65 protein-coding genes and 5 tRNA genes (1 of these 70 running past the window's edge) are annotated in these 56863 nt (G+C 42.9%); 8 read left to right on the top strand and 62 right to left on the bottom strand.

Annotated features, from left to right (window positions below; all coding sequences use genetic code 11):
• The first annotated feature begins 118 nt into the window (after positions 1 to 118).
• From rpsO to HMPREF2983_RS00840, 4 genes are all read left to right on the top strand, one after another.
• Complete coding sequence (gene rpsO / locus HMPREF2983_RS00825; RefSeq protein WP_004371685.1) at positions 119 to 388, top strand: 30S ribosomal protein S15; 270 nt, start codon at positions 119 to 121, stop codon at positions 386 to 388.
• A 619-nt stretch (positions 389 to 1007) separates the two neighbouring features.
• Positions 1008 to 1280 carry a hypothetical protein gene (locus HMPREF2983_RS00830; RefSeq protein ID WP_070665738.1) on the top strand — a complete coding sequence of 91 codons (273 nt, stop codon included), beginning with the start codon at positions 1008 to 1010 and terminating at the stop codon, positions 1278 to 1280.
• On the top strand, positions 1277 to 2011 hold the full coding sequence (locus tag HMPREF2983_RS00835; RefSeq protein ID WP_070665742.1) for an SDR family NAD(P)-dependent oxidoreductase: 735 nt from the start codon (positions 1277 to 1279) through the stop codon (positions 2009 to 2011). The genes HMPREF2983_RS00830 and HMPREF2983_RS00835 overlap by 4 nt, the downstream gene beginning before the upstream one ends.
• 318 nt (positions 2012 to 2329) lie before the next feature.
• On the top strand, positions 2330 to 2971 hold the full coding sequence (locus HMPREF2983_RS00840) for a septal ring lytic transglycosylase RlpA family protein (RefSeq protein WP_004371760.1): 642 nt from the start codon (positions 2330 to 2332) through the stop codon (positions 2969 to 2971).
• A 288-nt stretch (positions 2972 to 3259) separates the two neighbouring features.
• On the opposite strand, the gene HMPREF2983_RS00845 is transcribed toward HMPREF2983_RS00840, so the two are convergent.
• The 38 genes from HMPREF2983_RS00845 to HMPREF2983_RS01035 all read right to left on the bottom strand — a co-directional run bounded on the left by HMPREF2983_RS00845 (position 3260) and on the right by HMPREF2983_RS01035 (position 26546).
• Positions 3260 to 4099 carry a hypothetical protein gene (locus tag HMPREF2983_RS00845; protein WP_070665746.1) on the bottom strand — a complete coding sequence of 280 codons (840 nt, stop codon included), beginning with the start codon at positions 4097 to 4099 and terminating at the stop codon, positions 3260 to 3262.
• 387 nt (positions 4100 to 4486) lie between these two features.
• A complete protein-coding gene (locus HMPREF2983_RS00855) occupies positions 4487 to 5329 on the bottom strand; it encodes a hypothetical protein (protein ID WP_246829307.1) in 843 nt (280 codons plus the stop codon).
• A gap of 12 nt (positions 5330 to 5341) precedes the next feature.
• Positions 5342 to 6577, bottom strand: coding sequence for a hypothetical protein (locus HMPREF2983_RS00860; RefSeq protein ID WP_070665752.1), 1236 nt, complete (start codon positions 6575 to 6577; stop codon positions 5342 to 5344).
• Between the two features lie 5 nt (positions 6578 to 6582).
• Positions 6583 to 6999: a tellurite resistance TerB family protein gene (locus HMPREF2983_RS00865; protein WP_141757604.1), complete on the bottom strand. Its 417-nt coding sequence runs from the start codon at positions 6997 to 6999 to the stop codon at positions 6583 to 6585.
• A gap of 506 nt (positions 7000 to 7505) precedes the next feature.
• Positions 7506 to 7991: a 50S ribosomal protein L17 gene (gene rplQ, locus HMPREF2983_RS00870; protein WP_070665758.1), complete on the bottom strand. Its 486-nt coding sequence runs from the start codon at positions 7989 to 7991 to the stop codon at positions 7506 to 7508.
• Between the two features lie 39 nt (positions 7992 to 8030).
• Positions 8031 to 9023, bottom strand: coding sequence for a DNA-directed RNA polymerase subunit alpha (locus HMPREF2983_RS00875; protein WP_004371763.1), 993 nt, complete (start codon positions 9021 to 9023; stop codon positions 8031 to 8033).
• Between the two features lie 12 nt (positions 9024 to 9035).
• Positions 9036 to 9641: a 30S ribosomal protein S4 gene (gene rpsD / locus HMPREF2983_RS00880; RefSeq protein ID WP_004371764.1), complete on the bottom strand. Its 606-nt coding sequence runs from the start codon at positions 9639 to 9641 to the stop codon at positions 9036 to 9038.
• Between the two features lie 44 nt (positions 9642 to 9685).
• Positions 9686 to 10075, bottom strand: a complete 390-nt coding sequence (gene rpsK, locus HMPREF2983_RS00885) for a 30S ribosomal protein S11 (protein WP_004371765.1) — start codon at positions 10073 to 10075, stop codon at positions 9686 to 9688.
• Positions 10076 to 10093: 18 nt separating this feature from the next.
• The gene (gene rpsM, locus HMPREF2983_RS00890) at positions 10094 to 10474 is read right to left on the bottom strand and encodes a 30S ribosomal protein S13 (RefSeq protein ID WP_004371766.1); all 381 of its coding nucleotides are present in this window, start codon (positions 10472 to 10474) and stop codon (positions 10094 to 10096) included.
• A gap of 108 nt (positions 10475 to 10582) precedes the next feature.
• The gene (gene rpmJ / locus HMPREF2983_RS00895; RefSeq protein WP_004335771.1) at positions 10583 to 10699 is read right to left on the bottom strand and encodes a 50S ribosomal protein L36; all 117 of its coding nucleotides are present in this window, start codon (positions 10697 to 10699) and stop codon (positions 10583 to 10585) included.
• A gap of 21 nt (positions 10700 to 10720) precedes the next feature.
• On the bottom strand, positions 10721 to 10939 hold the full coding sequence (gene infA / locus HMPREF2983_RS00900; RefSeq protein WP_004371767.1) for a translation initiation factor IF-1: 219 nt from the start codon (positions 10937 to 10939) through the stop codon (positions 10721 to 10723).
• A gap of 15 nt (positions 10940 to 10954) precedes the next feature.
• Positions 10955 to 11740 carry a type I methionyl aminopeptidase gene (gene map / locus HMPREF2983_RS00905; protein WP_070665761.1) on the bottom strand — a complete coding sequence of 262 codons (786 nt, stop codon included), beginning with the start codon at positions 11738 to 11740 and terminating at the stop codon, positions 10955 to 10957.
• 14 nt (positions 11741 to 11754) lie between these two features.
• Entirely contained in the window at positions 11755 to 13092 is a 1338-nt protein-coding gene (gene secY / locus HMPREF2983_RS00910; RefSeq protein ID WP_070665764.1) for a preprotein translocase subunit SecY, read from the bottom strand.
• A 4-nt stretch (positions 13093 to 13096) separates the two neighbouring features.
• Positions 13097 to 13543 carry a 50S ribosomal protein L15 gene (gene rplO / locus HMPREF2983_RS00915; protein WP_004371770.1) on the bottom strand — a complete coding sequence of 149 codons (447 nt, stop codon included), beginning with the start codon at positions 13541 to 13543 and terminating at the stop codon, positions 13097 to 13099.
• Between the two features lie 25 nt (positions 13544 to 13568).
• The gene (rpmD, locus tag HMPREF2983_RS00920; RefSeq protein ID WP_004371771.1) at positions 13569 to 13745 is read right to left on the bottom strand and encodes a 50S ribosomal protein L30; all 177 of its coding nucleotides are present in this window, start codon (positions 13743 to 13745) and stop codon (positions 13569 to 13571) included.
• Positions 13746 to 13759: 14 nt separating this feature from the next.
• The gene (gene rpsE / locus HMPREF2983_RS00925; protein ID WP_004371772.1) at positions 13760 to 14272 is read right to left on the bottom strand and encodes a 30S ribosomal protein S5; all 513 of its coding nucleotides are present in this window, start codon (positions 14270 to 14272) and stop codon (positions 13760 to 13762) included.
• Positions 14273 to 14278: 6 nt separating this feature from the next.
• A complete protein-coding gene (rplR, locus tag HMPREF2983_RS00930; RefSeq protein WP_004371773.1) occupies positions 14279 to 14623 on the bottom strand; it encodes a 50S ribosomal protein L18 in 345 nt (114 codons plus the stop codon).
• A gap of 20 nt (positions 14624 to 14643) precedes the next feature.
• Positions 14644 to 15216, bottom strand: coding sequence for a 50S ribosomal protein L6 (gene rplF / locus HMPREF2983_RS00935; RefSeq protein ID WP_004376953.1), 573 nt, complete (start codon positions 15214 to 15216; stop codon positions 14644 to 14646).
• A 15-nt stretch (positions 15217 to 15231) separates the two neighbouring features.
• Positions 15232 to 15627: a 30S ribosomal protein S8 gene (rpsH, locus tag HMPREF2983_RS00940; protein WP_004371775.1), complete on the bottom strand. Its 396-nt coding sequence runs from the start codon at positions 15625 to 15627 to the stop codon at positions 15232 to 15234.
• A 273-nt stretch (positions 15628 to 15900) separates the two neighbouring features.
• The gene (rpsN, locus tag HMPREF2983_RS00945; RefSeq protein ID WP_004371776.1) at positions 15901 to 16203 is read right to left on the bottom strand and encodes a 30S ribosomal protein S14; all 303 of its coding nucleotides are present in this window, start codon (positions 16201 to 16203) and stop codon (positions 15901 to 15903) included.
• A 5-nt stretch (positions 16204 to 16208) separates the two neighbouring features.
• Entirely contained in the window at positions 16209 to 16763 is a 555-nt protein-coding gene (rplE, locus tag HMPREF2983_RS00950) for a 50S ribosomal protein L5 (protein ID WP_004371777.1), read from the bottom strand.
• A complete protein-coding gene (gene rplX, locus HMPREF2983_RS00955) occupies positions 16763 to 17080 on the bottom strand; it encodes a 50S ribosomal protein L24 (protein WP_004371778.1) in 318 nt (105 codons plus the stop codon). The genes rplE and rplX overlap by 1 nt, the downstream gene beginning before the upstream one ends.
• Before the next feature lie 22 nt (positions 17081 to 17102).
• Complete coding sequence (gene rplN / locus HMPREF2983_RS00960) at positions 17103 to 17468, bottom strand: 50S ribosomal protein L14 (protein WP_004371779.1); 366 nt, start codon at positions 17466 to 17468, stop codon at positions 17103 to 17105.
• Positions 17469 to 17470: 2 nt separating this feature from the next.
• Positions 17471 to 17737: a 30S ribosomal protein S17 gene (rpsQ, locus tag HMPREF2983_RS00965; RefSeq protein WP_004371780.1), complete on the bottom strand. Its 267-nt coding sequence runs from the start codon at positions 17735 to 17737 to the stop codon at positions 17471 to 17473.
• A 2-nt stretch (positions 17738 to 17739) separates the two neighbouring features.
• A complete protein-coding gene (gene rpmC, locus HMPREF2983_RS00970) occupies positions 17740 to 17934 on the bottom strand; it encodes a 50S ribosomal protein L29 (RefSeq protein ID WP_004371781.1) in 195 nt (64 codons plus the stop codon).
• Between the two features lie 3 nt (positions 17935 to 17937).
• The gene (gene rplP / locus HMPREF2983_RS00975) at positions 17938 to 18366 is read right to left on the bottom strand and encodes a 50S ribosomal protein L16 (RefSeq protein WP_004371782.1); all 429 of its coding nucleotides are present in this window, start codon (positions 18364 to 18366) and stop codon (positions 17938 to 17940) included.
• 14 nt (positions 18367 to 18380) lie between these two features.
• Entirely contained in the window at positions 18381 to 19106 is a 726-nt protein-coding gene (gene rpsC / locus HMPREF2983_RS00980) for a 30S ribosomal protein S3 (RefSeq protein ID WP_004376951.1), read from the bottom strand.
• Positions 19107 to 19113: 7 nt separating this feature from the next.
• Complete coding sequence (gene rplV, locus HMPREF2983_RS00985) at positions 19114 to 19518, bottom strand: 50S ribosomal protein L22 (protein ID WP_004371784.1); 405 nt, start codon at positions 19516 to 19518, stop codon at positions 19114 to 19116.
• Between the two features lie 34 nt (positions 19519 to 19552).
• Complete coding sequence (rpsS, locus tag HMPREF2983_RS00990; protein ID WP_004371785.1) at positions 19553 to 19822, bottom strand: 30S ribosomal protein S19; 270 nt, start codon at positions 19820 to 19822, stop codon at positions 19553 to 19555.
• A gap of 10 nt (positions 19823 to 19832) precedes the next feature.
• A complete protein-coding gene (rplB, locus tag HMPREF2983_RS00995; RefSeq protein ID WP_004371786.1) occupies positions 19833 to 20660 on the bottom strand; it encodes a 50S ribosomal protein L2 in 828 nt (275 codons plus the stop codon).
• 8 nt (positions 20661 to 20668) lie between these two features.
• The gene (rplW, locus tag HMPREF2983_RS01000) at positions 20669 to 20962 is read right to left on the bottom strand and encodes a 50S ribosomal protein L23 (RefSeq protein WP_004371787.1); all 294 of its coding nucleotides are present in this window, start codon (positions 20960 to 20962) and stop codon (positions 20669 to 20671) included.
• A 16-nt stretch (positions 20963 to 20978) separates the two neighbouring features.
• Positions 20979 to 21608: a 50S ribosomal protein L4 gene (gene rplD / locus HMPREF2983_RS01005; protein ID WP_004371788.1), complete on the bottom strand. Its 630-nt coding sequence runs from the start codon at positions 21606 to 21608 to the stop codon at positions 20979 to 20981.
• Entirely contained in the window at positions 21608 to 22222 is a 615-nt protein-coding gene (gene rplC, locus HMPREF2983_RS01010) for a 50S ribosomal protein L3 (protein WP_004371789.1), read from the bottom strand. Before rplC ends, rplD begins: the two co-directional genes overlap by 1 nt.
• 42 nt (positions 22223 to 22264) lie before the next feature.
• Positions 22265 to 22570 (bottom strand): 30S ribosomal protein S10, encoded by a 306-nt coding sequence (rpsJ, locus tag HMPREF2983_RS01015; RefSeq protein WP_004371790.1) that lies wholly within the window; start codon positions 22568 to 22570, stop codon positions 22265 to 22267.
• A 101-nt stretch (positions 22571 to 22671) separates the two neighbouring features.
• Entirely contained in the window at positions 22672 to 24786 is a 2115-nt protein-coding gene (gene fusA, locus HMPREF2983_RS01020; protein WP_004371791.1) for an elongation factor G, read from the bottom strand.
• A gap of 20 nt (positions 24787 to 24806) precedes the next feature.
• Positions 24807 to 25283, bottom strand: a complete 477-nt coding sequence (gene rpsG, locus HMPREF2983_RS01025; RefSeq protein ID WP_070665767.1) for a 30S ribosomal protein S7 — start codon at positions 25281 to 25283, stop codon at positions 24807 to 24809.
• Between the two features lie 134 nt (positions 25284 to 25417).
• Positions 25418 to 25801: a 30S ribosomal protein S12 gene (gene rpsL, locus HMPREF2983_RS01030; protein ID WP_004371793.1), complete on the bottom strand. Its 384-nt coding sequence runs from the start codon at positions 25799 to 25801 to the stop codon at positions 25418 to 25420.
• Positions 25802 to 26228: 427 nt separating this feature from the next.
• Positions 26229 to 26546: a DUF3467 domain-containing protein gene (locus tag HMPREF2983_RS01035; protein WP_018920503.1), complete on the bottom strand. Its 318-nt coding sequence runs from the start codon at positions 26544 to 26546 to the stop codon at positions 26229 to 26231.
• Positions 26547 to 26862: 316 nt separating this feature from the next.
• Between HMPREF2983_RS01035 and HMPREF2983_RS01040 the strand changes: the two genes are divergently transcribed.
• Together HMPREF2983_RS01040 and HMPREF2983_RS01045 are read left to right on the top strand one after the other, a co-directional pair.
• Entirely contained in the window at positions 26863 to 28083 is a 1221-nt protein-coding gene (locus tag HMPREF2983_RS01040; RefSeq protein ID WP_070665770.1) for a BaiN/RdsA family NAD(P)/FAD-dependent oxidoreductase, read from the top strand.
• A gap of 35 nt (positions 28084 to 28118) precedes the next feature.
• Complete coding sequence (locus HMPREF2983_RS01045; RefSeq protein ID WP_246829308.1) at positions 28119 to 29057, top strand: glycosyltransferase family 2 protein; 939 nt, start codon at positions 28119 to 28121, stop codon at positions 29055 to 29057.
• Between the two features lie 325 nt (positions 29058 to 29382).
• On the opposite strand, the gene rpoC is transcribed toward HMPREF2983_RS01045, so the two are convergent.
• The 24 genes from rpoC to HMPREF2983_RS01160 form a co-directional block, all read right to left on the bottom strand.
• Complete coding sequence (gene rpoC, locus HMPREF2983_RS01050; RefSeq protein WP_004376909.1) at positions 29383 to 33705, bottom strand: DNA-directed RNA polymerase subunit beta'; 4323 nt, start codon at positions 33703 to 33705, stop codon at positions 29383 to 29385.
• A gap of 27 nt (positions 33706 to 33732) precedes the next feature.
• Positions 33733 to 37542, bottom strand: a complete 3810-nt coding sequence (rpoB, locus tag HMPREF2983_RS01055; RefSeq protein WP_070665773.1) for a DNA-directed RNA polymerase subunit beta — start codon at positions 37540 to 37542, stop codon at positions 33733 to 33735.
• A gap of 142 nt (positions 37543 to 37684) precedes the next feature.
• Positions 37685 to 38062: a 50S ribosomal protein L7/L12 gene (gene rplL / locus HMPREF2983_RS01060; RefSeq protein WP_004373941.1), complete on the bottom strand. Its 378-nt coding sequence runs from the start codon at positions 38060 to 38062 to the stop codon at positions 37685 to 37687.
• Between the two features lie 70 nt (positions 38063 to 38132).
• The gene (gene rplJ / locus HMPREF2983_RS01065; protein ID WP_004373950.1) at positions 38133 to 38651 is read right to left on the bottom strand and encodes a 50S ribosomal protein L10; all 519 of its coding nucleotides are present in this window, start codon (positions 38649 to 38651) and stop codon (positions 38133 to 38135) included.
• Between the two features lie 18 nt (positions 38652 to 38669).
• A complete protein-coding gene (gene rplA / locus HMPREF2983_RS01070) occupies positions 38670 to 39362 on the bottom strand; it encodes a 50S ribosomal protein L1 (protein ID WP_004373953.1) in 693 nt (230 codons plus the stop codon).
• Between the two features lie 21 nt (positions 39363 to 39383).
• Complete coding sequence (gene rplK / locus HMPREF2983_RS01075; RefSeq protein ID WP_004376911.1) at positions 39384 to 39824, bottom strand: 50S ribosomal protein L11; 441 nt, start codon at positions 39822 to 39824, stop codon at positions 39384 to 39386.
• A 60-nt stretch (positions 39825 to 39884) separates the two neighbouring features.
• The gene (gene nusG / locus HMPREF2983_RS01080) at positions 39885 to 40430 is read right to left on the bottom strand and encodes a transcription termination/antitermination protein NusG (protein ID WP_004373957.1); all 546 of its coding nucleotides are present in this window, start codon (positions 40428 to 40430) and stop codon (positions 39885 to 39887) included.
• Between the two features lie 10 nt (positions 40431 to 40440).
• A complete protein-coding gene (gene secE / locus HMPREF2983_RS13330) occupies positions 40441 to 40632 on the bottom strand; it encodes a preprotein translocase subunit SecE (protein ID WP_004373958.1) in 192 nt (63 codons plus the stop codon).
• A gap of 16 nt (positions 40633 to 40648) precedes the next feature.
• Positions 40649 to 40721 (bottom strand) — tRNA-Trp (locus HMPREF2983_RS01085).
• A gap of 61 nt (positions 40722 to 40782) precedes the next feature.
• Positions 40783 to 41979 (bottom strand): elongation factor Tu, encoded by a 1197-nt coding sequence (gene tuf / locus HMPREF2983_RS01090; RefSeq protein ID WP_004373959.1) that lies wholly within the window; start codon positions 41977 to 41979, stop codon positions 40783 to 40785.
• Between the two features lie 81 nt (positions 41980 to 42060).
• Positions 42061 to 42132, bottom strand: a tRNA-Thr gene (locus HMPREF2983_RS01095).
• Between the two features lie 11 nt (positions 42133 to 42143).
• Positions 42144 to 42216, bottom strand: a tRNA-Gly gene (locus tag HMPREF2983_RS01100).
• Between the two features lie 18 nt (positions 42217 to 42234).
• Positions 42235 to 42316: transfer RNA gene (locus HMPREF2983_RS01105), tRNA-Tyr, on the bottom strand.
• Positions 42317 to 42361: 45 nt separating this feature from the next.
• Positions 42362 to 42435 (bottom strand) — tRNA-Thr (locus HMPREF2983_RS01110).
• Between the two features lie 100 nt (positions 42436 to 42535).
• Positions 42536 to 42835, bottom strand: a complete 300-nt coding sequence (hpf, locus tag HMPREF2983_RS01115) for a ribosome hibernation-promoting factor, HPF/YfiA family (protein ID WP_004373960.1) — start codon at positions 42833 to 42835, stop codon at positions 42536 to 42538.
• A gap of 20 nt (positions 42836 to 42855) precedes the next feature.
• Complete coding sequence (gene xerC, locus HMPREF2983_RS01120; protein ID WP_070665776.1) at positions 42856 to 43737, bottom strand: tyrosine recombinase XerC; 882 nt, start codon at positions 43735 to 43737, stop codon at positions 42856 to 42858.
• 80 nt (positions 43738 to 43817) lie between these two features.
• Entirely contained in the window at positions 43818 to 44009 is a 192-nt protein-coding gene (gene rpsU, locus HMPREF2983_RS01125) for a 30S ribosomal protein S21 (RefSeq protein WP_004376913.1), read from the bottom strand.
• A 281-nt stretch (positions 44010 to 44290) separates the two neighbouring features.
• Entirely contained in the window at positions 44291 to 45622 is a 1332-nt protein-coding gene (locus HMPREF2983_RS01130; protein ID WP_070665782.1) for an MFS transporter, read from the bottom strand.
• Complete coding sequence (locus tag HMPREF2983_RS01135) at positions 45622 to 46521, bottom strand: glycerophosphodiester phosphodiesterase family protein (RefSeq protein ID WP_070665785.1); 900 nt, start codon at positions 46519 to 46521, stop codon at positions 45622 to 45624. The genes HMPREF2983_RS01130 and HMPREF2983_RS01135 overlap by 1 nt, the downstream gene beginning before the upstream one ends.
• A gap of 54 nt (positions 46522 to 46575) precedes the next feature.
• On the bottom strand, positions 46576 to 47484 hold the full coding sequence (locus HMPREF2983_RS01140; RefSeq protein ID WP_070665788.1) for a glycerophosphodiester phosphodiesterase family protein: 909 nt from the start codon (positions 47482 to 47484) through the stop codon (positions 46576 to 46578).
• Between the two features lie 71 nt (positions 47485 to 47555).
• Positions 47556 to 49286 (bottom strand): RagB/SusD family nutrient uptake outer membrane protein, encoded by a 1731-nt coding sequence (locus HMPREF2983_RS01145; protein ID WP_070665791.1) that lies wholly within the window; start codon positions 49284 to 49286, stop codon positions 47556 to 47558.
• Positions 49287 to 49298: 12 nt separating this feature from the next.
• Positions 49299 to 52805: a SusC/RagA family TonB-linked outer membrane protein gene (locus HMPREF2983_RS01150; protein WP_070665795.1), complete on the bottom strand. Its 3507-nt coding sequence runs from the start codon at positions 52803 to 52805 to the stop codon at positions 49299 to 49301.
• Between the two features lie 234 nt (positions 52806 to 53039).
• Positions 53040 to 53978 (bottom strand): FecR family protein, encoded by a 939-nt coding sequence (locus tag HMPREF2983_RS01155; RefSeq protein WP_070665798.1) that lies wholly within the window; start codon positions 53976 to 53978, stop codon positions 53040 to 53042.
• A 71-nt stretch (positions 53979 to 54049) separates the two neighbouring features.
• Positions 54050 to 54598: a sigma-70 family RNA polymerase sigma factor gene (locus tag HMPREF2983_RS01160; protein WP_070665801.1), complete on the bottom strand. Its 549-nt coding sequence runs from the start codon at positions 54596 to 54598 to the stop codon at positions 54050 to 54052.
• A gap of 706 nt (positions 54599 to 55304) precedes the next feature.
• Here HMPREF2983_RS01160 and HMPREF2983_RS01165 point away from each other — a divergent pair.
• Together HMPREF2983_RS01165 and HMPREF2983_RS01170 are read left to right on the top strand one after the other, a co-directional pair.
• Positions 55305 to 56264 carry a transporter gene (locus HMPREF2983_RS01165; protein WP_070665802.1) on the top strand — a complete coding sequence of 320 codons (960 nt, stop codon included), beginning with the start codon at positions 55305 to 55307 and terminating at the stop codon, positions 56262 to 56264.
• 137 nt (positions 56265 to 56401) lie between these two features.
• Positions 56402 to 56863, top strand: partial view of a DUF3737 family protein gene (locus HMPREF2983_RS01170; protein ID WP_070665804.1) — the 5' portion only. The gene runs 384 nt beyond the window's last position; only the first 462 of its 846 coding nucleotides appear in the window; the start codon lies at positions 56402 to 56404; its stop codon lies off the right edge, out of view.

Genomic DNA, 56863 nt, shown 5'->3' on the forward strand with positions numbered 1-56863 from the left:
CTTTGCACCGCATTTTCAGAAAGTCTGATGCATTCGAAAGTGTAGCTGTTGTGATTAAGGCAGCCCGACATTTGAAGGATGTAATGATGCAACTTCATTTAATCAATTATTTCAAGCTATGTATTTAGACAAAGCAAAGAAGGAAGAAATCTTCGGCCAGTATGGTAAGTCAGCAACTGACACAGGTTCAGCAGAGAGCCAGATTGCCCTGTTCACTTACCGTATTAAGCACTTGACAGAGCATGTTAAGGCTAATCACAAGGACAATGTCACTACTCGTGCGCTGACACAACTCGTTGGTAAGCGTCGTGCATTGCTCAAATACCTTTACGATCGTGACGTCAATCGCTACCGTGCTATCATCAAGGCACTTGGTCTCCGCAAGTAAATTGGCCGATAAGAAGAAAGAATAAGAAGTCCCGTTGTTCGCAAGAACTGCGGGATTTCTTGTCTTATGATGACGTCACTAAACCTTGCCAAGCAAATGAAAAGCATGTCTTTCTTAACTGTTTCCGTTAAATCTCTTATCCTAAATTTAACACTTCAAGACTTGACCAAATAGAGATGGAAATCTCTGTTCTGTGCTTATGCGAAGCCATTCCTGGGCTTTGATGTTCTGTTTTTAATCTTTCCATCCGGCAATTCCATGCATTATACGCTGCAATTTGACGCAGAACGCGTCGTAATTTGCGTCAGAACACACAGTCATCTGATGCAAATCACGCTGTATCATGAATGGAATCACAAACTAAGGTGCTTGAAGTTGTGAAATTATTCCCGTTTTCCCGCCTGTTTTTTTCTATTTGGTGTGCTCTTGAGATGTTAAAAACAGGGAAAGAAAATCAACAATATTCATGGAGAGCATGTTGCGAACAATCGTATTGGTAAAACTTAAAATCCATACAACATGAAACTCTCCATAACGAAATATAAAGCAATTTTCCACTTATAACAGGAGTTTATTTCCAATTTTTCCTTATCTTTGCCACAAACAGAACCTAAAGAATATGGGATTATTCAGCAATAAAAACAAGAAAACCGACTTCACCATTGAACGCCAGTTTGTGACAACTTTACCAAGTATTAAAGGCTATGAGATTGTTGAGCAACGTGGTCTTTGCTATCAATACGGCATTACATATGACTTAGATTCATGCCTTGACAAAGTATTGAAAAAGGCATATGAAGCTGGTTGCAATGCCTTTGTAAACCTGAAAATAGAGAAAGGCCCGAATTATACGGTCATATATGGCGATGGCGTAATCATCAACCGACAATGAAAAAAGCAATTGTTATGGGTGCCAGCAGCGGCATCGGACATGAGGTGGCAAGGCTCATGATAGAGCGAGGGTGGACAGTTGGCGTGGCAGCACGACGTGTAGACAAGTTGGAAGAACTGCATGCTTGTGCGCCCGAACGTGTTTTCACGGCACGGATTGACGTAACCGATGCTCATGCAGAAGAGGCACTCTGTCAGCTCATAGACTGCATGGGAGGGCTCGATCTCTATTTCCATGCAGCGGGAATAGGCTGGAAAAATCCCATGCTGCAGGCCGACAAAGAACTGACGACCATGCAGACCAATGCCATGGGATTTACGAGAATGGTGGGCGCTGCCTATCGGTATTTCGCAGGAAATGGCGGAGGACACATTGCTTGTATCACGTCGATAGCCGGCACTAAGGGGCTTGGGCCTGCACCAGCTTACAGTGCAACAAAGGCCATGCAGAACACTTATCTACAAGCTTTGGAGCAGTTGGCAACCAATAAGAAGCTGAACATCTGCTTTACAGACATCCGTCCGGGGTTCGTTGATACACCCTTGCTGACTGGTTCCAGCCATTTTCCAATGCTGATGAATGCAGAAAAGGTAGCTAAAAGCATCATGAAAGCCATTGACAAAAGGCGCCACATCTGTATTATAGACTGTCGTTGGCACGTTTTAACCACGCTTTGGCAGCATATTCCCAATTGGGTTTGGAGAAGAATGAAGTTGGTTAAAGACGCATAATAGCAAGAATAGCCTTGCAACAAGCTGCATCTTGCACGGCAAAGAGGCATAAAGGAATATTGAAAAACATCTCTTTAGTTATATTTTCAATATTCTTTTATCTCATATATTCACCGTTTTTCGCGGATATCTGCCTGCCATTAAAGAGGTGAAATATAGGCTGGCAGGTGGCATAAATTTGGAGGATAAGTTATTTTTTTATATATTTGTAGCGCCTACCTGTTTATAGCAATCGATTGATTACGTGGGTATTGGACTTAAAAAGGCATCTGATTTACCAAGATGACATGACTGATTACTAACCAAAAGAACCGATTTGTGGATCACAAAAGAATTTTATTATCAATCCTAATAATCCTACTGGCACTGCCTTTAATTGCGCAGCAGCAGAAAGGAAAGGCTTCCTATTACTCGAAAAAGGCCACCGGAGCAAGAACAGCCAGCGGTGAACGATTACATCATGACAGTATGACTTGTGCACATCGCACCTATCCTTTCGGCACATTATTAAAGGTAACAAATCCTAACAACGGGAATAGTGTGGTCGTAAAGGTAACTGATCGCGGGCCTTTCGGTCGCGGACGCATCATTGATCTATCGTATGGTGCAGCCAAAGAACTTGGCATATTGGCTTGCGGAGTGGCTACAGTTGTTGTGGAGAAAGTAGGCAAAGGAGTTCCTTATCTTGAGGAAGACAGCATCAGGTTGCCCCAGATTGACTTTGAAGTGGTTGCGAACCACTACAATATCATTGATGATTGGAAGAACAGAGACGGCGTTGTTGACAAGAAAATGATGCATAATGCAAAGAATATCGCTACGACACGCAAACGACAACAAGCGAAAAAGCCTAACAAACAGACTGAAGACATGCAAAAGGACAATAAGACTTCGCCTGCAAAAAAAGAGAAAGAAAACAGGTGGAACAATGTTTTTGAAAGATTGAAAGGGCTGTTCTGAAAGATAAAGAACCCACCCCAACCCTCCCGAAGGGAGGGTGTTCAAACGTGCAGGCTATCGTAGAGCAGACTTTTTGTAGACTTATTGATAAAGTTCAACAGATATTACAGCGCCTGTATTTTATGAAGTCATGCATCAAAACAGTTTAGAAAAGCCTCTTCATAAAGCCTATTGTAAGGCAAAACTACATTAAATTCAATTCCAACAAGGGTTCAATCATAACCCTTCATAAAGCTTATTGCAGGGCAAAGCTCCCTCCCTTCGGGAGGGTTGGGGTGGGTATTCATTCTACTTCTTCGTTGGAATATTAAACTCTGTAACCTTTGATATGGCCTTGTTTCCTTGGAGCACAGAAACACAAATCTTAGCATTTCCATCTTTCAGGCGCCTGTCTGCCTTGACAAGTGCAGTGTAGCGAATACCTTTCCCTGGTTCTATTTTCTCAATATGGATGCTTGGAGAAACAAAGAGATGACGATTTCCATTTGCCACAAGCACGACAGGTTGAACATCATAGAGTGGCCGGCCACCACGGTTCATGACTTCAAAAATCACCTTGGAAAGTTCACCTCGCTCAATGATTCCATTACCACTTTCATCGAGAAAACGAGCATTACGGATTTCAATATTTGGTGTATACACTAATCCCTCGGCTATATTCTCCACACTACTTGCCGTCGGCATCTTTGTCGTTGACGCACTTGTTGACGCATCAGTCTGGTAATCCTTACCATTAAAGTCATAGATGCGGTCATCTCCGGAGTTGGTTTCGTCATAGCCACTATCGGTAGACGGTGCTTCCTGATAGCTGCTGACATCACTATTCTGCTGGCGTTCACGCATCTTACGCTCATAGTTTCGCTTTGCGCGGTCATACTGGTACTCCTCTTTCTCGGCTGCACGGCGCTGATCAGCAGCCTGCCCTATCGCAGCACCTATAGCCGCACCACCTGCCATTCCGATAATCGTTCCAAAATCAGAACCACGTGGTCCATCGGCAATTCCCCCGATAGCACTACCCAAAATAGAGCCCAAGGAAGAACCCATGTAGGCACCAGAACCAGTATAAGTGCCACAACTACTGAACAATAAGGTTGCACATGCTGCATATACCACCAACTTTTTCATATCCAAATTGTTACTTGTTATAATGCAAAGATAAAAATAAAAACCTCAAACGCAAGGATATTTTCCCTAAAAGGCGTGGGATTTTCCCTAAAAAGGATAATAAAGCAAACTGAATATTCACATGACATAACCTTTATAATAAAGGAAACTATCTGAACAAAGAGCTTCAAAAAGAAAGCCCCAAACGAATACTCACTCAGCACTTTCTTTTTGTATTGCAATTTTAACAGCATATCCACATCAGTAGAATATTCTCTAATGTTTCATACGTATTGTCATGAAGTCCTTAAATACAAGTTCATTAATTATGAATGACAGCCTCATATGCTATATAATGACATGTCAACTTTCACTATATAAGGAGAAGGAAACATGATATGCTTCTTATCATTCGAGGAAACTTTTAATGACAGTATATGTATTGGTCGGTAAGTCTGTTTCTGCAACGGTTAAATTACCTTCGCTTATTCCCATTTCTTTCAACCATTTCTCTAATATAGGAATCATCTTATATCCTTGCTCTTTAGTATAGGGATTTACTTCAAGAATTCTAACTTCTAAGTCATTCAACCCTTTCCTCCTTACGATAAGCGAAGCATCCTTTTGTTCTAATGTTTGTGGAAGAATATATGAATAGGAATTCCCTTCTTTTATTTTGTTGTTTTGATCAAATAGATACCCATCAGTAAGAATAATCAAGATATTTCTTGCATCTTTCTTGATACACTGAGAATCCACTTTCCGACTATTAAAGAAATCCCAAATATCACAACCTATCCAATTTTCTTCAGATATAGTCTTATTATAGATTTGAGTTAAGTTACCTTGGAACTTAGCTTTCATATTTTCAAGTGTAATTCGTTTATCTTTCCCGTTATATTGCTCCATATTCACACTTAATTCATTTGCAAGTGTGGCTATATCTGAACTATGTGGAGCCGGATAAAAAAATATCTTTATACTATTTTTACTTTGTAAGATTTGAGGACCTAAAGTGTGAGCCTTGAAATAATCTACGATATAACCGATAATAGCAGTATCACGACTCATCTGTGACGGTTCTATTTTTCTCGTCAGACGATCTGACAAATCTAAGAATACAGATATATTTAAAGGTTTCTCCACTACTTTTTGTTTACTTTTCTGCGGGCTATTGCAACTTACAGAAGCTACAAGTAAAACACAATGTAAAATAATAAAACTTAAGTTTTTTGACAGTACCTTTTGCATAAGTTATTAATTTTAGATAGATAATGAATTTAAAGTCTCGTTAAAAGTTTCATTAGCAGACGACTGGTCTATATTTGTTTTTCCAAGTATACTCATTTGAGCAATCCAGCCTGCAAAGAAGTTTGTCATTTCCGTACGTATTGCAGCCTTGTCTATTATAACCTTATTGCTTATCTGAGAGGTTAAACTGCTGATTGCATTATTAAGCAAACTTATTTCGTTATTAATGGATTGCTCTTTTGCCTTCTCTTCATGTATTTGCTGTTCGATTCCTTTGATTCTTTTATTAATATCCTTAATATTAATTTTGTTGAGGTCTAATTGATCATAAGCACTCATAGACATATCGAAAACAATACCCCAGATAATATAGACAATAAAACCACAAAAAATAACAGCCCACGTGTTAATATCTCCTACAGCTTCGCTCAGACCATAAATGCTGTTCAATCCGGCAGTTCCTATTATAACCTCCATATCATGGAGATGCTTGCCTATCATATATGCCAATATCGCATCAAACACAAAAGTAATACAAAGAATAGCTCCCATTTTTATATATTTCGTCCATGTTTGCTGGACGGTAAAAAAGTGCAGGCTGAAACCTAATCCCATAAAAATGACGGGTGCAGATAAGACGAAACATAGTTCTGTTACACTCGTTTCCAAAGCTTTACTCAGAGCATTCGCATCAAACATTGAGTTCATTAGATTCGCTCCTTCACTGAAATCCTTAAAGAAAGCAGAATAAAAGGTAGAACTATAAAATAAGAATAAGTACATTGTGAGAGGAATTAATATAATAAGACCCAATATTAATTTCATCTTAGCACCTTTGTTTACTTCATAAGCCTTATTACGCAAATTAATCTTTTCTTCTTTTAGTTCATTGATGCTTTCTTTATAATCAGATTGTCCCTGTTTACAAACGATCAACTTCTTATTAAGACATTCTATCTCATTTCTTTTCTGTTCTATCTGACATTCTAAATTTTTGTGTTGCTGTTCTTGTAAATATTCATTTTGTACTTGTTCATGGTGAATATAATTATAAACATTGTGCAAATAAGGTACTAAAGTAAAATTACTGCCATTAGCTATAGCGCAGACTCTTAAGCCCCAATGATGATAAGTTTCTCCTTCTTGTTTGTTGTTTGGGTTTTGCGTGATACCGACTTCATCCTGTTGAGTCGAAGTAGCAACGGCATGATTAAAAAGATCGTTAATTTTCATTTTTATGCTTTCCATATTCCTTATCTTTCCAAAGATTTTATAACTTCATCTTCATTGACATTTTCCTGTGCTTTTGCAAGAAGGAACTCTATAAGATTATCAACCTGTTCCTCTTTAATGCCATACTTCAATGCATATCGCCTCAATAGATTTTGCTCAGAATCTTCTATTGTTCCGTCTGACCATGCGATTAATGCCATTTCATAGAGAATTTGTATTCGCTCTTCAGGTAGCTTGGGAACAATAGTAGATGTTCCTCCAGAAGATATAATCTTCCCTATCAGCTCATTGGTAAGTCCATACTTCTCTATTCCTATACGATAGAGTGTTTCCATTTCTTTTGGATGTGCTATACCATCGGCCATAACCATGCGGTATAATTCAAGGAATTGCATTTGCCTACTTACTTCCATAAGGTTTATTTTTTTAATTGCCAACTGTTTCCCAGAAGTAAGCAGAAAATTAAAATGAAGAAGCGTGGGAACTATTGAATATAGTCTTCTCGAGGTTCTGGAAATACCCACTGCTAAACTATAAACAATAGCCCACGCATTGAGGTATATCATCCCTCTGATAAGGGTACAATAATCCTATGCGCGAGCGTATTGCCTACTGTCCTTAGCAGTTGAAATTTTCCAGATCTCGAGAAAGGACAATATATCAAACGCTCTTTTTAAAAGTTAAACTCCTTATAACGCATGCCTGCACACAGGCATACTAAAAGTCTGACTACAAAGATAGAAAAAAAACTTATTATTATGTATTATTTCCACTAAATTTTATAATACAAGATATCTTTTATAATATATAACTGTCAGATATATAGAATACGAAGTCACTTATTTTCGATTTTGATTAATTTACTACATATAATAAAAACAAAGAAAGCGCAGTGAAATCAATCACTGCGCTTTCTTTATAGATTTGAATTTTAATCGTGAGATTACTCTGCTTTAGCTTCCTCAGTTGCAGGAGCCTCTGTAGCCGGAGTCTCAGCAGGAGCTTCAGCCTTAGTAGCTTTACGGCTACGACGAGTCTTCTTGGCAGCCTTAGGAGCTTTTGCCATATTATCATCGAAGTCAACAAGCTCGATGAAAGCAATTTCAGCAGCATCACCCTGACGGGTACCCAATTTGATTACACGAGTGTAACCACCTGGACGATCAGCCACCTTAGCAGCAACCGTGCTGAAGAGTTCCTTGATAGCCTCTTTCTTCTGAAGATAACGGAAAACTACACGACGTGAGTTTGTGGTATCTTCTTTAGACCGAGTAATCAAAGGTTCTACATACTTCTTCAAGGCTTTTGCCTTTGCAAGGGTCGTAGTGATTCTTTTGTGCATGATCAATGACACTGCCATGTTAGCAAGCATAGCGTCACGATGAGATGCAGTACGCCCCAGATGGTTGAATTTCTTATTATGTCTCATTTTTTATTCTTTACATTTAAGCGGAAAGGAGTAAGTTATTTACTCTCTATCCAATTTATACTTTGAAATGTCGGTTCCAAACGACAGATTCAGACTTTCGAGCAAATCATCAAGCTCAGAAAGCGATTTCTTACCGAAGTTGCGGAACTTCAAGAGGTCAGTCTTGTTGTACTGAACGAGATCACCAAGAGTCTCAACATCAGCAGCTTTCAGACAGTTGAGTGCACGAACACTGAGATTCATGTCGACCAACTTAGTCTTGAGCAATTGACGCATGTGGAGTACTTCCTCATCAAATTCCTGGTTGCCGTCCTGGTCTGGTGACTCAAGAGTAATCTTCTCATCAGAGAAGAGCATGAAATGATAGATGAGTATCTTTGCTGCTTCCTTCAGTGCATCCTTCGGGTGAATGGAACCATCCGTTGAAACTTCAATAACCAATTTGTCATAGTCGGTTTTCTGCTCGACACGATATGGCTCAACTGAATATTTCACATTACGGATAGGGGTGTAGATAGAATCGATTGGAATAACGTTGACATCAGTGCAGAACTCACGGTTTTCATCAGCCGGAACATAGCCACGACCTTTGTTGATAGTGAGATCTATCTGCATTGAAGCTTTGGCATCTAAATGACAAATCACCAAATCAGGGTTTAACACTTCAAATCCAGTCAGATATTTACCAATATCACCTGCTTTGAATTCTGTTGAATTCTCTACAGTGATACTAACTTTCTCGTTCTCGAATTCTTCTACTACTTGCTTGAATCTTACTTGTTTCAAATTCAAGATAATATTGGTTACATCTTCCTTTACACCAGGAACTGAAGAGAATTCATGCTCAACACCGGCAATACGGATGGTGTTGATAGCATACCCCTCCAATGATGAAAGAAGAATGCGTCGCAAAGCATTACCAATGGTAACACCAAAGCCTGGCTCAAGTGGACGGAATTCGAACTTGCCGAACTTCTCACTGGCCTCCAACATTACAACTTTATCAGGTTTTTGAAATGCTAATATCGCCATTAATTCAATGATTTATTTAGAGTACAACTCAACGATTAACTGTTCCTTAATATTCTCTGGGATGTCAGCACGCTCTGGCTTGTGCAAGAACTTACCGCACTTAGAATTGTCGTCCCATTCAATCCAAGGATACTTGCTGTGGTTGAAACCTGCAAGTGCAGCCTCAATCACCTCGAGAGACTTAGACTTCTCACGAACAGCAATCACCATACCAGGCTTAACAGCAAAAGATGGGATGTTTACTACTTTACCGTCAACAGTGATGTGCTTGTGACCTACAAGCTGACGTGCAGCAGCACGAGTAGGAGCAATACCAAGACGGAATACTACGTTGTCAAGACGACATTCGAGATTCTGAAGGAGAACCTCACCGGTAATACCATCAGCCTTTGCTGCCTTCTCAAACATATTACGGAACTGACGCTCGAGCACACCATAAGTGTACTTAGCTTTCTGCTTCTCTGCCAACATGACACCGTACTCAGACATCTTTCTGCGACGGTTGTTGCCATGCTGTCCAGGAGGGAAGTTTCTCTTGGACAAAACTTTGTCAGCACCGAAGATGGGTTCTCCAAATCGGCGTGCAATTTTAGATTTCGGACCTATATATCTTGCCATAATATAAAATATGTGCTAAATTAAAATATGATTGTATAGTTGGATTAAACCTTACGACGCTTAGGAGGACGACAACCGTTGTGTGGCAACGGAGTAACGTCAATGATTTCAGTAACCTGAATACCTGCAGCATTTACGGCACGGATTGCAGATTCACGACCGTTACCAGGCCCCTTCACGTAAGCCTTAACCTTACGCAGACCAAGCTCGAAAGCGATCTTAGCACAATCTTCACCAGCCATCTGGGCTGCATACGGCGTGTTCTTCTTAGAACCACGGAAGCCCATCTTACCAGCTGAAGACCAAGAGATAACCTGACCTTCACTGTTAGCCAAAGATACAATGATATTATTGAATGAACTATGAACGTGAAGCTGACCAATAGCGTCTACTCTTACGTTTCTCTTCTTAGATGTTGCTTTTGTCTTTGCCATAATTAATTTCCATTAAAATTACTTAGTAGCTTTCTTCTTGTTAGCAACAGTCTTCTTCTTACCCTTGCGAGTACGAGCATTGTTCTTAGTGCTCTGACCGCGAACAGGAAGACCATTACGATGTCTAACGCCACGATAGCAACCAATATCCATCAGTCGCTTAATGTTCATTTGGATCTCAGAACGAAGATCACCTTCTACCTTGAACTCAGCGCCGATAATTTCACGGATCTTGGCAGCCTGATCGTCAGTCCATTCGCTGACCTTCAGGTCACGGTTTACACCGGCCTTATCCAATATCTTTGCTGAACTACTTCGACCTATACCATAGATATAAGTCAATGCGATTTCGCCACGCTTATTCTGGGGCAAATCTACTCCAACAATTCTTATTGCCATTTTTTAATTTGAATAAAAAATTTAATAAATAAAATCTGTCTCTCGTCAAAGAACGTGCAAAGTTAAAAATAAATATTGATTTATTTCAACGTTTACGATACTTTAACATTAACCCTGACGCAATTTAAACTTAGGGTTCTTCTTGTTGATAACGAACAGACGACCTTTACGACGAACAATCTTGCAGTCTGCTGTACGCTTCTTTAATGATGCTCTTGTTTTCATATCAATGTGTATATGAGGTAATTATTTGTATCTGAAAACGATTCTGCCTTTAGTCAGATCATAGGGACTCATCTCTACCTTCACTTTATCACCAGGTAGTATCTTGATGTAATGCATACGCATTTTACCAGAAATGTGAGCAACAATCTGAACTCCATTTTCAAGTTCTACACGGAACATTGCATTTGACAGACTCTCAACAATTGTTCCATCCTGCTCGATGGCGGATTGCTTTGCCATAAACTATTTTCTTACTTAATGATTTTCTATTTCTTCAAACGTTGATAAAATCTCTGCCTTTCCCTTTCGAATTGCGATAGTATGCTCGAAATGAGCAGCAGGCTTACGGTCACGAGTAACGATGCTCCATTTATCGGGTAACAACCAAATATTGCGCTCGCCCATCGTAATCATAGGTTCAATGGCTATACACATACCAGCTTTCAACATAACGCCATTGCCACGAACCCCATAATTGGGAATCTGAGGTGCTTCATGCATCTTCTTGCCAATGCCATGACCGGTTAATTCTCTGACGACACCGTAACCAAAGCTTTCGCAATAGTCTTGAACAGCAGCACCTATATCTCCGACATGTTTCCCTGCAACAGCCTGCTCTATACCCTTATACAAGGACTCTTTTGTAACATCAAGCAATTGCCTGACCTCGGGTGAAACTTCACCTACTGCAAATGTATAACAGGAGTCTCCGTTATAACCATCGAGAAGAGTGCCACAATCAATAGAGATAATATCTCCTTCTTTCAGTACAACCTTGTCACTTGGAATTCCATGAACGACAACGTCATTAACGGAAGTACAGATTGAAGCCGGGAAAGGCCCTCCAAAAGGATTAGGGAAGTTCTTGAATGTAGGCGTTGCGCCATGATCTCTGATAAACTCCTCTGCAATTTTATCCAGTTGAAGGGTCGTCACCCCTGGCTGTATATGTTTGCCTAACTCTGCAAGTGTTGCACCAACAAGTTGGTTTGCCTTGCGCATCAAGCTTATTTCATCTTCTGTCTTCAGAAATATCTTCATTCGATTGACTCTGATTAATAGGCTGAGACACCACCGTTACGTGTATGACCAGAGTTCAGAAGTCCATCGTAATGACGCATCATCAAATGACTCTCTATCTGCTGGAGTGTATCAATGACCACACCAACAAGAATCAACAACGATGTACCACCAAAGAACTGTGAAAAGCCCTGCTGCACATTCAAAAGTCCAGCGAGAGCAGGCATTATAGCGATAAACGCAATAAACAAAGAACCTGGGAAAGTAATTCGAGACATAATGGTGTCGATATACTCAGCCGTATCCTTACCGGGTTTTACTCCTGGAATGAAACCGTTATTGCGTTTCATGTCTTCTGCCATCTGAGTTGCATTCAGAGTGATGGCTGTATAGAAGTATGTGAATGCTATAATCAAAACGACATAGATCACATTATACAGTACACTGCGGTTGTCCATCAAAGAACGGACTACCCACGATGCATTTTCACTCTGATACTGAACGATTACCAATGGAATGAACATCAGTGCCTGGGCAAAGATGATAGGCATCACATTAGCTGCGAACAACTTCAATGGGATATACTGACGAGCACCACCATACTGCTTGTTGCCAACTATACGCTTAGCATACTGAACAGGCACCTTACGTGTTCCCTGCACCAAAAGAATTGATGCACACACTACAGCATACAGGATGAGTATCTCAACGATGAACATCACAATACCACCACCGGAGATAGCTGTGAAACGAGAGGTTACCTCCTGAATGAATGCCTGTGGCAGACGTGCAATGATACCAATCATAATAATCAGAGAGACACCATTTCCAACACCTTTGTCCGTAATACGCTCACCGAGCCACAGAATAAACATACTACCCGCTGCGAGGATAATTGTTGCAGGAATAATGAAGACAGTCCAAGAGACACCGCTGGCCAAAGCCTGACCAGCCTGTGTCTTCAGATTCATGAGGTAAGCCGGTGCCTGAAAGACTAAGATAGCAATCGTAAGCAGACGGGTGTACCAGTTTATCTTCTTTCTTCCGCTTTCACCCTCACGCTGCATCTTCTGAAAATAAGGCACAGCAACAGCGAGGAGTTGCATAACGATAGAAGCTGAGATGTAAGGCATAATTCCAAGTGCAAAGATAGATGCATTGGAAAAAGCTCCACCAGAGAACATGTCCAGAAGCGACATCAAGCCACCTGCGGTCTGCGACTGAAGCGTTTCCAACTTAGCCGGATTAATACCAGGAAGTACGACAAACGATCCAAAACGGTATATTGCCGTAAAGAGTATCGTTATCAGTAATCGCTGACGCAAGTCCTCGACCTTCCAACAGTTCTTTAGTGTCTCAATAAACTTTTTCATTTACTTAGATTATAGTTGCGTTACCACCTACTGCCTTGATAGCTTCTTCGGCAGACTTAGAGAATGCATTTGCTTCAACATCAAGTTTTGCTTTCAACTTGCCATTGCCGAGAACCTTAACAAGTTCCTTACCATTGGTAAGACCTGCATCCTTCAACTCTGCAACGCCAATCTTCGTAAGGCTCTTTGCCTCTGCAAGTTTCTGAAGTGTTGAAAGGTTAACAACGAAGTATTCCTTATGGTTGATATTCTTGAAACCAGCCTTCGGCACACGACGCTGAAGTGGCATCTGACCACCTTCAAAACCAATCTTTTTCTTATAACCAGAACGAGCCTTAGCACCCTTGTGACCACGGGTAGAAGTACCACCGAGTCCAGAACCTGGACCACGACCGATACGACGACGTGAATGGGTAGAGCCTGCAGCTGGTTTCAAATTATTTAATTTCATAATCGATTCGATATTAAAAGATTAATTATTCAACTACGTTTACCAGATGATGAACCTTACGGATCATACCACGAACGCTAGGAGTATCTTCAACTTCAACAACCTGAGAAATCTTACGAAGTCCCAAGGCAAGAAGCGTACGCTTCTGATCAACCGGATAACCGATTTTACTCTTCACCTGTTTGATTTTAATTGTTGCCATTCTTAATTCTCCTATTAACCGTTAAATACTTTGTCCATACTGATACCACGCTCACCTGCAATCGTGTAAGCATCACGCATCTGAGTAAGTGCAGAGATTGTAGCCTTCACAAGGTTATGAGGGTTAGAAGAGCCCTTTGACTTTGCAATCACGTCGGTAACACCTACACTCTCAAGCACAGCACGCATAGCACCACCAGCCTTCAGACCAGTACCGGCTGCAGCTGGCTTCAGGAGCACCTGAGCACCACCGAATGAGACTTCAACTTCATGAGGTACTGTACCTTTCAATACAGGCACCTTAACGAGGTTCTTCTTTGCAGACTCAACGCCTTTTGAGATAGCTGTTGTTACCTCACCGGCCTTACCAAGACCCCAGCCGATAACACCCTTGCCATCACCTACAACGACGATAGCAGCGAATGTGAATGTACGACCACCTTTTGTAACCTTGGTCACACGGTTGATAGCAACCAGACGATCTTTCAATTCTACGTCACTATTTACTTTTACTTTATTCATTGCCATAATCGTTTAGAATTTAAGTCCACCTTCTCTGGCTGCATCGGCAAGTGCCTGCACACGGCCATGATAGAGATATCCGTTACGGTCGAATACGACTGCTTCGATGCCAGCGGCCTTTGCCTTTTCAGCAACAAGTGCACCGACTTTCTTTGCCTGTTCAATCTTAGCCAGTTTCTCAAGGCCAAGCGAAGAAGCTGAAGCGAGCGTCTTACCTGTCAAATCATTAATTACCTGAGCATAAATCTGCTTGTTAGAGCGGAAAACACTAAGACGTGGACGCTCAGCCGTTCCATTTACACTCTTGCGAATGCGGAACTTTATCTTAATTCGTCTTTCTACTTTCTTTGTTGTCATAATCGTAAAATCAATTAAAATTACTTAGCTGCAGCGGTCTTACCAGACTTTCTGCGAATAACCTCACCCTGGAACAGGATACCCTTTCCTTTGTAAGGTTCAGGCATACGGAAAGAACGAATTTTAGCACAGATGAGACCAAGCAACTGCTTGTCGCAAGACTCGAGCGTAAGAATTGGGTTCTGATTTCTTTCTGACTTCGACTCCACCTTGACTTCTTTTGGAAGTTCCATAAAGATAGGGTGAGTATAGCCGAGTGAGAATTCAATAAGATTACCTTGGTTAGAAACACGATAACCTACACCTACGAGTTCGAGTACCTTCTTGTAGCCCTCACTTACACCGACAACCATGTTGTTTACCAATGAACGATAAAGACCATGGAAAGCCTGCTTCTGCTTTACATTTACAGGACTGTTTTCATCAACGGTGAAAGTAATCTGACCATCTGCAATCTCCATCTTGATGGATGGATCAACAAACTGAGAGAGTTCACCCTTTGGGCCTTTGACTGTAACTACATTTGTCTTTTCATCGAAGTTGACATTAACTCCTGATGGAATACTAATTGGCAATTTACCTATTCTTGACATATTAAAATCCTCCAATTAATAAATGTAGCAAAGAACCTCACCACCAATCTTCAAAGCGGTGGCTTCCTTGTCTGTCATTACACCTTGGGATGTAGATAAGATTGCGATACCTAATCCGTTAATTACTCTCGGCATGTCCTTGTAACCGGTGTACTTTCGGAGACCTGGTGTAGACACGCGCTTCAAACTCTTGATAGCACTCTGCTTTGTTGAAGGATTGTACTTCAGTGCGACCTTGATTGAACCCTGGGGACCATCTTCAACGAACTTGTAGTTCAGAATGTATCCCTTCTCGAAGAGGATCTTAGTGATCTCTTTCTTCAAGTTAGACGCAGGAACTTCAACTACACGGTGATGAGCCATGATTGCATTTCTGAGTCTTGTCAGATAATCTGCTATTGGATCTGTCATAAAATATAAATGTTTAATTAATCGGGACTACCCCGACAATATTAAAAAAATAATCCGTTTGAAAAACGATTGAAGTAAAGTGAGTGATATTCTCTGTCAAGACAACTGCTGTCAGATGAATTTCCAATCTGCATCAGGTTACGGTGTGATTTGCATCAGATCAGCGTGTAATATGAGTCATCTCACCACGCAATATGCGTCAGATTGCAAAGCATTGTGCAACAGTCTGTCTGTCAACACAAAAGACATCAATCACTTTCTTGAATATCGATTTTACCAGCTTGCCTTCTTCACTCCGGGAATCAAACCTGCTGATGCCATCTCACGGAACTGGATACGAGAGAGACCGAACTGGCGGATATACCCTTTAGGACGGCCTGTAATCTTGCAACGGTTGTGGAGACGGATAGGGTTAGCATTCTTTGGAATAGCCTGGAGTTTACGAGCTGCCTCGTAAGCTTCAGCAGGATCCTCAGAAGTAGCGATGATCTTTTTCAGAGCTGCGCGCTTTTCAGCGTAACGAGCAACAAGCTTTGCACGCTTAATTTCGCGGGCTTTCATTGATTCTTTTGCCATATTCCTTAATCGTTTTTAGCGTTCTTGAATGGAAGACCGAAAGCCTTGAGCAGCGCAAGACCTTCTTCGTCAGTCGCAGCTGAAGTTACGAAGGTGATGTTCATACCCTGGATGCGGTCGATCTCATCGATATTAATCTCTGGGAAGATAATCTGCTCGGTAATACCCAAAGTGTAGTTACCGCGGCCATCGAGCTTGGTAGCGATACCCTTGAAGTCACGGATACGTGGAAGAGAAACGCGGATGAGCTTCTCAAGGAACTCATACATGCGCTCACCACGCAATGTCACCATAACACCGATTGGCATCTTCTTACGAAGCTTGAAGTTTGCAATATCCTTCTTAGAATAGGTTGCAACAGCCTTCTGACCAGTGATTGCTGTGATTTCATTAACTGCTACGTCAACAATCTTCTTGTCCTGTGTAGCATCGCCGAGACCCTGATTAATCACAATCTTCTTCAAGACAGGAACCTGCATTGCCGAAGAATAGTTGAACTGCTTCTGAAGTGCAGGAGCAATGGTCTCCTTATATACTTTCTTTAACTGTGCTGTATCCATTACTTAATTTCCTCCCCTGACTTTTTAGCGATACGAATCACGTTCTTGCCTTCATGCTTGATGGCAACACGAGTGGCCTTGCCACTCTTTGGATCGATCAGACTCAGATTTGAAATATGAATAGAAGCCTCCTGCTTTACGATGCCTCCCTGGGGGTTCTTAGCTGAAGGCTTGGTGCTCTTTGAAACGAGGTTTACTCCCTCTACGATAGCACGGTTCTTGCTAACCAACACCTTGAGCACTTTACCAGTCTTGCCCTTGTCGCTTCCGGCAAGAACAACAACTTTGTCGTCTTTTCTTATATGTAATTTACTCATTACTTACTTGTTTTATGATTAATTAAAGAACCTCTGGTGCCAAAGAAACAACCTTCATATTCACAGTGCGAAGCTCACGTGCAACAGGGCCGAAGATACGGCTTCCACGAAGTTCGCCTGCATTGTTGAGCAACACACAAGCGTTGTCGTCGAAACGGATGTAAGAACCATCGGCACGACGGATTTCTTTCTTTGTGCGAACGATCAAAGCCTTTGATACTGCACCCTTTTTCAAATCACTTGATGGGATGACGTTCTGGACAGCTACCACAATAACGTCACCGACACTGGCATAACGACGGCGGGTACCACCAAGAACACGGATACATTTAGCCTCACGTGCGCCGCTGTTATCACATACTGTAAGTTTTGATTCTGCCTGTATCATAATTACTTAGCTTTTTCAACAATTTGTACTAATCTCCATCTCTTTGTCTTAGACAGAGGACGAGTTTCTATGATCTGCACTGTATCACCTACATTTGCCTCATTCTTCTCGTCATGAGCATGGTATTTCTTTGTCTTCTGAACAAACTTACCATAAATAGGGTGCTTCTCTTTGAACTTAGATGCAATAACAATGGTTTTATCCATTTTGTTGCTGATGACAACACCCTGTCTTACTTTTCTTAAATTTCTTGTTTCCATCTGGACCATTATTATTTATTAAGTTCTCTCTGACGAAGTTCTGTTTCGATGCGCGCGATATCACGACGAGCTGCCTTAATCTGTGATGGATTCTCAAGAGGTGCAATTGAATGGTTCAGCTTCAACTGGTTGAGCTGTGCCTTTGCATTCTCCAACTTCTCTGCCAATGCATTGACATCGAGTTCTTTCAATTCTTTCATCTTCATAGTTTAAGCGTTTTTATCGAAATCACGTCTAACAACAAACTTTGTCTTTACAGGAAGTTTCTGTGCTGCAAGGCGGAGAGCCTCTTTAGCAATATCAAAAGAAACTCCTTCTACTTCGAAGAGGATACGACCCGGTGTAACCGGTGCTACCCATCCAGCAGGATCACCCTTACCTTTACCCATACGTACATCGGCTGGTTTACGAGTGATTGGCTTATCAGGGAATATACGGATCCAGACCTGACCCTGACGGTTCATATAGCGGTTTACGGCTACACGAGCTGCCTCAATCTGACGGCTGTTAATCCACTTCGGCTCAAGTGTCTTGATACCGAAAGAACCAAAAGCCAGCTGTGTACCTCTGTGCGCGTTGCCTTTATTGCCGCGTCCATCTTGAGGTCTTCTATATTTTACTCTTTTTGGCTGTAACATGATAGCTTCTACTTTTAACGGTTATTGTTTCTCTTACGATTACCGCGGCCATTACGACCATTAGAACGGCCACCATTCTGCTTCTCCTGAGTAAAGTTAGGTGTAAGTTCACGCTTACCGTAAACCTCACCACGGCAAATCCATACTTTAATACCCAGAAGGCCTACCTTTGTGAGGGCCTCAGTTGCACAGTAATCGATGTCTGCACGGAATGTATGCAAAGGAGTACGCCCCTCTTTGAACATTTCCTTACGGGCCATTTCAGCGCCGTTCAGACGACCTGTAATTTGAACCTTGATACCTTCAGCACCTGCACGCATCGTGTTCTGAACAGCCATCTTGATGGCACGACGGTAAGAAATCTTACCCTCCACCTGGCGAGCGATGTTGTTGGCCACGATGTTAGCGTCGAGTTCAGGCTTCTTTACTTCAAATATATTGATTTGGATGTCTTTCTTATAGAGCTTCTTCAACTCTTCCTTAAGTTTATCAACATCCTGACCACCTTTACCAATGACGATACCCGGACGGGCAGTACAAATAGTGATGGTGACGAGTTTCAACGTACGCTCGATGACGATACGAGAAACACTGGCCTTAGCCAGACGCTCGTTGAGATACTTACGGATTTTGCAATCCTCTACGAGATTGTCTCCGAAGTTCTTGCCACCAAACCAATTTGAATCCCAACCACGGATAATACCAAGTCGGTTGCTTATTGGATTAACTTTCTGTCCCATTCTATTCTTATTTTTCGTCGTTAGTTTTGGCATCAACAAACAAAGTCACGTGATTTGAACGCTTGCGGATTCTGTAACCACGACCCTGTGGTGCAGGTCTCATACGTTTCATTGTAACACCTTCATCAACGAAGACTTTGCTGATATACAATTCACCGTCTTCAGCTTTGCGGTCATTCTTTGTCTCCCAGTTAGCAATTGCTGAGCGAAGTAATTTCTCAACGTCTGCAGCAGCCTGCTTTTTAGAGAACTTAAGTACTCCGAGGGCACGACTAACTTCCATACCACGAATCATGTCTACAACGTAGCGCATCTTGCGTGGAGAAGAAGGAACTCCCTTGAGCTTTGCGAAGTACAGATTTTTGCGAGCTTCCTTAATTTTCTCAGCTGCGATATGTTTTCTTGCTCCCATTATTATTCTTATTTGTTAAATGGATTAACCCCGCTTACTTCTTGTTATTACCAGAGTGACCACCGAAACGGCGTGTAGGTGCAAACTCTCCGAGCTTGTGACCAACCATATTCTCAGTAATGTAGACAGGGATAAATTTGTTTCCGTTATGAACTGCAACAGTGTGTCCCACAAAATCAGGGGAAATCATTGATGCTCTGGCCCAAGTCTTCACTACACTCGACTTACCACTCTCGTTCATAGCGAGAATCTTCTTCTCGAGCGATACGTTGATATATGGACCTTTTTTTAATGAACGACTCATAATTTACTCTTTATTTTTTGTTAGCTCTTTCGATAATATACTTGTTTGAAAGCTTCTTTGGTGCACGAGTCTTGAGACCCTTAGCGTAAAGACCCTTACGAGAACGTGGATGTCCACCACTCTGACGACCTTCACCACCACCCATCGGGTGATCAACAGGGTTCATAACAACACCACGGTTGTGTGGGCGACGACCCAACCAGCGAGAGCGACCAGCCTTACCAGACTGCTCCAATGCATGATCAGAGTTACCAACACTACCTACTGTAGCTTTACAAGCACTCAAAATCTGGCGAGTTTCACCAGAAGGGAGCTTAATAACACAATAACTGCCCTCACGAGAAGTCAACTGAGCAAAGTTACCAGCCGAACGAACAAGCAAAGCACCCTGCCCCGGACGCAATTCAATGTTATGAATTACCGTACCGACAGGAATGTTTGCAAGTGGAAGAGCATTACCGATTTCAGGAGCAGCCTCTGCACCAGACATCAGTGTAGCACCTACCTGCAGTCCGTTAGGAGCAATAATGTAACGTTTTTCACCATCAGCGTAGAACAAAAGTGCAATGCGAGCAGATCTGTTAGGATCATACTCGATTGTCTTTACTACAGCTGGAACACCATCTTTCTCTCGCTTGAAGTCTATCAAACGATACTTCTGCTTATGGCCACCGCCAATGTAGCGAACGGTCATTTTACCAGTGTTGTTTCGACCACCGGTAGAACGTTTGCCGTAAACGAGAGACTTCTCTGGCACGGATGCAGTAATATCCTCGAACGTGCCAATAACCTTGTGTCTTTGTCCCGGTGTAACCGGGTTTAATTTACGTACTGCCATTTTTTATTTTAAATATTGCTGTAAAAATCAATTGTGTCGCCATCCTTTACAGTGACGATTGCCTTCTTGAACGCATTCTTCTGACCTTTAATGAGACCAGCCTTTGTATAACGGCTTGAACGCTTACCGGCATAGCGAAGTGTATTCACATCAACTACTGTAACATTATATAGGGCCTCGACTTCCTTCTTAATTTGGAGTTTATTAGCCTCTGGACGAACGATAAAGCCATACCGACTTGGGTTCTTCTCAGTAATCTTGGTTTGCTTCTCAGTAACCAATGGTTTAATGATAAATGCCATAATCTAATTCTCCTTTTTACTTATTTAAGATTCCGTCAATAGCCTTAAGCGCACTTTCAGCAATTACAACAACATCTGCATTCAAAACTTTATACGAATTGAGCGATGTTGCTGTCATCACTTCTGCACCCTGAATATTACGAGCGGACAAATATACGTTTTTATTTACTTCTGGCAAAAGAACAAGTGTCTTCTTACCTTCGACTTTAATATTTTTTGTAAAATTTACAAATTCTTTAGTCTTAGGAGCCTCGAAATTAATGTCTTCTACTACAACAACAGCATTATCTTGAGCTTTGTAGGAGAGAGCTGATTTACGAGCAAGAACTTTTACCTTTTTGTTCAATTTGAAGTCATAATTACGTGGTTTAGGACCAAACACACGAGCACCACCTACCAATACAGGGGAGTTGATATCACCTCGACGGGCACCACCGCCACCTTTCTGGCGACCAAGTTTGCGAGTAGAACCACTCAGTTCGCTTCTTTCCTTTGTTTTTGCAGTACCTTGACGCTGTGCTGCAAGATACTGTTTAACATCAAGATAAAGCACGTGATCGTTAGGCTCAATTCCGAAGATAGCCTCATTGAGGTTTACCTTTCTTCCAGTCTCCTGACCGTTGATATTTAAAACGCTAACTTCCATTACTTTTTGATTAATACGGTTGAACCATTACATCCAGCAACAGATCCCTTTACAAGAAGGAGATTATGCTCTGGAATTACCTTTAACACTTGGAGATTCTGAGTAGTAACGCGATCACCACCCATCTGACCAGCCATACGCATGCCTTTGAAGACCTTCGCTGGATAAGAACAAGCACCGATAGAACCCGGCTTACGAGCTCGGTCATCCTGACCGTGAGTACTCTGGCCTACACCACCGAAACCATGGCGCTTAACGACACCCTGGAAACCTTTACCTTTAGAAGTACCTACTATATCTACAAATTTAGCGTCAGCGAAAAGTTCAACAGTAATTGTATCACCGAGGTTATGCTCCTCATCGAACTTGAACTCGGCCAAGTGCTTCTTTGGTGTTGTGCCTGCCTTCTTGAAGGTTCCCATCATTGGCTTGGAAGTACGATTTTCCTTTGCCTCCTCGAAACCCAACTGAAGTGCTTTGTAACCATCTTTTTCTTCTGTCTTTACTTGGGTTACAACACAAGGACCTGCTTCGATAACAGTGCACGGTACATTCTTACCGTCGGCACTGAAAACGGATGTCATTCCGATTTTTTTTCCAATTAATCCTGGCATTTCAATAAAAATTTAATCGATTAATAATTTACTCTCTTTGAATTAGACTTTAATCTCAACCTCTACTCCTGATGGCAACTCAAGTTTCATCAGCGCATCAACAGTCTTTGCTGTAGAACTATAGATGTCAATAAGACGCTTGAAGTCTGACAACTGGAACTGTTCACGTGCTTTCTTGTTAACGAAAGTTGAACGGTTCACGGTGTAAATGCGCTTATGCGTTGGCAATGGGATAGGGCCACTGACAATAGCACCTGTAGCTTTTACAGCCTTCACAATTTTCTCAGCTGACTTGTCAACCAGCATATGGTCGTAAGATTTCAGCTTAATTCTGATTTTCTGACTCATTGTTTGTAATTTATAAAATTATTAATAAAATGAAGCAAAGAGGTACGCAGTTTAAGAGTCATTCGCTAAACAGCGCCTCTATGCTTTGTAGTTTTTCTCAATTAGAGAAGTTCTGCATGACCATGAACCTCTTCAAGCACAGCCTTAGCAATGCTGGTAGATAGTGCTGCATGGTGATCATACTCCATAGAAGAAGTTGCACGGCCAGAAGTGATAGTACGCAGAGCTGTTACATAACCGAACATTTCTGCCAATGGAACCATTGCTTTCACGATACGTGCACCGCTACGAGCTTCTTCCATACCCTGAACAAGACCGCGACGCTTATTCAAGTCTCCGATAACATCACCCATATTCTCTTCAGGAGTAACGACCTCTACCTTCATGATAGGCTCCATCAGAACAGGACCAGCCTTCGGACAAAGTACCTTGAATGCCTGATGAGCAACCAATTCAAATGACAACTGGTCAGAGTCAACCGGGTGGAAGCTACCATCCGTCAATGTCACTTTCATGCCTGTCATTGGGAAACCTCCGAGAACACCGTTGCTCAAGCAATCAGCAAAGCCCTTCTGAACAGAAGGTATGAATTCCTTAGGCACGTTACCGCCTTTCACCTCATTGATGAACTGCAAGTCGCCTTCTGTGTAGTCTTCGTCCTTAGGAGCGATAGTTACATCAATACAAGCAAACTTACCACGACCACCAGACTGCTTCTTATAAGTTTCGCGACTCTGTGCCGTACGAGTAATAGCCTCCTTATAATTAACCTGAGGTTTACCTTGATTACATTCTACCTTGAACTCACGCTTCAAACGGTCGATAATAATATCAAGGTGAAGCTCACCCATACCGGAAATAATAGTTTGTCCACTCTGCTCATCTGTACGAACAGTAAAGGTTGGATCTTCCTCAGCAAGTTTAGCAAGACCGTTATCCATCTTGGCAACATCAGCCTGACTCTTTGGTTCAACAGCAATAGAAATCACCGTATCAGGGAATGTCATGGACTCCAATACGATTGGATGATTCTCATCACAGAGTGTATCACCGGTACGGATATCCTTGAAACCAACTCCTGCTCCAATATCACCTGCATCGATAGAATCCATAGGTATCTCCTGCTTAGAGTTCATCTGGAACAGACGACTGATGCGCTCACGCTTACCGGAGCGTGGATTGTATACATAAGAACCTGCAGCAATCTTACCCGAATAAACACGAAAGAACACCAAACGGCCCATGAATGGATCAGTAGCAATCTTGAAAGCAAGTGCAGAAGTCGGAGCATCCTCTGAAGGTTTACGATCCTCTTCCTCGTCAGTATCAGGATTAGTACCTACGATATTCGGTGTATCAAGTGGTGAAGGCAGGAATGCACATACATAATCAAGAAGTGGTTGCACACCTTTATTCTTGTATGAAGAACCGAGCAACATCGGGCAGCACTCCATTGCTACGGTACCCTTACGGATAGCACGAAGCAACATCTCTTCTGAGATTTCCTTACCATCAAGATAAAGTTCCATAACTTCATCATCAAAGTTTGCTGCACCCTCAACAAGTTTCTCACGCCATTCAGCAGCTTCATCAGCAAGGTCAGCAGGTATTTCTTCTACATCATACTCTGCGCCCATGGTCTCGTCATGCCACAAGATAGCCTTCATCTTAAGCAGGTCTACGACACCCTTGAAGTTTTCCTCTGCACCGATAGGTATCTGGATAGCAATAGGATTAGCACCCAAGATATCCTTCATCTGCTGAACCGTCTCAAAGAAGTTAGCTCCTGAACGGTCCATCTTGTTCACGTAACCGATACGTGGTACATTGTATTTATCAGCCTGACGCCATACGGTTTCTGACTGTGGCTGAACACCATCAGCAGCAGAATAAGTAGCGACAGCACCATCAAGCACACGCAGAGAACGTTCAACTTCAGCTGTGAAGTCAACGTGTCCCGGAGTATCAATCAAGTTGATTTTATATGACTTGCCCTCGTAGTTCCAGTTACAAGTAGTGGCAGCAGAGGTAATTGTAATACCGCGCTCCTGCTCCTGAGCCATCCAGTCCATTGTAGCTGCACCATCATGAACCTCACCAATCTTGTGAGTCTTACCTGTATAGAACAGGATACGTTCTGATGTAGTAGTCTTACCAGCATCAATGTGGGCCATGATACCGATGTTACGAGTCAAATGTAAATCGCGATTTGCCATTTTCTTTTTACCTTTATTGATTAGAATCTGAAATGAGCGAATGCACGGTTAGCCTCTGCCATGCGGTGCATATCTTCCTTACGCTTGAATGCACCACCCTGATTGTTGTATGCATCCATAATCTCAGCAGCAAGCTTCTCTGCCATTGACTTTCCACCGCGCTTACGGGCGAAAGCAATCAAATTCTTCATTGAGATACTCTCCTTACGATCAGGACGGATTTCCGTAGGAACCTGGAAAGTAGCACCACCGATACGGCGACTCTTTACCTCAACCTGAGGAGTGATGTTATCCAAAGCCTGCTTCCAGATTTCGAGTGCAGGCTTTTCTTCCTTAGCCATCTTCTCATTCACTGTATCAAGAGCTTTGTAGAAAATCTCGTATGAAATGGTCTTCTTACCATCATACATCAAATGGTTCACGAACTTTGAAACCTTTTGGTCATTGTAAACTGGATCCGGAAGGATCACACGTTTCTTTGGTTTTGCTTTTCTCATTTTGTTTTGAAAAATAAATTCTGCTTGGGGTTGTTATTCATGTTCTTCAATATCCGCACCCGGACATTTACTCAACCTGCGTTCAACAATTCTCCAGCAAAACGTTTGAATAAAAAAATCTTTGGCCTTGTAATTTACTTCTTACCTGCCTTTGGACGCTTAGCACCATACTTTGAACGACGCTGTGTACGGTTTGCAACGCCTGCGGTATCAAGTGTACCACGAACGATGTGATAGCGTACACCAGGAAGGTCTTTCACACGACCACCACGAACAAGTACAATACTATGTTCCTGAAGGTTGTGACCTTCTCCAGGGATGTAAGAGTTTACTTCCTTCTGGTTTGTCAAACGAACACGAGCAACCTTACGCATTGCTGAGTTAGGCTTCTTAGGAGTCGTTGTGTAAACACGAACACAAACACCACGACGCTGTGGACAGTTGTCCAAAGCCGGAGACTTGCTCTTGTCTACGATGTCCTTTCTGCCTTTTCTTACTAACTGTGAAATTGTAGGCATAATTTTACTTTTTAATTTATATATTTTATTTTGTTTATTATCAACAAATTACGAACAGTGCTCAATAAAGCCTATTTCGGGCTGCAAAGGTACAAACAAATCTTCAAACTACCTAATTATAAAGACGACATAAAGTCTACATCTTATGCAAATTTGCAAGATATAGACTTTATTAACATTTATTTTGAATAAACAAAAACCTCCCCCCACTCACTTCCAAGGAGGAGAGTTCCGAACTGATAAGGTTTTATTTGCCAGTAGTTCTTTATGTCCTTTATATAACAGAACACTCAAAACAAGCAGACTTCGCTTATCATTCTCACATAAAACATACAAGATATAGTATTGACATCCCATTCTAAGAAGCCTATCGCAAGTTCATTCTCCCCTCCCTTGGGAGGGGCAGGAGTAGGTATCAGCGGCTTCCCTACGACTCTGTTTCCGGCATCTTGAATGGCGTGGCTATTCGATCTTGCTGCTCTGGAATTGTGATTTTACCAAACTGCTGCTCGTAGTTATACAGGTTTTCCTGCAAAGCCTGAAGCAAACGCTTGGCATGTTCGGGAGCCATGACGACACGAGCACTGACCTCCGGCTTTGGCATCCCTGGCAACATTGTTGCAAAATCAAGCACAAAATCAGAACTTGAATGCGTTATCAGAGCCAGATTAGCATAGACACCTTTCGCTATTTCCGGTTTCAAATCTATTTGCAGACCCTGCTGCTGATTGTTATCATTTTCCATATATAATAATGTATATAAAAGATTGTTGTTTAACTTATGGCAAAGATAAGAAAAAAACTTGAAACCACAAGAAACATCTCATTTAAGAATAGATAACAAATACAGTCGCATTCCATTTCCATAAAATAATGCTTTAATTATGATTCACGCTGTCAAATGAGATTTATTCTATAAACATTTTGTAAATTTGCATACAACAGTGGGATTGTTCTATGTCATGCAAATACATGAATACCATGGAAATTCTTAGGACTATATCCCGTCAACACAATGCAGGCAATTGCAATTTCGAATTAAAATTTGTAATTTTAAGGGTATGGAAATAGCTATCATTGGTGGTGGTGCAGCTGGATTCATGGCTGCTATCACAGCGCAAAAGACTGATCCGGCAAGCAAAGTAACAATCTTTGAACGGGCACAGAAAGTGCTGGCAAAGGTAGAAATCACAGGTGGCGGACGCTGTAATGTCACAAACAGCTTTGCCACTATCACGGATATGAAGCAGGCTTATCCGCGTGGAGACAAGCTCATGAAACGACTGATGAAAACATTCAGCTATGAAGATACTTACAAATGGTTTGAGAAACATGGTGTTCCATTAGTGACACAGGATGATGAATGCGTCTTTCCAAAGGCACAGGATGCTCATGCTGTCATCGACTGCTTAGTGCGCCAGGCTCGCGAATTAGAAATAACGGTGTGTTGTAAACATCGACTCACAGACATCCGTCAGAAAGAAGATGGAAGTTTTGAACTTATGTTTGAGAAAGCTTCTCATCGCAGTTTCCACCGTGTCATCGTGACAACAGGAGGATCGCCCCATGCCCGTGGATTGGATTATCTTGCTCGTCTTGGGCACAAAATAGAGCAACCTGTACCCTCGCTCTTTACATTTAATATCACAGACCGTTCTTTCTGCAATCTGATGGGAACGGTTGCAGACCCTGTTGTGACGGCAATACCGGGCACAAAGATGCGTGCAGAAGGAGCATTGCTTGTGACCCATTGGGGCATGAGTGGTCCGGCTGTCTTGAAATTGTCGTCATATGCTGCCCGCTGGCTCGCAGAACACGATTACAAGTCTCCGCTTGCTGTCAGCTGGACAGGCAGACGGACACGGCAGGAAGTAGAAGAAGAACTCTTGCAATTGCAGACTATTAATCCGCGCAAGCAACTTGGTACACTGCATCCCCTTGGACTTCCTTCACGCTTATGGCTCTATATTTTGAACAAACTCGGTTTGAACACAGCAAAACCATGGGGAGAAATCGGCCGTAAGACACTGAACCGTTTGGTAGAGACGTTAGTCAACGACCAGTACACCATTGCGGACAAAGGTTCTTTCCGTGAGGAGTTCGTGACTTGTGGCGGTGTAAGTCTTCAATCGGTCAATGTAAAAACGCTCGAAAGCAAAGTTTGTCCGGGTCTGTTCTTTGCAGGAGAAGTTTTGGATATCGATGCCATTACAGGAGGGTTCAACCTGCAAGCAGCATGGACAACAGGAGTCGTGGCAGGGCTATCGGCTGCCAGTCATTGATAAAACAGACTCTTTTTGCAGGATATTAATAAACCATGAATAAAAGCAATACAAGTCAATTGATTTCTGTGGTCATACCCATATATAATGCAGAAGACACACTTCGCGAGTGTGTGCAAAGCGTTTTGAGACAATCTTATCCTGATTATGAATTGATTTTAGTTGACAATGGTAGCAGCGATAACAGTTCTACAATTTGCGATGAGTATGCAAATCTGGTGAATGTCACCATCATTCATCAACAGAACAAAGGTCGAACTGCTGCCAGACATAAAGGAGTAAAGAATGCAAAGGGCGCATGGATAGCTTTTGTTGACTCTGACGACCAATTAGAACCACATGCCCTCGAAAAATTTTCAGAACGGATTGACGAGCAAACCGACATTATCTTCGGCAATGGGTCATCCTTGCCCATACCTGAAACCAAAACTATAGGAATTCAGAATTTCAGACACCTTGCAGTGCTTGGAGAAGGAACTATTGGCGTCCCATGGGGAAGTTTATTCAGAAAAGAATTGCTCACACCCTATATCTTCGATTTACCGAAAGAGTTAGAGATGGGTGAAGACTATATTTATTGGCTTAGAATGATTTTTACAACCGAGCGTTCAGTAGCTGTCATCAAGGAAAATCTCTATAGAAAAGGCATCGAACACACCAGCAACAACTTTCATTGGACAGCTGCATATTGCCAGATGCTCAACATCTTCCGCATGAACGCGATACCAGAGAAACAACAACCAGAGTTTCTTGCAAACACTGTCACAGACAGAATAACTAACCTATTAGCTGTTGCAGTATGCGAACCTCGCAGCAAATGGATACGTCATCCCTTTTATCTCGAACTTCGGACAGACATGAAGAAAACAGCAATCACATTCACCCCAAAACAGTATATCTTCCTCTCTATCCTCAACCGAAGACTCAGACGGTTATATTACATACTGTCAAAACAAATACACAAATTCAGATAGCAACAGAAGCTTTGAGTTACAGTAAGAGAGAAATTAAGACCTATGAGTAATAGAAGAGAACACCTAATATAAGTCATTTTCTTTAATACTCCATTTTATCGCCTTGCAATTTGCATCAAATCACCACGCATTTTGAGTCAAATCAGAGCGTGAGTTGAGTCAGGTTACCCGATGATATGACTTGAGTTACACCGCAAAAATAACGCATCCAATGCCCTACTCTACCATAAAGAGCATGTAAGAAAGGCTGAAATTGAAGGATTGTAAACAAAAAAGGCTGCGACATTTCTGCCACAGCCTTATATAGAATTACGAATATAATCTTTTATTCTGTAACGACCTCACGCTCTGTGAAGTCGAGCACATTCTTGCGGTTAGCCTGCATGCGCTCATATTCTTCTTTCGAGCCTACAACTAATTTGTCCCACTGGCGGAGACCAGTACCTGCAGGTATCAAGTGACCGCAGATTACATTTTCCTTCATGCCTTCGAGACGATCCTGCTTACCGCGGATAGCAGCCTCGTTGAGTACCTTGGTTGTTTCCTGGAACGAAGCAGCACTCATGAAGCTCTTGGTTGCAAGAGCTGCGCGTGTGATACCCTGGAGAATCTGAGTTGAAGTTGCAGCAACGGCATCACGCACCTGAACCGGTTTCAAGTCGCGGCGCTTCAAGGAAGAGTTCTCATCGCGGAGTTTGCGGGCTGAAACAATCTGACCAGCCTTCAGAACCTCTGAATCACCAGCATCAGTTACTACCTTCTTACCCCAGATGCGGTCGTTCTCTTCAGCAAAGTCGAGCTTATCAACCATTTCCTGTTCAAGGAATGTCGTATCTCCCGGATCGTCAATGCGAACCTTACGCATCATCTGACGAACAATGATTTCGAAGTGTTTATCGTTAATCTTCACACCCTGGAGACGGTAAACATCCTGAACTTCATTCACGATATACTCCTGAACGGCCGTAGGACCCTTGATTGCCAAGATGTCGCTCGGTGTGATAACACCATCAGAAAGTGGTGTACCGGCACGCACGGCATCATGCTCCTGTACAAGTATCTGCTTGGAAAGTGATACAAGATACTTCTTCTGATCACCAGTCTTGGAGGTAACGATAATCTCGCGGTTGCCACGTTTCACCTTGCCCATAGTTACCTCACCGTCGATTTCAGAAACGACTGCAGGATTAGATGGGTTGCGAGCTTCAAAGAGCTCGGTTACACGAGGAAGACCACCGGTGATATCGCCGGCACCACCAACGGCACGAGGAATCTTGACTAACGTTGTACCTGTTCTGACAGTAGCACCGTCTTCTACGACAACGTGCCCACCTACAGGGAAGTTATAGGTACCGATGACCTCGCCATTGGCACCGATAATGTCACAGGCTGGAAGCTTTGACTTATCCTTGGAATCGGTGATGATCTTTTCAGTCAGACCTGTTGTATCATCGGTTTCTGCATGGAACGTAACACCTTCAACAACATCTTTAAACTTCAACGTACCTGCATACTCAGATACGATGACAGCATTGAATGGGTCCCACTTAGCAATAAGGTCGCCCGGTTTTACGCGGTTGCCCTGCTTGAAGTAGAGTGAAGAACCATAAGGTACGTTGAGCGTACTCAATACGATCTCGGTGTTAGGATCTACGAAGCGTATTTCGGCCAAACGGCTCACAACCATCTGGCAGTCCTTGTCGTCATCATCCTTGAACGGAACCGTACGAAGTTCATCGAACTCAACCTTAGCTTCGTTCTTGGCAACAATGCTTGCATTGGCTGCAGCGTTACCAGCGACACCACCGGCGTGGAACGTACGGAGGGTCAACTGTGTACCCGGCTCACCAATAGCCTGTGCAGCAATGACACCGGCAGCCTCGCCAAGCTGTACCATACGGGCTGTAGCAAGGTTACGACCATAACACTTCATACATACGCCATGCTTGCTTTCACAGGTGAGCACCGAACGGATCTCAACCATTTCGATAGGAGATTCATCGATAATCTTAGCCTTGTCCTCATTGATTTCCTCGCCAGCACGAACGATGATTTCGCCCGTTGTTGGGTGGATAACATCGTGAACAGATACACGGCCAAGAATACGTTCATAGAGTGAGGAGATAATCTCATCGCCATTCTTCAACGCACGGCATTCAAGACCACGCAGTGTACCACAGTCTTCCTCAGTGATAATCACATCATGGGATACGTCGACAAGACGACGGGTCAGATAACCTGCATCGGCTGTTTTCATAGCGGTATCGGCCAAACCCTTACGGGCACCGTGAGAAGAAATAAAGTATTCGAGCACAGACATACCTTCCTTGAAGTTAGAAAGGATAGGGTTCTCGATAATCTGCTGACCTTCGGCACCTGCCTTCTGTGGCTTAGCCATCAGACCACGCATACCGGAAAGCTGCTTAATCTGATCCTTAGAACCACGGGCACCGGAGTCGAGCATCATATATACAGCGTTGAAACCTTGATCGGCCTCGGTCATCTGCTTCATCAAAATGTTACCAAGGTCATTGTTGACATGGGTCCATGCATCAATTACCTGATTGTAGCGCTCGGTATCTGTGATGAAACCCATTTCGTAGTTAGCTTTGATCTGATCAACTTCAGCCTGGCCCTTGCCAACAATCTTAGCTTTCTCCTCCGGGATAATAATATCATCGAGGTTGAAAGAAAGACCTGCAACATAAGCCATACGATAACCCAAGTTCTTGATACCGTCAAGGAATGAGCAGGCACGAGCCATACCGACCGCCTTGATTACATCAGAGATAATGCCACGCAAGGTTTTCTTTGAAATGACATCATTGAAGAAGCCTACTTCATCGGGAATGATCTGATTGACAATGACACGACCAACAGAAGTTTCAACCATATGGCGAACAGGTTTGTCATCAACCAAATCTTCAACAATACACTTAATCTTGGCATGCAGATCGCAGCGACCTTCATTGTGTGCAATGATAGCCTCTTCCGGGCCATAGAATGTCAGACCTTCACCCTGTGCACCAGGACGCATCTTGGTGATATAGTAAAGACCAAGCACCATATCCTGAGAAGGAACGGTGATAGGAGCACCATTGGCTGGGTTCAGAATGTTGTGGCTCTGAAGCATCAGTATCTGTGCCTCAAGAACAGCCTCATTGCTCAATGGAAGGTGAACAGCCATTTGGTCACCATCGAAGTCGGCATTGAACGCCGTACAAGCCAATGGATGAAGCTGAATAGCCTTACCTTCAATAAGTTTTGGCTGGAAAGCCTGAATACCCAAACGGTGAAGTGTCGGTGCACGGTTCAACATGACAGGATGACCCTTCATCACGTTCTCAAGAATATCCCAGATAACCGGCTCACGGCGGTCTACAATCTTCTTGGCACTCTTAACAGTTTTCACGATACCGCGCTCAATAAGCTTACGGATAATGAATGGTTTATACAGTTCGGCAGCCATGAGTTTAGGCAAACCACACTCGCCCATCTTCAATTCAGGACCTACAACGATAACTGAACGCGCTGAATAGTCAACACGTTTACCAAGGAGGTTCTGACGGAAACGTCCCTGCTTACCCTTCAAAGAGTCAGAGAGAGACTTCAACGGGCGGTTGCTTTCGCTCTTCACTGCTGAAGCTTTGCGAGAGTTGTCGAACAAAGAGTCGACAGCTTCCTGGAGCATACGCTTCTCATTACGGAGGATTACTTCAGGAGCCTTGATTTCCATCAGTCGTTTCAAACGATTGTTACGAATGATGACACGACGATAGAGATCGTTCAAGTCAGAGGTTGCAAAACGGCCACCATCCAACGGAACAAGCGGACGAAGCTCTGGCGGAATAACAGGAACAATCTTCATGATCATCCACTCAGGCTTGTTGACTCCCTTCGATGCACGGAAAGCCTCTACAACCTGAAGGCGCTTCAAAGCTTCGGTCTTGCGCTGCTGGCTGCCGTCATTGTTTGCACGGTCGCGCAATTCATAGCTAAGACCATCAAGGTCGATATCCATCAACAAATCATAGATAGCCTCGGCACCCATCTTGGCAACGAACTTATTAGGATCGCTGTCATCAAGATAGTCGTTGTTAGGATCTACCTGATTATCAAGAATATCGAAGTATTCATCTTCTGACAGAAGATCCATCTTGTGAGAACCATTCAGTTCTACACCGTCAGCATCCTTCTTGCCTTCCATAGCACCTGGTTTGATGACGATATACTTTTCGTAGTAAATGACAGCATCAAGCTTCTTGGTTGGCAGACCAAGCAGATAACCAATCTTGTTGGGCAATGAACGGAAATACCAGATATGTGCAACCGGCACAACGAGTTCTATATGACCAGAACGCTCACGACGTACTTTCTTCTCAGTCACTTCTACACCGCATCGGTCACAGACAATGCCTTTATAGCGAATACGCTTATACTTTCCACAGGCACACTCATAGTCGCGTGTAGGACCAAAGATGCGTTCACAGAAAAGACCATCGCGTTCAGGCTTGTATGTTCGATAATTTATGGTTTCAGGTTTGGTAACCTCACCATACGAATTTTCCAGGATTTCCTCCGGAGAGGCAAGTCCAAGGGTAATTTTCGTGAAATTATTCTTTACTTTTGAATCTTTCTTAAAAGCCATATTTATCTTTCAATTAGGGTGTTCACATTAATCGAGTTTGATGCTCAGACCAAGACCACGAAGTTCATGCAGTAATACGTTGAGTGACTCTGGAATACCAGGTGTCGGCATTGGGTCACCTTTCACGATAGCCTCGTAAGCCTTGCTACGTCCAACGGTATCATCTGACTTGATAGTCAGAATCTCTTGCAATACGTGGCTTGCACCAAAGGCTTCGATAGCCCAGACTTCCATTTCTCCGAAACGCTGACCACCAAACTGTGCCTTACCTCCAAGTGGCTGTTGTGTAATAAGTGAGTATGGGCCGATTGAACGGGCATGCATCTTATCCTCAACCATGTGGCCTAACTTCAAGAAGTAGGTGATACCTACAGTTGCAGGCTGGTCGAACTTCTCACCTGTTTCACCGTCATAGATATAGGTAGAACAGAGGTTAGGCAGGCCAGCCTTGTCGGTCCATTCTTTCAAGTCCTCCAACTTAGCACCATCAAAGATTGGTGTTGCAAACTTACATCCCAACTTCTGACCGGCAGCACCAAGGATAGCCTCGAAAATCTGTCCCAAGTTCATACGGGAAGGCACACCCATTGGGTTAAGTACTAAGTCTACAGGACGACCGTCTTCAAGGAACGGCATATCCTCTGTGCGGACAACCTTTGAAACAATACCCTTGTTACCATGGCGACCGGCAAGCTTGTCACCAACCTGTATCTTACGCTTCTTGGCAACATAGACCTTAGCCATCTGCAGAATACCAGAAGGAAGTTCGTCGCCGATTGAAATAGCAAACTTCTTGCGCTTCATTTCAGCATCAAGCAGCTTATACTTGCGGATATAGTTCATGATGAGTTTCTGAATGAGTGCATTCGTGTGGTCATCATCTGTCCAGTTGTTACTCTGGATTCCATCAAACTCAAGGTTCTTCAATGTAGGAACAGTGAACTTGCTACCCTTGGTAATAATCTCAGCACCAGTGTAATCTTTCACACCTTGAGAAATCTTACCTTCAGTAAGCGTCATCAGTTTGTCTACAAGAATATCCTTCAAGTCGTTGTTCTTTGCCTCATACTCTTCATCTATCTTTGCAAGGAGTATCTTATCCTGCTTCTTGGAATCGCGGGTCTTAACAGCACGAGAGAATAGTTTCTTGTCAATGACGACACCGCTCAAAGAAGGATTGGCCTTCAATGAAGAGTCTTTCACATCGCCAGCCTTATCACCAAAGATTGCACGGAGCAACTTCTCTTCAGGAGAAGGATCGCTCTCACCCTTTGGAGAAATCTTACCAATGAGGATATCACCTGGTTCTACACGTGCACCAACACGGATTACACCATTATCATCGAGATCTTTGGTTGCTTCCTCACTGACGTTTGGAATATCTGATGTGAATTCCTCAACACCACGCTTGGTCTCACGAACATCAAGAGAATATTCGTCTACGTGAACAGAGGTAAGCACATCTTCGCGCACCATACGCTCTGAAATAACGACAGCATCCTCGTAGTTGTAACCCTTCCAAGGGATATAGGCAACAAGCAAGTTGCGACCAAGTGCCAATTCACCGTTTTCAGTAGCATAGCCTTCTGTCAGGATATCTCCTGCCTTGACACGCTGCCCCTTATCACAGATAGGACGAAGGTCGATGGTCATATTCTGATTGGTACGACGGAACTTTGGAATGCGATACTCCTTCAATGCAGGTTCGAAGCTGACAAACTCGTCTTCTTCTGTGCGGTCATAAAGAATGCGAATTGTCGTTGCATCAACATATTCGATAACACCGTCACCTTCAGCTGTAATCATTGTACGTGAATCCTCACATACCTGCTTCTCAAGTCCGGTACCTACAATAGGTGCATCATTGTGAATCAATGGCACAGCCTGACGCATCATATTACATCCCATCAATGCACGGTGACCGTCATCATGCTCCAAGAATGGAATCAAGGAAGCTGAAACAGATGCAATCTGCTGTGGTGAAACGTCTACCAAATCAACCTGGTCAGGAGTTACTACTGGGTAGTCTGCATCCTGACGACACTTTACCGTATCTCTCTGGAAGGCACCATCTACAGAAAGAGGTGCGTTTCCTTGACCAATAATCTTGTCTTCTTCCTCTTCTGCTGTCAGATAAACAACATCCTTGTTATCCATGTCTACTTTTGCATTGTTAACCTTACGATAAGGGGTAACGATGAAACCAAGATCATTGATCTTTGCATAGATACAGAGGGAAGATATCAAACCGATATTTGGCCCTTCAGGACTCTCAATTGGACAGAGACGACCATAGTGAGTATAGTGTACATCGCGAACCTCGAAACCTGCACGCTCACGTGACAGACCACCAGGGCCAAGGGCAGACAGACGACGCTTGTGAGTAACCTCGGCAAGTGGGTTTGTCTGGTCCATGAACTGGCTCAACGGATTGGTTCCAAAGAACGAGTTGATAACGCTTGAGATAGTCTTTGCATTAATAAGATCAGTCGGAGTGAACACTTCATTGTCACGAACGTTCATACGCTCACGAATAGTGCGGCTCATGCGTGCCAGACCAATGGCAAATTGATTGGCAAGCTGTTCTCCTACTGTGCGCACACGGCGGTTACTCAAGTGGTCGATATCATCAACAGTGGCATTGGAATTAACCAACTGGATGAGATATTTTATGATTTCAATAACATCGTCTTTAGTCAACACACGGGTATCCATGTCTGTGTCGAGCCCCAACTTCTTATTGATACGGTAACGTCCTACCTCACCGAGGTCATAACGCTTATCCGAGAAGAACAGGTTCTGGAAGACTTCACGTGCACTGGCATCATCTGCAGGATCAGCATTGCGCAACTGGCGATAGATGTAGTTGACGGCTTCTTTCTCAGAGTTGCTGGGATCCTTTGACAGTGTATTGAAAATAATGGTGTACTTATTGGCTGCCTCTGCGTCTTTATGAAGCAGGATTGTTGAAGCACCACTTTCGAGAATCTCGTCGATATTATCTTCTGTCAACTCGGTTTCGCGCTCCATGATGACTTCGTTACGCTCAATAGATACAACTTCACCCGTATCTTCATCTACGAAGTCCTCATTCCAGCTCTTCAACACGCGCGCTGCCAACTTACGACCGATAGCAGCCTTCATGTTCTTCTTGTTGACCTTCAACTCTTCAGCAAGGTCAAAAATCTGCAAGATATCTTTATCCTGCTCATAGCCCATTGCACGAAGAAGGGTTGTTACCGGCAGCTTCTTCTTACGGTCGATATAGGCATACATGACATTATTGATGTCTGTAGCAAATTCAATCCATGAACCCTTGAAAGGGATGATACGTGCACTATAAAGAACAGTTCCATTGGCATGGATGCCTTGTCCGAAGAACACACCTGGTGAACGGTGCAACTGTGAAACAACAACACGCTCGGCACCATTGATGACAAACGTACCATTGGAGGTCATATAAGGAATTGTTCCCAAGAAAACATCCTGAATGAATGTACCGAAATCCTCATGATCAGGATCGGTGCAATACAGTTTCATCTTAGCCTTTAAAGGTACACTATAAGTCAGGCCACGCTCGAGACACTCATCAATAGAGTAACGAGGTGGGTCAATATAGTAATCCAAGAACTCAAGAACGAAATTGTTACGCGTATCGGTGATAGGGAAGTTCTCTGCGAACACCTTATAAAGACCGTCGTTCTTGCGTTCCTCAGGCGGAGTATCCAACTGTAAGAAGTCACGGAAAGACTTCAGCTGCACATCGAGAAAATCCGGATATGGCAGCGGATTATGCACGCTGGCAAAATTTACTCTGTTATCAACAACTTTTGTCATATATTAATATTTAATTGGCCCAACCGGGCTAATAAGCTTCATCAGCCTAATCAGGCTAATTATGTATAAAAGACACAAAAAGGTTAGGACCAACCTACTTGGAAGATCCTAACCGTATTTAAAGAAAAACTGTAATTCTGAATTACTTCAGCTCTACCTTGGCACCAGCCTCTTCGATAACCTTCTTCAGGTTCTCAGCCTCGTCCTTAGCAACGCCTTCCTTAATTGTAGAAGGAGCACCATCTACGAGATCCTTAGCTTCTTTCAGACCAAGACCGCAAGCTTCCTTAACAGCCTTCACAACCTGAAGCTTTGTAGCACCAACTTCAGCGAGGACTACGTCGAATGAAGACTTCTCCTCTGCTGCAGCTGCACCACCAGCAGCAGGACCAGCAGCTACAGCAACAGCTGCAGCGGCAGGCTCAATACCATACTCGTCCTTCAGGACTGTTGCCAACTCATTTACTTCCTTAACAGTAAGATTTACTAATTCTTCTGCAATAGCTTTAATGTCTGCCATTTTATTCTAAAATTTAATTGTTCTTGTTAAAATTATGTTTTTGACTCTATAATTGAATGCTGTTCAACTATTATTCAGGACGCTCGCCTAAAGTCTTGAGCACACCATGGATGGTGTTTGCGCCTGACTGAAGAGCAGAAACAACGTTCTTTGCAGGAGACTGCAACAGAGAAACGATCTCTGCGATAACCTCGTTCTTGCTCTTGAGGGCTGCAAGTTCTGCAAGCTTATCTGCACCAACATAGATGCTTTCCTCTGCATATGCAGCCTTGAGTGCAGGAATTCCTTCCTTTTCGTATTCCTTCAGCAACTTGGCAGGAACATTAGCTGTTGTTGTAAACATAACAGCTGTAGTACCTTTCAGTGTGCCATATAAAGGTTCAAAATCAATATCCGAAGCCTCGAAAGCCTTGTGCAGAAGTTTGTTCTTCACAACGACCATCTTGATTTCGCTCTTGAAGCACTTGCGGCGAAGTGTACTCGTAGCCTCTGCATTCAGTCCGGTAAGGTCTACCAGATAGAAATGAGGATACTCTTTCAGCTTCTCGCCAAGTTCAACGATAATAGTATCTTTTACTTCTTTCTTCATTGTACAAAACTTTTAGAGTTATTCAACTGATTTAGGATCAATTTTGATACCCTTACTCATAGTGCTTGAAATAAAGATACTCTTGATATATGTACCTTTAGCAGCAGCAGGCTTCAATTTGATAACCGTCTGGATAAATTCCTTCGCGTTACCGAAAATCTGCTCAGGGGTCATTGATACCTTACCGATTGAGGTATGGATAATACCAGCCTTATCAACCTTAAAGTCAATCTTACCCTGTTTAACTTCCTTTACTGCCTTGGCAACATCCATTGTTACAGTACCACTCTTGGGGTTTGGCATCAAACCACGAGGACCGAGTACACGGCCTAAAGGTCCAATCTTACCCATGCAAGACGGCATAGTGATGATGACGTCAATGTCGGTCCAACCACCTTTGATTTTCTCAACATATTCATCAAGACCAGCATAATCAGCACCAGCTTCCTTTGCGGCAGCTTCCTGATCAGGAGTACAGAGTGCAAGCACACGAACAGTCTTACCAGTTCCGTTAGGCAGTGAAACGACACCGCGAACCATCTGGTTAGCCTTACGTGGGTCAACGCCCAGACGTACATCAATATCCAGAGACGCATCAAACTTTGTTGTGGTAATTTCCTTAACAAGCTCTGCAGCCTCTTTCAATGTGTATGCCTTCCCTGCTTCAACCTTATCAGCTACTGATTTTTGATTTTTTGTCAGTTTACTCATTTTCTTAATTGAAGTTTTAAATTATTTACCAGGGAAGTCCCCTTTTACAGTAATACCCATACTACGAGCAGTACCAGCAATCAGCTTCATAGCCGACTCAATTGTAAAGCAGTTGAGGTCATTCATCTTATCTTCAGCAATAGCCTTAATTTGTTCCCAGGTTACACTGGCAACCTTCTGACGGTTAGGCTGTGCAGAAGCAGTCTTAATCTTGGCAGCCTCTTTCAGCTGAACAGCTGCAGGAGGAGTCTTGATAATGAAGCTAAATGACTTATCTGTATAGTATGTGATAACAACAGGTAGGATTTTACCTGCCTTATCCTGGGTACGGGCGTTGAACTCTTTGCAGAATCCCATAATATTGATACCCTTAGAACCCAACGCAGGGCCTACTGGAGGTGAAGGATTCGCAGCGCCACCCTTAATCTGTAATTTGATTAAACCAGCAACTTCTTTAGCCATTTTCTTTGTTAATATTAAAAATTGATTTTTATAAAAGGTCAGTCTCTTCCGTAACGAAGCTTAACTTTCCTTTTCTACTTGCATAAAACTTAACTCTAACGGAGTCTTACGTCCGAAGATCTTGACCATCACTTTCAGTTTATGCTTCTCGGCATTAACCTCTTCGATTACACCGCTGAAGCCGCTGAATGGGCCGTCTGTCACTTTCACCGTCTCATCTACAACATATGGGATATCAACTGTATCCTCAATTTCTGTAACTTCGGCAGTTCCCAACATCCTGTTAATCTCAGACTGTGGGACAGGTGAGGGCTCATCCAAACCTCCAAGGAAACCTAAACAGTTAGGCATGAAGCGCAGAGTGTGCGCAACATCACCAACCAGGTTAGCCTCAACAAAGATGTAGCCTGGAAGAGAAATCTTTTCCTTTACCACTCTTTTGCCATTACGCAAGGAAGCATGTTTCTCCACCGGTATCAGAACCTGAGAGACATGCGTACTCAGCAACTCATTATGCTTCAATTCGGCTTCGATATATTCTTTCAGCTTAGCCTCTTTTCCGCTAACGGCGCGCAGTACATACCATTTGTTTCCTGTTTCAGCCATTTCCCGAAAATTAATTTGGATAAATTGTACTCATCACGAACCTGAACAGACTGTCCATCGCGAACACTACCAGTGCAATGACAAGGGAAGCAGATAATACAACCATTGCACTGTGGGTAAGTTCGGCACGTGTTGGCCAAGTAGTCTTATGCGCAAGCTCATCATAGCAAGCTTTGCAATAATTTACTATCTTTTCAAACATATTATCTTCTATTTAGCACGGGAAGCAGGACTCGAACCCACGACCCTCGGTTTTGGAGACCGATGCTCTACCAACTGAGCTATTCCCGTAAGTGAGTTTCCGCTACAACAAGTAACGGAAACTCTTATTTCATAATGACTTCAGTCTTGATTACTTAACATCATCAAGGATTGCAGTAATCTGACCAGAACCTACCGTACGACCACCCTCACGGATAGCGAAACGGAGACCTTCGTTCAGAGCAACCTTGTAGATCAATTCAACCTCAATCTCAACGTTATCACCAGGCATAACCATTTCAACGCCTTCTGGCAACTTGATTTCACCGGTACAGTCCATTGTACGGAGGTAGAACTGAGGACGATACTTGTTACCGAATGGAGTATGACGGCCACCTTCTTCTTTCTTCAATACATAGATAGAAGCCTTGAAGTGATCGTGAGGAGTAATAGCACCCGGGTGCACAACTACCATACCACGCTTAACTTCAGCCTTGTCAATACCACGGAGCAACAAACCTACGTTGTCACCAGCCTGACCTTCAGCAAGGTTCTTGCGGAACATCTCTACACCTGTGATGACAGACTTCTTATCTTCACCAAGACCGAGGAGCTGAACTTCGTCACCTACCTTGCAGACACCGGTTTCGATACGACCTGTAGCAACAGTACCACGACCTGTGATTGAGAATACATCCTCAACTGGCATCAAGAATGGTTTATCAACCTCACGTACTGGTTCCTGAATCCACTCATCAACAGTATCCATCAACTTCATTACTGAGTCAACCCACTTTTCAACGCCGTTCAAAGCACCAAGTGCAGAACCACGGATGATAGGAGTATCCTCTTCGTAACCATACTGTTCGAGGATTTCGCGAACTTCCATTTCAACAAGGTCAAGCATTTCCTCGTCATCAACCATATCACACTTGTTCAAGAATACAACCAAGCGAGGTACGTTTACCTGACGAGCCAAAAGCACGTGTTCACGTGTCTGTGGCATAGGACCATCAGTTGCAGCAACTACCAAGATAGCACCGTCCATCTGAGCAGCACCTGTTACCATGTTCTTCACATAGTCAGCGTGACCCGGGCAGTCTACGTGTGCGTAGTGACGCTTAGCTGTTTCATATTCAATGTGAGCAGAGTTAATGGTGATACCACGCTCTTTCTCTTCGGGAGCATTGTCAATCTGATCGAAAGACTTAACATCCTCTGAACCGAAGCCCTTCTCATGAAGAACCTTTGAAATTGCTGCAGTAAGAGTTGTCTTACCGTGGTCAACGTGACCGATTGTACCAATGTTTACATGGGGTTTGGTACGTACGAATTCTTCTTTAGCCATAGCTTTTCTTTGTTTTATTTATATAAATGTATAATCAATATTTTGTTTTTTCAATATCTATAAAAAATAGAAACCGAAAAGAGCTGTAACTGAGAGTTGAACTCAGGACCTCTTCCTTACCAAGGAAGTGCTCTACCACTGAGCTATTACAGCGTCGGATTGAGAGCGGAAAACGGGGCTCAAACCCGCGACCCCCAGCTTGGAAGGCTAGTGCTCTATCAACTGAGCTATTTCCGCAAAAACTCCTTTCGGATGTGGGTGGTGATGGATTCGAACCACCGAAGGCATCGCCAGCAGATTTACAGTCTGCCCCATTTGGCCACTCTGGTAACCACCCATGTTGTACTTGTCATAAACAGAAGCCTTTTCAGACCATCCGTTGAGCCTCTTGTCGGATTCGAACCAACGACCCCGAGATTACAAATCACGTGCTCTGGCCAACTGAGCTAAAGAGGCAAATCCTTGCAGCCGACTACGACTATAATAGGACGTGTTGTAAAACGGCTGCAAAGATACTGTTTATTTTTCTAATCTCCAAAACTTTTAATCAGTTTTTTCAATGATTGCGGATTTTTTCCTTGAACTTAGTCAACTGCACCTTCATTGAATCAACAGCTTCATCAATTCCCTCCTCAAATGTGTCGCAAGTTTTCTCTACAAAGAGCTTCTGACCTGGCACAGAAACCGTGACACAAGTTTCTTTATTAAGGGCGGTGGCAGGTTTGACTACCTTTAGTTGCACCTCTACTTTCTGTATATCTTCGTAAGTTTTCTCCAACTTGGCGATTTTCTTTTCGATAAACGCCTGTAACTTCTCGGTAGCGTCGAAATGAATCGACTGAATTTTCAGTTCCATAGTTAACTCCGTTTTAAAGGTTAAGCCCTTGGATGGGCAATAGAATATTCACGTTTAAGCTGCTCAAATGTTGTGTGGGTGTAGATTTCTGTCGTCGACAGACTTTCATGCCCGAGCAACTTCTTTACACTTTCAATTCCTGCCTTATGATTGAGCATCGCTGTCGCAAATGTATGACGCAACACATGCGGTGAGCGTTTCTTCAGCGTACACACCTTCGAAAGACTTCGCTTCACTCGTTCTCTCACCAGACTTGCAGACATTCGCTGTCCCTCATCGGTAACAAACAAAGCTTCTGACAACCGATCAACCTCGCGGTCTCTGCACTCCATGTAATCACGAAGCGTGGTGCAAAGCTCTTCACCAAAGGGAATAATGCGCTGTTTATTTCTCTTGCCCGTTACTTTCAACTGGTATTCCGCAAAGTCAACCATTTTGTCATCAAGTCCCGTCAGTTCCGAAAGCCGAATGCCGGTTTCATAGAAAGTCATGATAATCGCACGGTCACGTACGTCTTCAAAACTTCTTGTCCAGTATTCCCGCTCAAGCAGCCTGTCCATCTCCTTTTCTTTCAGGAATTGAGGCAGAGGCTTGCCCTTTTTCGGTCCCGTGATGCCGTGAACCGGATCCTTATCCACAAGCTTTCTTGACAATGCAAAACGATAAAAGGAACGCAACGCACTCAATCGCCTATTGATTGATGCAGCATTGTTTCCTTCATCCATCATGCGCTCCATCCAGTTGCGAACAACATCCGAGTCTACCGACTCCCAAGATACCGGATTTTTCAAGTCTCTAAAGAACTTCTCAAAAGCCCGAAGGTCATCCCCGTAGTTCTTCACCGTCAGTTCGGAGCGGTTACGCTCAAACCTAAGATAGTCGAGAAACTTGTCAATCATCATAAACGCGCTGCTAACATCTACATGTTTATGGCAACGAATTTACGGAATTAAATTCAAACTACCAAATTTTTAACGAGTTTTTATTCCTCGTTTGTGCGCAGCTTCTGTACGTAGATAGCGTGCTCCATCTTGAGTCTCTTCAAAACAGAAGGCTTGTTGTACTGCTGACGAGCACGAAGCTCCTTAACAACACCTGTCTTTTCGAATTTTCTCTTGAATTTCTTGAGAGCTCTTTCGATGTTCTCACCATCTTTTACTGGTACAATAATCATGTTTTTTGTTTTTATTAAATTGTTTATATAAAACTCATCTTCAAGTGGTTACGACCCATCGAGAGCCAACAATCCACTATAAGCGGATGCAAAATTACATCTTATTTCCTGAACTTCCAAATATTTTCCCGTTTTTCTTTGGAAACTATAGAGATTTCTACTTATAGAATAAGGCAAAAAAGTGTCATTGAAATGTACTTTTATAAATAGGCTATAAGGGCTATTGCGCACGATCGTTAAATGTGTATTTTCCATTCGATTACGCACAAAGCCCATATACCTTAATTTCCGCTTGGTTTAGCATTCCAAACAAGAAGCGTCAGAATGACAGACAGGAATGCTGCGCCAATCCAAAAATAGTTGATATAGGTAAAATCATAGACTTCGGTTCCGTTTACCAAATGTTTGTGCCCCTCTATCAGCCATCCGCTCATGATATCCTGAACGCCTGCTCCGATATAACTTGCTACACCGACAACACCAAGCGCTGCACCTGCTGCATTCTTAGGTGCAATGTCGACAGCCATCAATCCTCCAAGGAAACAAATCAGTACACCGATACCCAGACCAAAGAGTACCATGGCAATGACATCTATAACGAAATGCACGCCAGGCACAAGCAGAAAGAGACATAAGGCTACGACATTCAGCAGTCCGAAAACCAATGCAGGAACATTTCGAGATCCTTTAAAGAACTTATCAGAGATAAGTCCAGAAAGAATAGTTCCAACTATACCGCATACAGAGCTAATAGAAATAATAAAGCTGGCATCCAGTGTTGAATAGCCTTTCATCGTTTCAAGATAGAAAACACCCCAGCTGTTGACGGCATATCGACTGATGTACATGAAGGCAGAGCCTAAAGCCAAAATCCAGATTGCAGGATTACGTAAAACAGCCTTTTGCGCTTTATTGAAATCAGTATTTTCTTTCTGTTTATTCAAGTTCTGCTGTTCTAACAAATAACCATACTTCTGCGGCGTATCTTTCATACCTATTTGCATCACAACAAAATATGCGATACCTATCACGCCTGCACCAACCAATGCGTAACGCCAGCCAAACTGCGTTGCAATGATTGCTATGGTAATAAAAGTTATTGCCTCGCCAATGTTATGGCTGGCACTCCAAAAACCATAGTAAGTACCTCGGTTACTACTATCAAACCATCTTGACAGAGAGACTACACCCGAAGCGGCCCCCATAGATTGGAAGAATCCATTGATACCCCAGAACAGCGCGAAAAGAAAAAAAGAGTCAGTAAAGCCAAGGATGAGGTTAACCAATGCCGACACCAACAATCCCGTTGCCATCAATCGCTTCACATTACTTCTGTCCGCAATAAAACCGTTGCATAGCTTACCAATGGCATAAGTGAAGAAAAGGCAGGAGCCAATAATGCCTATCTGTGTTTCTGACAAAAAGCCTTCCTCTACCATTGGCTTGCGGATGACATTCATGCTGAGTCGGCAAACATAATAGACTCCATAGCCCAACGTTGCAGTGAGAAAGGATATGATGCGGACACGCTTAAACCTTTCTTTATCCGTCTCGGGCTTGTCGGCCGGAGACGGGATTTTATAAAATGAAAGTACTCTGTTAAGAAGCTCCATCAGTCGTGCAGTTTACGTGAACGTAGGTATTCAATCAGATACTGTGGACGGTCGGTCTGAATAATTCGTGCACCAAGTTTATCGATAAGGTAGCCATATCCTTTATCAGGATTTTCCAAAGACATGTCATCGTCATGTCCACCTGCCATTGTGTCCCAAAGAGTATTATACCAGATGAGTGCCTTTCCCTTGAGTTTTACCGGTAAGGACAGTGGAATAGTATTTGTATCCTTCTTAAATAAAAGTTCAAAAGCAACCGGATGCATATCACTGATAAACTTTTCAACCTGTTCAACTGCGTTTGGTTTATCAAGGTCAACAATGGGCATATAAATCACATCCTTAAGGTAATCGCCATATTGCTTTTTTACTTCCTCGGCAGATTTTGTGCCTTTCATAACGATTTGTTTCGTTGTACCCGTTTCCTGCATTAATTTATACACTTGATCAAAGTATCTGTCGGCCTTGTCAAGATTTAGCATCACTTTCCCTTTGGCATGCAGCAACGCCTCCTTCAATGTCGGCACACGATGAATTGTACGAATGTTGCAGCCATTTTTCAAGTGCAAGGTCTTGATATAAGCCAATGTCGTGTCTGCAATGAGGCCCTTTCCCGTAGTTGTCCTATCAAGTTTAGGGTCGTGCATGAGGATAAGCTGTCCGTCTTTTGTACGTTGCACATCTATCTCAACGATGTCAACTCCCATTTTCGCCGCATTATCAATGGCTTCGAGCGAGTTTTCGCAGAAATTGCGCCAATCGCCACGGTGTGAAGCAACAATTACAGAGCGATTATCTCTGTTGAGTAGTTTCTCTCTGATTAAATTTGCACGGTTTTCGGCTGCCGTGCTGAAAATAGCGACTGCCGAGAAAACGAGCAATAAGAATTTCTTTTGCATGTGAATTGAGGTTATAAGTTAAGGAATTATTGATTTCTGCTTGATGGTCTCTTACTACCACCTATTAATCTTTATCAGATATTTCTTTAACAGCATAGGGTTGTCGCTGAAGATAATGTCTGCTCCATGGTTGATTAGCCACCCATAACTGTTGTCGGGATTGGTAACAGCCATTTCATCGTCATGCCCCGCGTTAAACGTATCCCATAACGAGTTAAGCCAAATACGATAGCCGATCCTCTTGCACTCGGGGATTTTCTTAAGAATAGGGAAATCCTCGCGTGTGAAAGAGAAGCTCATCACGGGCGACGAATAATTCTTGATGAAATCTTCCAATCTTTTATTATCCGCGTCGCCCCCTTTGCAAACAAGTACGGGCATCAGCATGAGGCCGTTCAGACTTTCTCCATAATTTTTTCTTGTTACTTCGCTGTTATCAGTTGTCCGCAAGACAATCTGCCGTTCACAACCATGCTTCTTCACAAGTTCTGCCACTTGCTTTCCGTAAGGTTTCCATTTGTCTACTTGAATAAGTATCTTATCCTTTGCGAGTCGTAGTATCTCCTCGAAGGTCGGTATCTTTTGACGGGTCTTCACACCAATGGGAGTTAACAGGTTAAGTTTCCTGAGCTCGGCCATCGTGTGGTCGGCCACCTTTCCAGAGCCTGTTGTGGTGCGGTCAAGGGTGTCATCGTGCATAATGACCAACACGCCGTCTTTCGTCATCTGGAGATCCACCTCAATACCGTCAAGACCTTCGTCAATACAGTCTTGGAATGCCTGAACAGAATTCTCTGCCGAGTTACGCCAATTGCCACGATGGGCGAAAATCATCACATGTTTCGACTTACCTTTGTCGTGCATGTATTGAAGCAGTGTATCAACCCTGCATGTCTGTCCCACTGTCGTTGACGGTGCTGCTATAAGAAGTAGTACGACAATGGCTTTCTTAAAAATTTTCATAAGTTGTCTTATTGAAGAATTGATTGAGTCTCCAAGCAAGCATTGGTCAGCTTGCCTTGGAACTTTTTATATTAATCGAAGTTAGTACTATCCGTCCAGCCCGGATTTTGTGTCAACATGCCACCCGTCAGCACTCGCTCGCTTGCTGGGATAGGCCACAAGTAGTCTCGGTTTTCATCCCAAGTGATGGCGATGTTGCTCAGAGCATGTATATTCCCCGATGTATTGTTAGTAAGTATGATGTCCTTACCGATTTTGAATGCCGCACCTTTGAAATTTCCCTTGGTTGTGGTGTATAGCAACACATCAGCTTTCCCATCTCCGTTCATGTCGTATTCACCTGGACCGGGGAAGTAACAACCTTCGAATTCCTTGGTCAGTTGCTGTCCCTCTTTCCAGCGGAAGATATCCCACAAGCGGAATCCTTCCAATGCAAGCTCCACGGTACGCTCGCGTCTTATCTCCAAAATGACACCGGTGTTTGCACTTCTTGTGACATTCGGATAATATTGCAAGAGCAGGTTGTCAGGATTGGCATTGGCTACTGCCATATTCAAATGAAGCATACCGACTCTATCCCTTATTTTATTGATTGACTTATCCAAATCAGCCTGTGTTAAAGTGCCGAGTTCAGCCTTTGCCTCAGCAAAATTCAGATAAACTTCGGCTGCTCTGAAAAGCGGATAATCCGTGATGGCTTTGAGTGAACCGTCATAGGGCGAAGCATTCACATATTTTATCGGTCGGTAACCTGTTAAAGCACTGAGGTCATTAGCCGTCACCTTCGTTGCCCCCACCTGAATATATCCAGGACAAAGTACGGTCTGTGCCATGCGCGGGTCCCTATTTCGGGTTTCTGCTGCATAGTCCATCGTCTCCCAGCCTACCTGATCCTCGAAACGTGTTCCGTCAGCCATCAAATAATGATTCATAAATCGCTTTGTAAAGCTTTGGCGATAGATGATGATGTTGAAAGGAATGCTGTGGCGCACATTTGCAGTATTGCTGTGTCTTTTTGCCAGTATAATTTCATCACCGACAGCGTCAATGCTATTGAACAACGTCCGATAGGGTTCAACTCCATTGGTGTAAAGCCTATAGCCACTATTATCAATGAATTGCTCTCCGGCGGCTACAGCCTGTTTTAAATATTTCTCAGCATCGTTCATACCACGGTATTTGCGGAATGTTCCTTCATAGAGAGCCACACGACTCTTCAGTGCCAAAGCTGTCCATTTGGTTACACGCACCTGATCTTTCTTTGTTGGGAGCATTCCAATGGCTTTGTCTAAATCCTGCATCACTGAATCCATGATGATTTCCCTGTCTTGACGTGGCTTAGCGAGCAACTTGTCATCATTAGAGTTCAATACTTGATCATACCATGGAACATCACCATAGCGTTTCACCTTATCAAAATAGAAATAGGCACGGAAGAAATAGGCTACCCCATCATACTGCTTTCTTACATGCTCGTCAGGACATTGATTGGAGTGCTGGAGATAATAGTTGATATCTCTCAAGCGTTCCCAAGTCCATCCGTTTTCGCTTGCGGCACTGCGTTGTCCCATCAGTGTCTCACCCAATTCAGAACTGATATTGTCATCGGCATTCTGTTTGGCAAGGTCATCAACATCGGGAAACAAGCTATAAAAATGGTTTGTCCACAACTCGAGCTGCGGCCCGTTCTTGAAATACGTTTTCGGACTAAGTGTATCTTCTGGAGCCAAATCCAAGTTACAAGAAGAAAAAACGAACAAGCCCAATAAAGTCAGGCTACTGAAAAGATTATTTTTATTCATGATGATACAAGTTTAAAAAGTTATGTCTGCTCCTACAGATATGGATTTAGAGAATCCGTAACCCACACCAGACTTACTTTGGTAGGTAGAAGTACTGTTCACCAGTTCAGGGTCAACAGCCTTTGTATATTTCTTCATCGGTGACCAATAGAACAAGTTCTCACAAGCCACGTAGACTCTTGCCTTCTTTAATATTTTATTATTCTTGATGGGCAAGGTATAACCTATGGAAAGATTCTTGAGCCGCAAATAAGCTGCATTTTGTAAATACCGGTCGTTATACACGTTGAGTGCACCTGCACTGTAGGCTTGGTTACCACGTGGTCGGGGGAAGTATGCGTCGGGGTTAGCCTCCGACCACACTTTACTTTCAAAGTCAGTTGGGATGAAAGAGACTGACGGCAGGGAATAAGGCCCCCAGAAGGTGTAGGCATATTGGGTTGGATACCAATTCTGCTTACCGACACCTTGGAAGAACACCGAGAAGTCAATACCTTCATATTCTGCTCCTAAGCGGAAAGAATAAGAGTATCTTGGCAGATTATTACCGATGATACGCTTGTCACCGGGGTTATTGACCGTTCCAGAGCCCTCCGATATGACATTGTCACCATCTAAATCCAGAAATTTCACGTCGCCGGCACGAAGACGATTGTCTGTTTTTGAGTTATAGACTCTGTTGTTTACCGCTTTGTCGTTTATTCTTGCTTGATATTGGGCGGCTTCCTCGTCAGACTTAAACAATCCGCCAACTTTATAGCCCCACATGTCACCTAACGTCATGCCCTCATAATAATCGGATATAAGTTTGTTGGGATTGTCAAACTTAGTAATCGTAGACTTATAGTCGCCTATGGTTGCCGATACATGATAACGCAAAGGCTTTCCTGCAACCTTAAACTGATCGTTCCAGCCCACATATAACTCCCAGCCATTCGTACGCAGATCTGCACAATTGGCTTTTGGAGCCTCTGCGCCGAAGACAGCAGGTAAGGTCAATGAGTGAGTGAGCATGTTCTTCGTATATCTAATAAAATAGTCTGCTGTAACCGTCAGCCTGTTTCTTAGGAATGACAAATCAGCACCAAGATTATAGGTGGTTATCGTTTCCCATGTCAGACTTGCCGACTTAGGATTTGAGACCTTTGCATAATAAGCTTTATTGAGCCCGTCAAAAGTGTAACTCATAGGATTGTCTGTTGAAATCTCATTAAAGTATGCATAGGTGTCAACCTGTTGGTTTCCGAGACTTCCTAATGAGAATCGTAACTTCGCATTATCCCAGAAACGAAGCAATGGTTCGAAGAATTTCTCATCACTCACTCTCCAGCCAAACGAAGCTGAGGGGAAAAAACCCCATCTGTCATGGCTTGCAAAACGAGATGTCCCGTCCCAACGGCCACTTGCTTCAACGAGGTATTTACCCATATAATCGTAATTGACACGGCCGAAATAACCGAGCGTACGGAACGCATTGATATCCTGACCTGTTGTCGTTTCTCCCGTGGCAATGCTCATGGAAGCCAATTCCTTGCTTAACAAGTCATTCTTGGTGACAGAAAGCTCGTTGCTGCGATAATCCTCATACTGCATACCGCCAACGGCTTTGAAGTTGTGTCGTTTGTCCCATGTGTGTTGATAGGTCCCGTATATGTTAAGGTTATGGTCGCGGATATTGACGTGGGTTTCTTGATAATAGTCTTTTATCGTTCCAGACGTGAAAGTCTGCATGACCCCTTCCTGTCGTGAATATTCAAAAGGCATGTCACGATAGCTGCGCACACGGTTGCGGTCTTTATAGGCATATGAGAACGTGAATATCAATTCCTTGTTCACTTCCAAATCCAACTGGTTGGTAAGCACCAAGTCTTTGTTTGTACGCCGGTTCCTCGCTTCGTTTGCGGTCAGGAAACCGGCATGGCCCCCACCAAGGGGCGAATTGCCTGTCATCTGATTGATATATTGCACGATCGTCCCGTCAGGATTACGCGGAACAACATTGGGGAACAGATTATAACTGAGGAAATACAGCGTCTGCTGCTCGTCCTTGAAACCTGCATATTTGTATTCAGTCGTATTGAAATTGACATTCCCGGTATAGGTGAACAATTTATTCAGTTTTGCACTGAGCTTTCCACGGAATGAATAGTTGTGGTATTTGTCGTGATATATTTTGAAGATACCATCCTGATCCAGTATTCGTCCGCTTACAAAATAGTTCATTTTGTCATTACCGCCCGTGACGGATACATTGTGTTCGTTCTCCGGCCGGGTTTGACGGAAGAAATAATTGTACCAATCAAAGTTCGCATAATACATATAACGTCCTCGGTTATCCGTCATAACCCATGGCCGATTAGGGTTCTCCGTCTTGTCATTCCTTCGGTCCAGCAACATCTGCATGCCTTCGTCATCATAAGAAAGCCATTGCTTGTTGTTATAAGATTGGTAATATTTATTCACCAAAGACACATAGTCATAACCGTTGCGGATAAAATCGGTCGAGGTGGTGTTTCGTTTCCAGCCTATACGCCCGTTATACATAATGGTGGCTTTTCCTTGCATATCCTTACCTTTCTTGGTTGTGATAAGGATAACGCCCGAACTGGCCTTGGCTCCATAGATGGAAGAGGCAGATGCATCTTTAAGTATGGAGACAGACTCAATATCGTTAGGGTTGATTTGGTTCAAGTTCACTTCCATACCATCTGCCAGTACAAGCGGTGTACCGCCATTGATAGAGGCCACACCACGTATGTCAACGGAATAGTCGGAGTCAAGGGAGCCCGAATTGAAAGTCAGGTTCACAGACGGATCAGCACCTTGCAACGCACCTGCAGATGTGGTGACAGGACGGTTGCCAATGTCGTCAGCGCTGATGGTCGCTACTGCGCCGGTAAGATTGGCACGCTTCTGCGTTCCATATCCCACTACCACCACCTCACTCAAAGCCTTACTGTCTTCCTGAAGAACTATCTTTGCAAGTTTATGGTCCGAGGCTCTCAATGTAACGGGTTGGAAACCGATATAAGATATCGAAACCTCAGCATTCTCGGGAACGTCTGCCAGAACATAGTTGCCATCAAGGTCCGTGATAGCCCCGTTAGTCGTACCTTTGACCATCACGGTGGCACCGATAATGGGGTCGCCGTTGGCATCTGTAATCTTCCCTGAAACCTTTCTTTTGTTGTCGTTTGAAGATTTAGAGCGGCTCTTTGACGTTTTGGGGCGCACTGTCACGTAATTTCCGTCAATCTCATATTCGCAGTCGGCACTCTGCAGAACGAGCTTAAGCAATTCCAAAGCGTCCCCCTCAATCTTTGATACAGAGTGCGTACATGACGTGTCTATCAACGTAGCGTTGTAGACAATACGATACTTTGAGGCTTTCTCGATTTTTTCAAACGCTTGCTTTAATGTCACTTTGTTCGATCCCAGCGAGACCGTCTGGGCATGAACTGTCATGCAACCTGAAAGAAAAGCCCCTGTGACAAGGGCCAAGAGTCTTCGTGTGTTCATAAACTTTGACTTTTGATTGTTGGTTTTCTGTTGTTTTTGGTTTTTATATCTATAAAGACTCCAAAACTAATCGTCACACCCAACGGAAAATAAAAAAATAACAAAATAAATGTCTTGTGTTGATTATTCCTGTGGACATTCGTGTTTTTCTATGTATTTATTTTTCTATATATAATACATAACGGCCACCACGGGAAATTCGCAGTGACCGTTACCGTCTCCATCTACACACGTTTAGTAAACAATGATATTGTCGCCATCAATTTTATATCGGAAATCCGGGAAAATATTATTGATAATTCTTAACACACCCTCGAGCGTCTCTCCACGATTAAAGTGAGCAGTAATACATTGGTTATAATTCTTCTTCGATTGGATTGTAATATTTACGCCATATACATTTGATAATTTCTTCATAGTTTCTGCCAATGTTAAATTATCAATGGTTATCTGTGCCGTCTTCCATGTGGGTTCTATATTTGGCATACCTTTACCCACTTTTATTTCTCCATTCTTGACATTATACAAAAGATTTTCATTCTGGGAAAGTTTATATGACTTGTTTCCCTTTTCTGGATGCAATTCAACACAGCCTGTTTTCACATAAACATAAACTTCATCTGTAGTCATATAAGAGGAGACTCGGAAAGAAGTTCCAATATCAGTGATATCAAAATAAGGAGTAACAACATGAAATGGTTTGCTACTACTGTGATGGATATCAAAGAATGCTTCTCCATTAAGGTAAACTCTACGTTCATTACCTGTAAAAGACGAGGGATATTGGATCACAGTTCCTCCGTTCATATTCACCTTTGTACCATCTGGCAACACCACAGCTTTATTCTCGCCTTTTCGTGTATATTGATATAATAGGGTCAGATGATCAACCTGTTTTGTGCTATTGATAACATAAAATTCAGCTACACCCATAAGCATAATAAGGGGGATAAGCACTGCAGCCTTTTTCAGCCAACTTCTATACCATGGGATAAGAAATTTTCTTTCTGTACAGTTCTCCACTTCTATCTCATTCCACAGCTGCTGATAGGTTTCGGTTGCCATTTCACAGTCTTTTGTTGTAGACAACCGCTTCAAAACCTTTTCCCGAGTTTCAGGACTTACATCATGATGAGCGTAATATTCTATAATTTTTTTTATTGTATCTGTCATATAAAACTTCTATAATTAATCACTTTCTGCAAACCACCCTTCATCACTATAAAAGACATAAATACGGGGCGTCACCCCCAAAGCGATATAATAAATAATAGCAATAACAATGCTTTTTTAATATCTTTTAGTGCAAGATTCAGATGATTCTCTACCGTTTTTTTCTGTAAGCCAAGTTTAATGGCTATTTCATCATTCTTCAAATATTGCTCCCTACTCATCCTATAAACAGCTTGCCTTTGTTCTGGCATGTTCTCTACCACCATATCTATTAACAATTGAATATCACTGACAATTAACTTCTCGTGAGGAGTTACAGCATCTACATGCTCTGGAATTTCATCTGATTCTACATTTTTCTTTGTGGAAATGTAATCTATAATTGTATTTTTTGAAAGTATGAAAAGATAACTATCTAAATTCGATATTCCTATAAAATCTTCTCGTTTCAACCACACTTTCATAAAGATAATTTGACAAACATCGTCCGCATCTTGTTTATTTTTTAGCAGCATGAGTGCAAATTGATGAATTTTAGGAAAGAAAATTCTGTACAACGCACCGAACATGCGAGCATCACCCGCTGCTAACTTCCTGATTTCTTTCTGATTAAAATTCATGTATTCCTATCTGAAATAATTTTCTTTTTCTCATGACAAAAATACCTAAATTTAGTTTATTCACCAAAGAAATAAAACTTTTTCTTGAATAAAATGTAGATATAGACCACAACAAAACAAACAAAAGAGACGAAGAAACATCTTCCACAAGGTATTCACATCAATCAACCGCTATCGTTTTACACACTAAAAGAATAGAGATTACACCGTAACGGAATAGTAGTCAGGCACTAACAAAATAGTAGTTAGACACTAACAGAATAACGATTGCGCCCCCCAAAAAGAGACGATAGGATGGCATACTTTTTAATAGTAAAATAAGATTAACGACAAGCAATATCGGCGACGGCGCTTTTTTCTACTTCTTTTTCTTCGTCTTTTTCTTTATTCTTGTTCTAGTTCTTGTTCTTAGGAAAGCTAACCTGTTGATTATCAAGCGTCTCATTTGTTAATTATATTTAAACACCGATTATTTACTTTCCATTTAACAAATATTTAAAGAAAATTGAGTCTGTAGGATAAACGATTTACAGCATACTGACACTAACTTTTTTATGTGTAAAACAGAATAGCCTTTTCAACCGAGAAACCATTCAACAAAAGTAACGAATACAAAGAATGGAAACTACTTTTCAAATGGTTTTGTATGCTATCTGCCACTTTTTTATATACCTTTGCATAAAATATATCGGTAACGGCACTATCTATGGGCATTATTAAATTTATCAAGCAGTGGACGCTGTTGTGTGCCATCGTCTTCGGAAGCATTGTCTATTTGGTTTTCACCCACATTGCCGTGCTTACTCCCTTTGGCGACTACATAGGGCCAAAGCTTGTGACGTTGTTGCCTGTCAATATCTTCTTGATGCTTTATATCACGTTTTGCAAGATACAGATGGACGACCTCACACCCCGCAAATGGCATTTTATCCTGCAAGGCATACGTACGCTTTTGGCTGCATTGAGTGTCGTTGCGGCCAACCTCTGCACTGATTCAACCTACAAACTCATCTGGGAAGGCGTATTTATCTGTGTCATCTGCCCCACTGCCGCGGCTGCTCCTGTGATTGTAGATAAGCTTGGAGGCAGCATTGCATCACTGACAGTGTATCTTCTCATAGCCAATGGCTTCACATCAATCATCATCCCTTTGTTCTTTCCACTCATGGAGAAAGGGGCCGACATCACTTTTGCCATGGCCGCATGGATGGTGCTCAAGCGTGTGTTGACGGTGCTTGTAATTCCATTAGGCTTGGCTTTGTGCTCGCGAAAGTTCCTCCCCAATTTCGTTGCGTGGCTGAAAACAAAGCGCAACATCGCTTTCTATCTCTGGAGTTTCAACCTCTCTATCATCATGGGACTTGCCATGCAGAACATCATGAATGCCCCCGTTTCGGGCTGGGTGCTCGTAACTTTGTGCATCATTCCGCTTCTGTTGGCCATCTTCCAGTTCTCTATGGGCAAACTTGTTGGTTATCGTTATGGCGACAGCATTGGTGCAGGACAGGCCTTGGGGCAGAAAAATACGGTGGTTGGAATATGGCTCACACTCTCGTTTCTCAATCCCTATGCAGCCATTGCCCCCTGTGTCTACGTGATTTGGCAGAACATCATCAACGCAGTTCAGCTGTGGTATAAAGACAAATATGGCTATCTGAAATGGTAACTACCTGCTATAGCATTCACTATATGACAAAACTGACAGTTCAAGAAGAATGAAAAATTGGTATAGTTTTTGCATTTATATCGCGAAAGAGTTATTTTACCACATCAAAAATCAAATCAAAACTAGGTTAGAAAGAAATGGAAATCATTAAGGATAAAAAGTTTGGAGGCGAGCGTCCTCTCTTTGGAATGAAGGACGTGCGCTTGGAGAATATCACAATCACCGATGGCGAATCGGGCATCAAATGCTGTCAGAATATAGAATGTGAAGGTTCAAAATTCTATGGCAAATACCCTTGGTGGCATGTTGACAAGAGCCTCATCACCAACTGTTATTTTGCTCCGGAGAGTCGCTCGGCCATCTGGTACAGCAGCAATATGACGATGAAAGACTCGGTGATTGACGGGCCGAAGTTCTTCCGCGAAATGGAAAATCTGGAATTGGAGAACGTGAAAATCACTGATGCTGACGAGACTTTCTGGAAAGTTAACGGTCTGAAACTGACGAATGTCGAATTGCACGACGGCACTTATCCTTTTATGTTTTCTCAAAACATCTATGTAGACGGCCTCACAAGCGATTCAAAATATGTGTTCCAA

This window comes from Prevotella sp. HMSC077E09 (assembly GCF_001814685.1).
In the GTDB taxonomy this organism is placed as follows: domain Bacteria; phylum Bacteroidota; class Bacteroidia; order Bacteroidales; family Bacteroidaceae; genus Prevotella; species Prevotella oris.

Bases quoted from the DNA above. Each gene is read 5' to 3' on its own strand.
- rpsO (WP_004371685.1), top strand. From the start codon at position 119: ATGTATTTAGACAAAGCAAAGAAGGAAGAAATCTTCGGCCAGTATGGT.
- HMPREF2983_RS00830 (WP_070665738.1), top strand. From the start codon at position 1,008: ATGGGATTATTCAGCAATAAAAACAAGAAAACCGACTTCACCATTGAA.
- HMPREF2983_RS00835 (WP_070665742.1), top strand. From the start codon at position 1,277: ATGAAAAAAGCAATTGTTATGGGTGCCAGCAGCGGCATCGGACATGAG.
- HMPREF2983_RS00845 (WP_070665746.1), bottom strand. From the start codon at position 4,099: ATGAAAAAGTTGGTGGTATATGCAGCATGTGCAACCTTATTGTTCAGT.
- HMPREF2983_RS00855 (WP_246829307.1), bottom strand. From the start codon at position 5,329: ATGCAAAAGGTACTGTCAAAAAACTTAAGTTTTATTATTTTACATTGT.
- HMPREF2983_RS00860 (WP_070665752.1), bottom strand. From the start codon at position 6,577: ATGGAAAGCATAAAAATGAAAATTAACGATCTTTTTAATCATGCCGTT.
- rplQ (WP_070665758.1), bottom strand. From the start codon at position 7,991: ATGAGACATAATAAGAAATTCAACCATCTGGGGCGTACTGCATCTCAT.
- HMPREF2983_RS00875 (WP_004371763.1), bottom strand. From the start codon at position 9,023: ATGGCGATATTAGCATTTCAAAAACCTGATAAAGTTGTAATGTTGGAG.
- rpsD (WP_004371764.1), bottom strand. From the start codon at position 9,641: ATGGCAAGATATATAGGTCCGAAATCTAAAATTGCACGCCGATTTGGA.
- rpsK (WP_004371765.1), bottom strand. From the start codon at position 10,075: ATGGCAAAGACAAAAGCAACATCTAAGAAGAGAAACGTAAGAGTAGAC.
- rpsM (WP_004371766.1), bottom strand. From the start codon at position 10,474: ATGGCAATAAGAATTGTTGGAGTAGATTTGCCCCAGAATAAGCGTGGC.
- rpmJ (WP_004335771.1), bottom strand. From the start codon at position 10,699: ATGAAAACAAGAGCATCATTAAAGAAGCGTACAGCAGACTGCAAGATT.
- infA (WP_004371767.1), bottom strand. From the start codon at position 10,939: ATGGCAAAGCAATCCGCCATCGAGCAGGATGGAACAATTGTTGAGAGT.
- map (WP_070665761.1), bottom strand. From the start codon at position 11,740: ATGAAGATATTTCTGAAGACAGAAGATGAAATAAGCTTGATGCGCAAG.
- secY (WP_070665764.1), bottom strand. From the start codon at position 13,092: ATGAAAAAGTTTATTGAGACACTAAAGAACTGTTGGAAGGTCGAGGAC.
- rplO (WP_004371770.1), bottom strand. From the start codon at position 13,543: ATGAAATTAAATAATTTGAAACCAGCTGCAGGCTCTACCCATTCACGT.
- rpmD (WP_004371771.1), bottom strand. From the start codon at position 13,745: ATGGCAACAATTAAAATCAAACAGGTGAAGAGTAAAATCGGTTATCCG.
- rpsE (WP_004371772.1), bottom strand. From the start codon at position 14,272: ATGGCAATGAATAAAGTAAAAGTAAATAGTGACGTAGAATTGAAAGAT.
- rplR (WP_004371773.1), bottom strand. From the start codon at position 14,623: ATGACAACAAAGAAAGTAGAAAGACGAATTAAGATAAAGTTCCGCATT.
- rplF (WP_004376953.1), bottom strand. From the start codon at position 15,216: ATGTCAAGAATAGGTAAATTGCCAATTAGTATTCCATCAGGAGTTAAT.
- rpsH (WP_004371775.1), bottom strand. From the start codon at position 15,627: ATGACAGATCCAATAGCAGATTATCTGACAAGACTCAGAAATGCAATC.
- rpsN (WP_004371776.1), bottom strand. From the start codon at position 16,203: ATGGCAAAAGAATCAATGAAAGCCCGCGAAATTAAGCGTGCAAAGCTT.
- rplE (WP_004371777.1), bottom strand. From the start codon at position 16,763: ATGGATACAGCACAGTTAAAGAAAGTATATAAGGAGACCATTGCTCCT.
- rplX (WP_004371778.1), bottom strand. From the start codon at position 17,080: ATGAGTAAATTACATATAAGAAAAGACGACAAAGTTGTTGTTCTTGCC.
- rplN (WP_004371779.1), bottom strand. From the start codon at position 17,468: ATGATACAGGCAGAATCAAAACTTACAGTATGTGATAACAGCGGCGCA.
- rpsQ (WP_004371780.1), bottom strand. From the start codon at position 17,737: ATGGTCCAGATGGAAACAAGAAATTTAAGAAAAGTAAGACAGGGTGTT.
- rpmC (WP_004371781.1), bottom strand. From the start codon at position 17,934: ATGAAGATGAAAGAATTGAAAGAACTCGATGTCAATGCATTGGCAGAG.
- rplP (WP_004371782.1), bottom strand. From the start codon at position 18,366: ATGTTACAGCCAAAAAGAGTAAAATATAGAAGACCTCAAGATGGACGC.
- rpsC (WP_004376951.1), bottom strand. From the start codon at position 19,106: ATGGGACAGAAAGTTAATCCAATAAGCAACCGACTTGGTATTATCCGT.
- rplV (WP_004371784.1), bottom strand. From the start codon at position 19,518: ATGGGAGCAAGAAAACATATCGCAGCTGAGAAAATTAAGGAAGCTCGC.
- rpsS (WP_004371785.1), bottom strand. From the start codon at position 19,822: ATGAGTCGTTCATTAAAAAAAGGTCCATATATCAACGTATCGCTCGAG.
- rplB (WP_004371786.1), bottom strand. From the start codon at position 20,660: ATGGCAGTACGTAAATTAAACCCGGTTACACCGGGACAAAGACACAAG.
- rplW (WP_004371787.1), bottom strand. From the start codon at position 20,962: ATGGCATTTATCATTAAACCATTGGTTACTGAGAAGCAAACCAAGATT.
- rplD (WP_004371788.1), bottom strand. From the start codon at position 21,608: ATGGAAGTTAGCGTTTTAAATATCAACGGTCAGGAGACTGGAAGAAAG.
- rplC (WP_004371789.1), bottom strand. From the start codon at position 22,222: ATGCCAGGATTAATTGGAAAAAAAATCGGAATGACATCCGTTTTCAGT.
- rpsJ (WP_004371790.1), bottom strand. From the start codon at position 22,570: ATGAGTCAGAAAATCAGAATTAAGCTGAAATCTTACGACCATATGCTG.
- fusA (WP_004371791.1), bottom strand. From the start codon at position 24,786: ATGGCAAATCGCGATTTACATTTGACTCGTAACATCGGTATCATGGCC.
- rpsG (WP_070665767.1), bottom strand. From the start codon at position 25,283: ATGAGAAAAGCAAAACCAAAGAAACGTGTGATCCTTCCGGATCCAGTT.
- rpsL (WP_004371793.1), bottom strand. From the start codon at position 25,801: ATGCCTACAATTTCACAGTTAGTAAGAAAAGGCAGAAAGGACATCGTA.
- HMPREF2983_RS01035 (WP_018920503.1), bottom strand. From the start codon at position 26,546: ATGGAAAATGATAACAATCAGCAGCAGGGTCTGCAAATAGATTTGAAA.
- HMPREF2983_RS01040 (WP_070665770.1), top strand. From the start codon at position 26,863: ATGGAAATAGCTATCATTGGTGGTGGTGCAGCTGGATTCATGGCTGCT.
- HMPREF2983_RS01045 (WP_246829308.1), top strand. From the start codon at position 28,119: ATGAATAAAAGCAATACAAGTCAATTGATTTCTGTGGTCATACCCATA.
- rpoC (WP_004376909.1), bottom strand. From the start codon at position 33,705: ATGGCTTTTAAGAAAGATTCAAAAGTAAAGAATAATTTCACGAAAATT.
- rpoB (WP_070665773.1), bottom strand. From the start codon at position 37,542: ATGACAAAAGTTGTTGATAACAGAGTAAATTTTGCCAGCGTGCATAAT.
- rplL (WP_004373941.1), bottom strand. From the start codon at position 38,062: ATGGCAGACATTAAAGCTATTGCAGAAGAATTAGTAAATCTTACTGTT.
- rplJ (WP_004373950.1), bottom strand. From the start codon at position 38,651: ATGAAGAAAGAAGTAAAAGATACTATTATCGTTGAACTTGGCGAGAAG.
- rplA (WP_004373953.1), bottom strand. From the start codon at position 39,362: ATGAGTAAACTGACAAAAAATCAAAAATCAGTAGCTGATAAGGTTGAA.
- rplK (WP_004376911.1), bottom strand. From the start codon at position 39,824: ATGGCTAAAGAAGTTGCTGGTTTAATCAAATTACAGATTAAGGGTGGC.
- nusG (WP_004373957.1), bottom strand. From the start codon at position 40,430: ATGGCTGAAACAGGAAACAAATGGTATGTACTGCGCGCCGTTAGCGGA.
- secE (WP_004373958.1), bottom strand. From the start codon at position 40,632: ATGTTTGAAAAGATAGTAAATTATTGCAAAGCTTGCTATGATGAGCTT.
- tuf (WP_004373959.1), bottom strand. From the start codon at position 41,979: ATGGCTAAAGAAGAATTCGTACGTACCAAACCCCATGTAAACATTGGT.
- hpf (WP_004373960.1), bottom strand. From the start codon at position 42,835: ATGGAACTGAAAATTCAGTCGATTCATTTCGACGCTACCGAGAAGTTA.
- xerC (WP_070665776.1), bottom strand. From the start codon at position 43,737: ATGATGATTGACAAGTTTCTCGACTATCTTAGGTTTGAGCGTAACCGC.
- rpsU (WP_004376913.1), bottom strand. From the start codon at position 44,009: ATGATTATTGTACCAGTAAAAGATGGTGAGAACATCGAAAGAGCTCTC.
- HMPREF2983_RS01130 (WP_070665782.1), bottom strand. From the start codon at position 45,622: ATGGAGCTTCTTAACAGAGTACTTTCATTTTATAAAATCCCGTCTCCG.
- HMPREF2983_RS01135 (WP_070665785.1), bottom strand. From the start codon at position 46,521: ATGCAAAAGAAATTCTTATTGCTCGTTTTCTCGGCAGTCGCTATTTTC.
- HMPREF2983_RS01140 (WP_070665788.1), bottom strand. From the start codon at position 47,484: ATGAAAATTTTTAAGAAAGCCATTGTCGTACTACTTCTTATAGCAGCA.
- HMPREF2983_RS01145 (WP_070665791.1), bottom strand. From the start codon at position 49,286: ATGAATAAAAATAATCTTTTCAGTAGCCTGACTTTATTGGGCTTGTTC.
- HMPREF2983_RS01150 (WP_070665795.1), bottom strand. From the start codon at position 52,805: ATGAACACACGAAGACTCTTGGCCCTTGTCACAGGGGCTTTTCTTTCA.
- HMPREF2983_RS01155 (WP_070665798.1), bottom strand. From the start codon at position 53,978: ATGACAGATACAATAAAAAAAATTATAGAATATTACGCTCATCATGAT.
- HMPREF2983_RS01160 (WP_070665801.1), bottom strand. From the start codon at position 54,598: ATGAATTTTAATCAGAAAGAAATCAGGAAGTTAGCAGCGGGTGATGCT.
- HMPREF2983_RS01165 (WP_070665802.1), top strand. From the start codon at position 55,305: ATGGGCATTATTAAATTTATCAAGCAGTGGACGCTGTTGTGTGCCATC.